Genomic DNA, 51,415 nt, shown 5'->3' with positions numbered 1-51,415 from the left:
TGAGAGAGCGAGGAGACAGCGTGACGAACGAGCCGACCGCCGAGCGGCCCACCGCGACGGCCACCCGGCGCGGCGCCCGCGGCCGGGGCCGCCGCCCCGCGGACGAGGTCCGCGCGGACGTGCTGCGCACCGTCGGGGAGCTGCTGATGGAGGAGGGCCTGGGCGGCCTGACCTTCGAGCGGGTGGCCCGGCTGTCCGGGGCCAGCAAGACCACCCTGCACAAGTGGTGGCCCTCCAGGGGGGCACTGGCGCTGGACGGCTACTTCCACGCCGTCGAACCGGCGCTGGACTTCCCCGACACCGGGGACGTGCGCGCCGACCTGCTCGCACAGATGCGCTCCTTCATCCGGATCATGACGCGCACCCCGGGGGGCCGCATCCTGACCCAGCTGGTCGGCGAGTCGCAGACCGACGCCGAGCTGTCCGCCGCCTACCGCAGGCTCTACTCCTCCCAGCGCCGCGCCCTGGCCGCCGATCGCCTGCGCCGGGCGCAGGAGGCGGGCCAGATCCGCGGGGACGTGGACGTGCGGGTGCTCATCGACCAGCTGTGGGGGGCGGTCTACCACCGGCTGCTCATCCCCGATGAGCCGGTCACCGAGGAGTTCGCGGCCGCCCTGGTCGGCAACCTGCTGGACGGCGTCGGCCCGCGGTGACGGACCCGGGGCGCGGTGACGGTCCCGGGGTGAGGGCCCCGGGGCACGGCCCGGACGGACCGGTCGGACATACTGGCCCCATGCCCGAACGCACACCCCGCCTGGAGATCGAGTACTGCACGCGCTGCCGCTGGCTGCCGCGCGCGATGTGGATGGCCCAGGAGCTGCTCACCACGTTCGAGGCCGAGCTGGGCGAGGTCGCCCTGGTCCCGGGGACCGGCGGGGTGTTCGAGGTGCGGGTCGACGGCGAGACCGTGTGGTCGCGCAGCAGCGACGCCGCCTTCACCGACGCCGCCGACATCAAGCGGCTGGTCCGCGACCGGATCGCGCCCGACCGGCGGCTGGGCCACTCCGAGCGCGGCGACTGACACGGCGCGGCGACGGACCGGGCCCGGCGACTGACACGGCGCCGCGGCATCCTCCCGAAACGGGCGCCCGGCGTCTACCGTGGGCCCATGAGCGATTCCGAGATCGACACCTCCGCCGCGCCCAGCGGCCCCGGCTGCCAGGAATGCCTGGAGGGCGGCGGCTGGTGGTTCCACCTGCGCCGCTGCGCGGCCTGCGGGCACGTGGGCTGCTGCGACAGCTCCCCGGCCCAGCACGCCACCCGGCATTTCGAGGAGACCGGGCACCCGTTCATCCAGAGCTACGAGCCGGGCGAGGTCTGGTTCTACGACTTCCGCAGCCGGGAGACCGGCAACGGCCCGGAGCTGGCGGCGCCCACCTCCCACCCCGCGGACCAGCCGACCCCGGGCCCGGCCGACCGGGTACCCGCCGACTGGATGCAGAAGCTCCACCGCTGAACCTCACCCGGTCCCGGGGCGGGCGCGGGCGCGCAGGCGCGAGGCCAGCAGGCGCACCGCGCCCGCGATGACCGCCACGTTGAAGACCATCTGGACGATGACCAGCCCGCGCGCCCACTGCCCCTGGGCGTGGATGTCGCCGTAGCCGACGGTGGCCAGGGTGGTGAGGGCGAAGTAGAGGGCGTCGGTGCGGGTCTCCAGCCCCGCGAACTCCCCGGGCAGGACCAGCGCCACGCCGTGGTCGGCGAGGGCGAAGAGCGCGATCCCGGAGGCGGCGAGGAGGATCGGCGGGCGCAGGGGCAGGGCGGCCGGGTCCTCGCGCGCCTGGAGGAGGGACGCCCGGAGCACCGACCGGCAGATGAGGGCGAGCCCGACGGCCAGGGCCGCCCAGCGCGCCCACACCTGCCAGGAGTCGCCCACGAGCTCGAAGGGGACGACGTAGTAGAGCACGCCAATCAGGGCGACCTCGCCCGCCAGGACCGCGCGGTCCCACCGGCGCGGGGCAGGGGTCCGTCCGCTCTCGATGACCATGACCCACAGTCATAACACGGACACGGCGTGCTTTCCCGGTGGTCAGCGCAGGGCCGCGCGGCGCTCCAGGATCTGGAGCACCCTCTCGTACCAGCGCAGGTTCTCCTCCTCCAGCGTGATGCCGCGGAGCAGGGTGAGGTAGGGGCCGATCCGCTCGGCACCGGCCAGGTGCTCCTCTTCGGTGCGCCCCTCCAGCAGGCGCTCGCGCAGGCGCAGGTAGTGGCCCAGGCGGGCGCTGGACCAGGCGGTGCGCTCGGTGACGGCGGTGCGCACCGCGTCGGTGTCCCCCGTGTCCACCGCCTGCACCTGGACCATGAGCTCGTCGCGGATGGCGATGTGCCGCGGCGGGCGGGCGGTGAAGGCGCGCAGCTCCTCGTGTCCGCGTTCGGTGAGGGTGAAGACGCGCTTGTCGGGCCTGCGCTCCTGGCGGACCACGGTCGCCTCGATGAGGTCCTCGCCCTCCATCCGCTCCAGCTCGCGGTAGATCTGCTGGGGGGTGGCCATCCAGAAGTTGCCGACCGAGGAGTCGAAGATCTTCGTCAGGTCGTAGCCGGAGGCCGGACCCTCCAGCAGGGCGGCCATGACGGCGTTGCGCAGTGCCATGGGGCCACTGTAGCGCCGAGCGCGGAATATTCGCCTTGTTGACCAATCACCTCGTTCAGCACCGTGGCCGTGTACAGGTCGGCCCGAGGGTGTTAGTGTCCCGTTTCATATTCAACTTGTTGACTAAGGAGTGTGCGCCGTGGGGACCTTCCGCGAAGCCGTCGAGGCCCGCGACACCGACGCCGTCGCCGGCCTGCTCGCCGACGACGTCGTCTTCACCAGCCCGGTCGCGTTCAAGCCGCACCACGGCAAGGCCGTCACCGCCGCCATCCTGCGCGCGGTGCTGCGGGTGTTCGAGGACTTCCGCTACGTCGGCGAGTACACCTCCGCCGACGGCCGCGAGCACGTGCTGCGGTTCCGGGCCTCGGTGTCGGGCAGGGAGGTGGAGGGCTGCGACCTGCTCCACTACGACGGGGACGGCCGGATCGACGCCTTCACCGTCATGGTCCGCCCGCTGTCGGGCCTCCAGGCCCTGGCCGACGCCATGAACGCGCAGTTCGACCGGATCTACGCGGAGGCCGCGGCCGCGGAGTGAGCGGAACGGCGTCGCGCCCGGCGGGGTGCGGCGCCTAATCTCGAAGGCGTGACGATCGCACTCGCAACGACCGATCCCGCGACCGCGGCCGGCCGGATCCGCACCGTCCTGGGCGAGGGTCCCGTCCTGGTCCTGACCGGGGCCGGCGTCTCCACCGACTCGGGCATCCCCGACTACCGCGGGCCCGGCTCCCCGCCCCGCACCCCCATGACCTACCAGCAGTTCGTGGGCGACGCGGCCTTTCGCCGCCACTACTGGGCGCGCAACCACGTCGGCTGGCGGCACGTGCACCGCACCCGGCCCAACGACGGCCACCGCGCGCTGGCCCGGCTGGAGGCCGCCGGGGTCGTCTCGGCGGTCATCACCCAGAACGTCGACACCCTGCACGAGGCGGCGGGCAGCCGCTCCGTGATCGACCTGCACGGCCGCTACGACCGGGTGGTGTGCCTGGAGTGCGCCGCCGTGGTCCCCCGCGACCGGTTGGCCGAGCGGCTGACCGCGCTCAACCCCGGGTTCACCGGCGGGGTGGACGACATCGAGATCGCCCCCGACGCCGACGCGGCGCTGTCGGCCACCGAGGACTTCCGGGTGGCCGACTGCGCCGACTGCGGCGGCATGCTCAAGCCCGACATCGTGTACTTCGGCGAGAACGTGCCGCCCGCGCGGGTGCGCCGCGGGTACCGGCTGGTGGAGGAGGCCGCGGCGCTGCTGGTCGTCGGCTCGTCGCTGACCGTCCTGTCGGGGCGGCGGTTCGTCAAGGCCGCCGCCGACCGCCACCTGCCGATCGCCATCGTCAACCGGGGCGCCACCCGCGGCGACGCGCTGGCCGACCTCACCGTGGACGCGGGCTGCTCGGAGGTGCTCACCGCCCTCGCCGATTCCTACACCGGCTGAGGGCGGGCGGGCCGGGGCCTCCCGGCCCGCCTCGTTCGGGCCCCGGGGAGTCAGGGGGGTCAGGGGAAGGCGGTGAGCCGGGCGATGTCGTTGCCCGGCCCGGCCGTGTCCCCGGTCCCGTTGATGATGTGCGCGATGGTCCCGGTGCCGCCCAGGGACACCGTGGTGAGGCAGTGGAAGCGGACGCCCCCGGTCTCGGGCACCAGGAACGCCCGGTCCGAGACCACCGACGGGTCGGCGCTGAAGAAGCAGTAGGAGCCCACGCCCCAGGCCTCGTGGGCGGTCACCCCGGCGGTGACCATGTAGGAGGCGAAGCCCCGCCGGTCGCCGTCCATCCACGCGGCCTGGTCCGGCGGGTCGTAGGGCATCTCGCTCTGGAAGAAGTACGTGCGCCCGTGGTTCCCGTTCCACACCGTCTGGTGCCACTGGTAGTGCTCGACGAACAGGCCGTAGACCGTGACGTGGTCGCCGCCCACCACCAGCCCCTCGGCGGCGGTGTTGAGGTCCCAGCCGATGCCGTCGCCGTGGTCGCCGCGCCACAGCCACAGGTGGTCGCCGATGACGTGGTGGCTGTTGATGACCAGGCTGCGCTGCGCCCGGCCCACGTGCGCCCCGCCGATGCGGAAGAACACGTCGTGCAGGGAGGTCGGGTCGGCGGAGTGGTCGGCCGAGGAGCCGTCCGGGCCGACCCGCATGAGTGCGAAGGTGTCGGTCTCCCCGGCGTCGATGAGCAGCCCGGCGATGCGGACGCCGTCGACATCGGCGACCTCCACGGCGATGATCCCGCCGTCGGGGACGAGGGTGGCCAGGCCCAGGCCGAGCACGATGGTGCCCGGGGCGGTGACCTCCAGGGTCGCGTCCAGCCGGTACACGCCGGGGGTGATGAGGAGGTGGCGCCCGGCGGCCAGGGCCGCGTTCATCTCGGCGGCGCCGTCGCCGGGCCGGATGACCGTGAACTCCTCCAGCGGGACCGAGGTGCCCTCGGGCGCCCCCGACTCCCAGGTGGTGCCGCGGGTGTCGGTGCGCAGGGCGGGGGCGAACACGTGGAAGGCGCCGTCCCCGTCGACGTACAGGAAGGGCTTCTCGCGGACGACGGGGCTCTCGTCCACGGCCACGTGCGGCGGGTCCGGGAAGGTGTTGCCGGGCGCGCCCTCGGTGCCGACGAACACCATGTTGTAGTTGGCGCCGTTCCAGCCGCCGGCCAGGTGGGAGTCGCGGGTCAGCCACTGCTGCTGGCTGCCCGACTCCACCCGGCCGTCGATGCGGCAGTCGGCCATGAACCCGCCGCTGGACCAGCCGCCGTCGTCCAGGACGAGGTCGCCGCGCAGGTGCATGCGGCGGTAGGGGGAGGCCTGGGAGACGGCCCAGCGGTCGAACCCGGCGCTGGGCTCGACGGCCAGGTTCTCGGCCGCGCGCCAGAAGTTGTGGGTGGCGTTGCCGTCGAACCAGTCGGCCTCCACGTGCACCTGGCCGTTGATGACGACGTCGCCGGGCAGCAGGCCGAGCCCGGCGATCTGCGTGTAGTAGCCGATGTTGGCGTCCACCTGGTAGGTGCCGGGCAGGAACAGCAGCGCGTCCCGGTCCGGCCCGAACTGGGCGGTCTCCTGGCGGGTGAACACCGTGTCCAGGTGGGCCTGGATCTCGGCGGCGGGCGTGGACGGGTCGAAGATCCGAACGTTGGGTCCCAGATCGGGCAGCTCGCGGACGGTCGGCTCCTGGGGTGCGGCGTCGGACGCGGGGTCGGCGCTCGCGGGGGCGCAGGCCCCCGAGAGCAGGGCTCCGGCGGAGAGCGCCGACGTGGTGGCGATGAAGCCCCGGCGCCCCAGGGCGGGGCGTCGGGCGGCGGGAGACTCCATGGTCGCCTCTCTGTCGGGGGGTCCTCGGGGGGCGAGGGGGCGGCCGGGCCGGAGGTGCGGTGTGACCCGGATCTCCCCCTCGCCGCCGGACGCTACCCACTGAACACTCGTTAAGCAAGAGCCCTTCGGGCGAAAAAGACGGCGGACGGTGTCCGGATGGACACCGTCCGCCATGCGGATCGCGGCGGGGACCTCAGTCGAGTCCGGCCAGGAAGTCCAGCAGGGCCGCGTTGACCTCCTTGGGCCGCTCCTGCTGGGTCCAGTGGCCGCAGCCCGGCAGGGTGACGTCCCCGCGCAGGTCCGGGACGATCGCCGAGAGCACCGACCGCAGCTCCGGCACCCCGCGCATGGCCAGGACCAGGTCCATCGTGCCCACCACGTACAGGCCGGGCACGTCGATGGTGCGGCCCTGGAACGGGGACATCAGCCCCTGGTTGGCCTCGATGTTGCGGTACCAGTTCAGCGGCCCGGTGTAGGCGTGCTCCCCGTGCAGGGCGTGTTCGCGGGCGAAGGCCTGGACGTCCTCCTCGGTGAGCCAGCCGGGCAGCGACTCCGGCTCGGGCAGGCTGTCCACCGCCGTCGTCCCCTCGGGGACCATCCACACCTGCGGCTCATCGATGTGGGGGTTGTCGCCGGAGGCGCCCACCAGGATCCGCCGCAGGAACCGGGCCGGGTCGGCGGCCATCTCCGCGTCGGCCCGGCCCGGCTCCTGGAAGTAGACCTGGTAGTAGCCCTCGCCGTAGATGTGCCGGGTCACCGAGGGCGGCGGCATCATCGCCGGGGGCGCCGGCGGCACGCTCAGGCCGACCACGCCTCGCACCAGGTCCGGGCGCAGGAGGGCGGTGGCCCAGGCGACCGGGGCGCCCCAGTCGTGGCCCACCAGGACGGCCTTCTCCTCCCCCAGCGCGGCGATGAGCGCGACCACGTCGCCCACCAGGTAAGGCAGCGCGTACGCCGACACGTCCTCGGGGCGGTCGCTGCGGCCGTACCCGCGCTGGTCGGGGGCGACGACCCGGTACCCGGCCCCGGCCAGCGCGGCGAACTGGTGCCGCCAGGAGTACCAGCTCTCGGGGAAACCGTGCAGGAGCAGCACCAGCGGGCCGCTTCCCTGTTCGGCGATGTGCAGGCGGACGCCGTTGACCTCGACGTCCCGGTGCTCCACGTTCATCGTCCGCTCCTCGGTCGGTTCGGGGGGTCACGGCCACGCTACCGACCGGTATGCGGGCGGGTCGACCGTCCCTGTGGACAAGGTGCGAACGTTTTCGGACGCATCGGCGAAAGACAGGAAAGAAGGGGGAAACCCCGGCGGCGGTAATCCCCTCCGCCCCGCGAGGGACTACTTCCCCGAGACTCCGATGACGGCGAAGGAGACCGATGAGGACCGACAGGGCCGATGCCCCGCCCACCGACCGGTTGGCGGACCTCTATGACAGCTACCACGCCAGGATCCTGGCGTTCTGTCTCCTGCGCGCCGACGAGACGGTGGCCGAGGAGGTGGCCAGCGAGACGTTCGTGGTCGCCTGGCGCAAGCTGTCCGCCATCCCGGACCCGCCGCTGCCCTGGCTGCTGGGGGTGGCCCGCAACCTGCTGCGCAAGCAGTACGGCGCCCGGATGCGCCGGGAGACCCTGCTGCGGCGGCTGGCCGAGCTGACCGACCGGCGCGACACCCAGGACTGGGACGTCGCCGAACGCTTCGTGCTGCGGGAGAGCGCCGTCCGGGCGCTGAGCGAACTGTCCGAGAGACACGTGGAGGCGCTGACCCTGGTCGCCTGGAACGGGCTGTCCCCAGCCGAGGCGGGCCGGGTGGTCGGCTGCTCGGCCGGGACCTTCTCGGTCCGCCTGCACCGCGCCCGCCGCGCCCTGGCCAAGGAGCTGGAGGCGCTGGAGGGCTCCGCGGCCCGCCGCGGGCACAAGGACCGCTCCCCCGATCCGCGCCCACCGGGACCCCGCACCCCAGGCCACCCGATCACCCGCACCGTGCACCAGGAGGCACGATGATCCAGGAAGACATCCTCGACACCCTGAGGGCACTGGAGCCCGCGGCCCTGCGCGAGCGCGCCGAGGAACTCAGCCGGGCCGACCGGGACCGGGTCCTGGAGCGGGCGCGGGCGGCGGGCGGGCGGCGGGCGTTCCTGCGCGCCGCCGCCGACCGCCGCTGGCGGCTGCCGGTGACGGTGGGCGCGCTGGCCACCGCGACCGCGGTCGCCGCCGCGCTGTTCGTGTACTCCCCCGGGCAGCGGATCGTCCCCGGTGAGGCGGGCGGCGCCGACGTGCAGCACAACGGGGTGGAGGCCCCCGCCTACGCCGACGCGCGGGAGCTGTTCGCGGCCGCCGCCGAGGCCGCCGCGGCCGAGGAGGTGGAGCCGACCGGCTTCTGGTACGTGCGCACCCGGGAGCACCGGCCCGCCGACGCGGTGGTGCACGTGGAGAGCGGATACGAGGTCTACCAGGACTTCACCGAGGAGCGCTGGGAAGAACTGGGCGGGGAGTTCCGGTCCCTGAACAACCTCAACCTGGACACCGAGACCACCTTCCCCGACGAGGCGGACCGGCGGGCCTGGGAGGAGGCGGGCTCGCCCGAGCTGAGCCACACCACCCCGGCGAGCACCGGGTACCGGGGGGAGAGCCTCCACATGCTCGGTGTGTACACCTCCGAGCTGCTGGAACTGCCCGGCGACGCCGCGGGGCTGGAGGAGCTGGTCCGCGAGAAGTGGCGGACCGGGGTGGACCAGGGCGGGAGCACCGAACCGGGCACGGAGGTGGACTACGACGCGTACCTGAGGGAGCTCTTCGCCGACACGGTCACCGGCCCGCTGCGCGGCGACACCCGGGGGGCGTTCTTCACCCTGGCCGCGGACCTGGAGGGGGTCCGGCTGGTCGGCCCCGAGGAGGACCCGCTCGGGCGGGCGGGCTACCGGGTGGAGGTCCCCTTCGCACTCGCCCCCGAGGACGAGGAGCTGACGGCCTACTGGATCATCGACCCCGAGACCGGAACGCTGCTGAGCGAGCACCGCGGCGGGGGCCGGGTCTGGGTGGCCTACGAGGAGGCCGGGTTCGTCGAGGAGATCGGCGAGCCGGCGGTGCCCGTCGACTACGTCGACCTGTACGGGGAGTGAGGGATGCCCCGCCCCCGCGGCCGCGGTCCGTCCCCGCTTCCCCAGGGGGCGGACCCCGGCCGCCGATCACCGCGGGCGGACCGGTACGGGGCACCGCGGGCGCGGTGTGAAGGCCACCGGCAGGCGGTCCGGGCCGCCCGCCCACGGGGAGGGTCTGCGATCCGGTGCGGGCGGGACCGCCCGCAGGTCCGGCAGGTCCTCCAGGGCCGTCTCCACCGCGGCGGCGGCGATGGCCGCCGCGACCCGGGGGGCGGGGTGCGGGCAGCGCCGTTCCCCGTGGCCGAAGAAGATCCCGGGCCGCTCCCGCGCGGCCCGCGGGGCGTCGGTGCCCGCGGCCGCCAGCCCCAGCACGAGCAGGTCGCCGCGGCGGATCCGGCGGCCGCCCAGGTCGCAGTCCTGCACCGCCCAGCGGCCGACGGCGTTGCGGGCGGGGGTGTCCCGCCACAGCACCTCCCGGAGGAACTCCGGGACGGTGGTGCGCCCCGCGGCCAGCGCCGCCGCCGGGCCGTCGCCGGCCAGGGCCAGGCGCAGGGTGGTGGCGATCCAGTCGGCGGTGGCGGCCTGGCCGTAGACCAGCATCAGCAGCAGGTCCAGGGCGGGTTCGGCCGGGTGCGCCCGCGGCCGGGCGGCGGCGAGCCGGGAGGGCGGGTCGGCGCGCGGCAGGCGCCGGCGGTCCACGACCAGTTCCGTGAGGCGGCCGTGCAGGCGGCGGCGGGCCGGGACGGCCCCGGGCCCGGTGCCCGCCGCGGCGAACAGGTCGGCCGGCGGGGGCGGGTCGTCCTCCAGGCCGCACAGGCGGGCGAACACCCGGGCCGGGACGTGCCGGGCGTAGTCGGTGACCAGGTCGGCGCCGCCCGCCGCGGCGAAGGCCCCGATCCGCTCCCGGGACACCCGCAGCGCCAGGTCGCGCAGGTCGGTCCCGTCGACGGCGGCCAGGGCGTCGCCGATCGCGTCGGCCCGGGCGCCGCCGTCCTCGCCGAACAGCACCGGCGGTGACCACAGCACGTGTTCCAGCACCGGGTGGCCGGGGCCGACCCGGTCCCAGAGGTTCCAGCGGCGGTGGTCCCGGGAGAACCACTCGGGCCGCCCCATCACCTGCCGCAGCTCGCGCACCCCGGAGACGAACCAGGCGGGGACGTCCCCCTCCAGCAGGACCGGGGCGACCGGGCCGAGCGCGCGCAGCCGGGCGTACAGGCCCGGGACGTCCCGGCGGGCACCGGATCCGTACATGCGGGGCGCGTCGGCGTGGTCGGGCGAGGGCGGCGGCGGGCCGCTGCTCGCCGGGACCGCGGCCGGGGCCGGGGCCGGGGCGCCGAGCGCCTCCCGCCACCAGAGCGGGTCGGCCGCGTTCACGAGGCGATCCCCGCGCCCGCACTCGCACCCGCGCCCGCGGTGACCGGTCCGGCAGCGGCGACCAGGGGCCGCGGGACCAGGACGCCGACGCCGAGTCCGCCCTGCCGGGAGACCCCGAAATCCACCCCGAACCGGTGGCGGGCGGCGATGAGGCCGACCACCGCCAGCCCGGTGCGGCCCCCGTCCAGGGTCTCCAGCCCGCCCGGGGTGCGGACGCGGGCCCGGGCGGCCTCGCGTTCGCGGCGGCCCATCCCCGGTCCGGCGTCCTCCACGTACAGCAGGACCCCCTCCGCGTCCTCCTCCACCCGGACGAGCACCTCGGCGTCGGGTCCGGAGAAGGCGGCGGCGTTGTCGAACAGCTCGGTCAGGACGCGGGCCAGCGGTTCGGCGGCCGGGCCGAGCACCTCCACGCCCTCGGCGCCGCGGGCGCGCACCCGCCGGTGGGCGCCGATCCGGCGGGTGGCCCGGCGCAGCACCTCGGGCAGGGCGACGGTGCCGGTGTCGCGGCGGCCCAGGCCGCCGCCGGCGAGGGTGACCAGGGTGTCGGCGGTCCGGACGGTGCGGGCCAGGACCCGGCCCGCCTCCACCAGGTCCTCGCGGACCTCGGGGCGGTCGCCGTGGGTCTCCCGCAGGGTGCTCAGGTGCTCGGCCGCGGTCTCCAGCCCGGCGCGCAGGCGGGCGCCGCAGGCGGCGGTGGCGGCCAGGACGGTGTCGGTGCGGCGGGCGGCGGTCAGCAGTTCGCCGCGGACGTGGTCGGTCAGGCGGGTCAGGGCGTCGTCGATGGGCCGGTGCCCGGTGGGGGTGGGCGGCGGGTCGGCGGCCCGGGCCGCGGCGCACCGGTCGGCGCGGATGCGGGCGGTGAGCAGCGGCAGCCAGGTGCGGTGCAGATCGGTGATCCGCCGTTCGCAGCGGCCGATGAGGGCCCGGGCGTGCTCGGCCCGGCGGGCGGACAGGTCGAGTTCGCCGCCGACGGCGCGCAGCAGCCGGTCCAGGGCGGCGTGCCGGACCGGGGGGTGTGCGGCCAGGATCTCTCCGGCGGTGCGTCCGGCGCGCACGCCCTCGGCCAGGGTGGGCAGGAGGTGGTCGGCCAGCAGGGCGGCCTCGTGTTCGAGGGTGTCGCCCGCGGCCTGGGCGCGGATGCGCCCGTCCCGGACCACCCGGACGGCGGCGGCGCGGTGGGCGGCCACGGCGACGGCCGCGCACAGGGCTGCGCCGAGCACTCCGACGACCGCGGCGACCAGGGGGCGGTCGCGGTCGCCGACCACCGCCACCGACCACGACCAGGCGGGGACGACGAGGACGGCGGTGGCCAGGAGGGCGATGAGGGCCTGGTGGGCGGGGTGGGGGGAGGTGCGGATCCGGTCGCGGGAGTCGGTCGACATGGGGTCCTCGGGTCGAACGGCACGGGGGTCCCGCCGCGCGTTCGGCTGGCCACGGCGCTCGCCGGGGAACGCGCGGTCGGACGATTTTCACGGTAGACCACATTCGACCGCAGTGCGGCCCTTCCGGAAAAAGGAGTCCCCGCCTTTTCGGCGGGGATACTCCCAGCTCATCCCGGGTTGGCCGAGACGAATTCGCTTTTTATCCGGACAATGCATTCTTTGGTGCGCGCGTTTGTCCGGTGATTCTCCGTGCCCCTCAGGGGAGGAATAGGACGAGCGCCGCGATGACCGCGACCGCCAGCGCCGTGTTGCCGATCGCCGAGGCCCGGCGGGTGGACACCGCCCGGTCCTGTCCGCTCGGGGGCAGCCCCGGCAGGCGCAGGACGACGAAGGCGACCGCCGCGGCGCTCAGGGCGGTCAGCAGGTACCAGAGGGCGACCGGGACGACCGTCCAGGTGACGACGACCAGGCACAGCGGGACGAGGAAGCCCAGTGAGGCCGTGCGGGAGGCCGCGTCCCACCGGTCGACGAGGCGGTTGCGCTCGGTTCCCGGGAGGGCGGACAGCAGGAGGGACACGGCGGCGAACGCCCACCACAGGCACAGGGCGGCGCTGATGATGACGGGGATCAGGTCGGGGTTCATCACCACTCCTTTCCGGTGAGCAGCTCGACGGCCCGCTCCTCGACGGCGGCGGTGGTGTTGGAGAGCACGACGACGGCCCGGTCGGCCTCCCGGTCCAGGGCCAGCATGGTGGTGAACCCGCCGGTGCCGCCGTTGTGCCAGGTCACCTCGGTGCCGTCGACGTCGGTGGTCATCCAGGCGTAGCCGATGCGGTCCTCGCCGTCGGGCCACCGCGGCTCCAGGGCGGCCGTGCCGGGGGCGGTGCCGTCGAGCAGGGCGCGGGCGAAGCGCTCCATGTCGGCCGGGGTGGAGCGGACCCCGCCGGCGGGCGCGTAGGCCATGGCCAGCCAGGGCGCGGCGGTGCGGCCGCGCTCGGTGTGCCCGAGGGTGGCGCCGGCGGGCAGGTCCGCCGCGGTACGGGGCAGGTAGGTGTCGTCCATGCCGAGCGGGTCCAGGAGGCGTTCGCGCAGCAGGTCCGGGTAGTCGGTCCCGGTCGCCTCGGCCAGGGCCAGGCCCAGTACGGCGAAGCCCAGGTTGGAGTAGTGGGACTCGCCGCGGTCGGTGAGGTCTGCGGCGCGGGCCTGCTCCAGGAGGGTGTCCTCGTCGTAGCGGTAGGGGTCGCGGCCGAGGTAGTTGACGGCGACGGTGGAGCTCACGACGTCCTGCGGGCGGGTGGACAGGCGGGGCAGGCCGGAGCGGTGCGAGGCCAGTTCGGCCAGGGTGACGTCGGCGGCCGGGGCGTCGCCGAGGTCGAGCAGGTCGCCGAGCGGTGTCTCCTCGGTGACCTCGCCGCGCTCGATCGCGTCGGCCAGCAGCAGGGAGGTCATGGTCTTGGCGATGGAGCCGATCTCGAAGTCGGTGTCCGCGTCGGCGCCGAAGTGGGCGAAGGCGGTGTCGTCGCCGTCGACCTCGACGACGCCGAGCAGGTCGCGGGGCCCGTCGGCGTACAGGTCGCGGGCGCGGTCGAGCAGCTCCGGATCGCCGGTCTCGGCGGTGGACAGCGTCGGGACGCGCGGGGCGACCGCGATGCCCAGGGCGATGACCAGGAGGGCGGCCAGGCAGGCCGCCGCGATGGTCCGGGTGCGCATGGGTCTCCTCCTTCGTGTCTGGGGGCTTCGTGCCGGGGGCTTCGTCGTCAGGGCGTCCCTCCCGCGGCGGCGAGGATCGCCAGGAGCGGGATGAGGCGTTCGGGCGGGACCGCGTAGTGGCCGCGGCGGACGGCGACCAGCCATCCGGCGGCGACCAGCAGGTTGACGTGGTGGTAGATCTGGCCGGTCGTGCCGAAGTCGGAGCGTTCGGCCAGGGCGGCGACGGTGCCGGTGCCCTGCCAGACCGCCTGGAGCAGCTGGAGGCGGACCGGGTGCCCCAGGGCGTCCAGGACGGCGGCGCGGCGGGACCAGTCCTCCGCGGCCAGCCGCTCGGCGGGCAGCCCGCTCTGCCATTCGACGGCCCCCCCGCCGGTGTCCACGACCCCGGCGAAGACCACGCCTCCGGTGCCGGTGACGTGCTGTTTCAGGGCGTTGAGGGCGAAGAACGGGTCGCCGTCGGCGGCGGTGTCCTGCGCGCGCCCGGCCGTGCCGCGCGTCTCCAGCGCGGCGATCCTGGCCTCCAGGTCGGCCAGGCGCTGTTCGGTCGTCTTCTTCTCTGCCACCCCGCCAGCGTATCAAAAGATCCGTAATTACGTAATTCCGGATAAAGGCCCGGATCACCCGGTCTTTGCCGGATGCGGGAGAACCCCTGGCATGCCGCTGACCGCGACCGGCACATCATGTAGGGGCGGAGCGCGGACCTGCGCTTTCCGCCACGTCCGAGGGGCCGGCGCACGGACCCGTGCGATCCCGGTCGGTGAGGAGACGAGATGCGCGCAGAGTCACCCAACGGATGGCAGTTCTTCGCCGCGACCCTGCTGATCGTCATAGGGTCGGTCAACGTCATCCAGGGGCTGGTCGCCCTGTTCACGCCGGACTACTACATGGTCGGCGGCACGGAGATGCTCGTCATGGGCTACGGCGCCTGGGGCGTCCTGCTCGGCCTGTGGGGCGTGGTCCTGATGGCCGCGGGTCTGTCCCTGCTGTCCGGCAGCACCTGGGCCCGGGTGTTCGCCATCGTGCTCGCCAGCCTCAACGCGCTGGCCCAGTTGGCGTTCGTCGTGGCCATGCCGGTCTGGTCGATGGTCGCCATCGCCATCGACATCCTGGTGATCTACGGACTGACCGCCGGGTGGCCGAGCCGGTCCGCGCAGGAGGACACCATGATGGCCCCCTCCGAGCGCGCGGCCTACAAGAGCGGACACCGGGCCGCGCACGAGGCCCCGCGGCCGACCCGCTCCCCGGAGCAGACCACGGAGCACGGGCAGCCCACCGGCTGACGGAACGCACCCGGAACACACGAGAGAAGGGGGCGCGCCCGTGCGGGCGCGCCCCCTTCCCCGTCCGTCAGGCCGCGGCGGCGCGCACCGCCGACGCCAGCCGGTCGCGCAGCACGGCGAACCCCGGTTCGGCCCGGGGGTCCGGGCTGTGCGGCAGGTCGGAGGGCTCGTCCAGGACGATCCGCCCGGGTCGGGCGCTGAGCACCACCAGGCGGGTGCCCAGCCGGACCGCCTCGTCGACGTCGTGGGTGATGGACACGATGGTCTTGCCGGTGGCCGACCACAGGGCCCGCACCTCGTCCTGGAGCCGCTCCCGGGTGAGCGCGTCCAGGGCCCCGAAGGGCTCGTCCATGAGCAGGACCCCCGGGTCCGGGGCCAGGGCGCGGGCGATCGCCACGCGCTGGCGCATCCCGCCGGACAGCTCGTAGGTGCGCATCCGCCCGGCGTCGGCCAGCCCCACCTGGGCCAGCCGCTCCGCGGCGACCTCCCGGCGGCGCTCCCGCGGCACCCCGGCGGTGCGCAGCCCGAACTCGACGTTGGCCCGCACGGTCAGCCACGGGAACAGGTTCGGCTGCTGGAAGACCATGCCCCGGTCCGGGCCCGGGCCCCGCACCGGCGCGCCGCCGACCGCGATGTCCCCGCGGGTGGGCCGCAGGAACCCGGCGATCAGCCGCAGCAGGGTGCTCTTGCCCGAGCCCGAGGGGCCCACCACCACGAGGTGCTCCCCGGCGGCCAGGGTCAGGTCGATCCCGTCCAGGGCGGGCACCGGGCCGGAGCCGCCCCGGTACTCGTGCCCGACCCCGGCCAGCACGAGGGCGTCGTCAGTCGAGGGCACCGGCGATCCCCTCCGTCGCCAGGGCCTCCTCGAAGGCCGAGAGTTCGGGCGCGGTGTCGATCTCCCCCTGGGCGGCCAGGAACTCCGCGGTCAGGTGCAGGTACTCGGCCAGGCGGCCGGGGGCGTCGGCGGTGCCCAGGTAGTCGGCGGAGGCCTGCTCCTCGGCGGACAGGAACACGAGCTGGTCGATCTGCTCGGCCGCCTCCTCCTCGGTCAGCCCCAGCTCGGCGGCGATGGCCGCGGCCGCGGCGGGGGTGTCCTCGCGCAGCAGCGCCACCGCCCGGTCCTGCTGCCCGACCCAGGCGGCCAGGGCGTCGGGGTAGGTGTCGGCGAAGGCCGTGGAGACCACCGCCAGGTCGGCGGTGACCTTGCCGCGTTCGGCCAGCTCGCCGCTGGTGACGACCGCGTGCCCGCCGGACGCGTACAGCTCGCCCAGCACCGGATACCAGACGAAGGCGGCGTCGACGTCGCCGCGCTGCCAGGCGGCCTGGATGTCCTGGGGCTCCAGGTCCAGCAGCTCCACGTCGTCGACGCTCAGCCCGGCCTCGTCCAGGGCGGCGATGAGGTGGTAGTGGGTGGTGCTGGCGAAGGGCACCGCGACGGTGCGCCCCTCCAGGTCGGCGACCTCGTCGATGCCCTCGACCGCGACCAGCGCCTCGTTCTCGCCGATGACGTTGTGGATCCAGGGCACCTGGTAATCGATGTCCAGGGGCGCGGACAGGCCGCGGGTGACCGGGGCGCTGCCCGCCAGGGCGATGTCGAGCTCCCCGGCGAGGAAGGCGGTGTTGACGTCGCCGCCGGAGTCGAAGCGGCTCCACACGATCTCGGTGTCGGGCAGCGCCTCCTCCAGCCACCCCTGGTTCTTGACGACGAGGTCGCCGTTGGGGATGGACTGGTAGCCGATGCGCAGCTGCGCCGGGACGCCGTCGGCCGGGTCGGGGCCGGGGTCGTCGCCGCCGCAGGCCGTGGCGGTCAGGGAGAGGGCGAGCGCGGCGAGGGCGGCGGCGGTCTTGAGGGGACGGTTCACGGTTCTTCTCCAGGGGGATGTCAGGTGCGCCCGCGCCAGGGGGCGACGGTGCGGTCGAGCGCCATCAGCAGCCGGTCGATGAGCAGGCCGGACAGGCCGATCACGATGAGGCCGAGGATGACGACGTCGGTGTGGTTGAAGCGCTGGGCCTCGCGGATCATGCCGCCGATGCCGGGGACCCCGTTGACGGTCTCGGCCGCCACCACGGAGGTGTAGGCGACGCCGACGGCGATGCGCACGCCCGTGGTGATCTCGGGCAGGGAGTGCGGCAGGACCACCCACAGGGCCTGCTGCCAGGGCCGGGCGCCCAGGGAGCGGGCGGCGTTGAGGTGGTCGGGGTCCACGCCGCGCACGGCGTCGGCGGTGGCCACGGCGACCGGGGGCAGGGAGGCGATGACCAGCAGCCAGATCTTGGGTTCCTCGCCGATGCCGAACCAGATCACCAGCAGGCTGAGGTAGGCGAGCGGGGGCAGGGTGCGCACGAACGTGACGAGGGGGCCGAGCATGGCGCGCACGGCCGGGACGAGTCCGATGAGCAGGCCCAGCAGGACGCCGCCCAGGGTGCCCCAGGCGCTGCCGACGAGGATGCGGCGCAGGCTGGTGAGCAGGTGTTCGCCCAGGCTGTGGCCGCTGTAGCCGTCGGTGCTCGTGGCGACCGCCTGTGCCCAGACGGCGCCCGGGGAGGGCAGGACCACGGGCGGCCAGATCTGGGCGCGGGCCACCGCCCACCACAGCAGGAGGAGGCCGCCCACGGACAGGGCGCGCAGGCCCAGGGCGCGCCACCGGGGCGGGCGGTCGCGGTCGCGCCGGGAGGCGGACGGCGCGGCGGGGGCGGGCGGGGCCTCGGTGAGAGCGCTCACGGGGCGGCCTCCGCGGAGGTGGCGGCCGGGTCGGCGGCGAGGCCGGTCGGGTCGGCGGGGGCGTCGGCGGAGGGGCGGGCCGGTTCGGCGGCCAGGCGGGGCAGCACGTACTCGCCCACGCGGTAGGCCTCCTCCAGGTGCGGCCACCCGGAGAGGATGAACTCGTCCACGCCCGCGGCGCGGTACTCGCGGATGCGCTCGGCCACCTGGTCGTGGTCGCCCACCAGCGCGGTCCCGGCGCCCTCGCGGACCAGGCCCACGCCCGCCCACAGGTTCGGGGAGACCTCCAGGGCGCGCACGTCGCCGGTGAGGCCGCCGGTGCGCAGGGAGTTCATCCGGGCCTGCCCGGTGGAGTCCATCCGGGCGTAGTACTTCTCCATCGCCGCGACCCGGTCCGGGCCCATGCCCTCCAGCAGGCGGGCCGCCTCGCGCCAGGCCTCGTCCTCGGTGTCGCGGGTGATGACGTGCAGGCGGATGCCGAAGCGCGGGGAGCGCCCCTGCTCGGCGGCCAGGCCGCGGACCCGGGCGACGCGCTCGGCGATCATGCCGGGGGTCTCGCCCCACATGAGGTAGGAGTCGGCGCGGCGGGCGGCGACCCGCTCCGCGGCCGGGGAGGCGCCGCCGAAGTAGATGTCCGGGGCGGGCTCCAGGGGGCGGTCGCCCCACCCCTCCACCCGGTAGTGGTCGCCGCGGTGGTCGAAGCTCCCCCCGGCGAAGGAGCGGCGCAGCACGGCGAGGAACTCGTCGGTGCGGGCGTAGCGCTCGTCGTGGCCCAGGGTGTCGCCGTAGGCGCGCTGCTCGACCGGGTCGCCGCCGGTGACGATGTTGAGCAGCAGGCGGTTCCGCGAGACGTCCTGGAAGGCGCGGGCCTGCTGGGCGGCGAGGGTGGGCAGCACGAACCCAGGGCGGAAGGCGACCAGGAAGCGCAGGGTGTCGGTGTGCTGGGCCAGGGCCGCGCAGGTGATCCAGGGGTCGGGGCAGCCGGCCCCGGTGGGGGTGAGCGCGGCGTCGAACCCGGCGGCCTCGGCGGCGCGGGCGACCTGGGACAGGTAGGTGAGGGTGGCCGGGCGGTGGGCCGCGGTCACCCCGTGCGCGCTCAGGCGGATGGTGGAGTTGCGGACCGCGGCGCCGTCGCCGGTGGTGGGCAGGAACCAGTGGAAGCGCATGCCGGAGGAAGGCCTTTCGCGGAGGGGCCGTCGAACAATCCTGACTATACAGATAGGAAATATCTGTTACCAGGTCGCGGGCGTGTGCGCGGGAACACGGAGCGGGGCCGCCGCCCGGTCGCGGGCGGCGGCCCCGGGTCGGGGCTCTCGGATCAGGGTGCGGGTGCCGCGGTGCGGGTGTCGGGGGTCAGGCGTCGTAGAGGCCGTCCAGCTCCACCGCGTACTTGTCGCGGATGACGCGCCGCCGGAGCTTGAGGGAGGGGGTGAGCTCACCGGTGTCCGGGCCCCACTCCCCCGCGAGCACGCGGTGGCGCTTGACCTGTTCGGCCCGGCTCAGCCGGGCGTTGGCCGCGGCGACCGCGCGCTCCAGCTCCGCGTTCACCTCCGGGTGCGCGACCAGGGCGTCCCAGTCCCCGCCGGTGTCGATGCCCCGGGCCGCCGCCCACACCGGGGCGACCTCGCGGTCGGGCACCACCAGGGCCACGAGGTAGGGCCGGCCGTCGCCGTGGGCGTAGACCTGGCCGACCAGCGGGTGCTCCTTGAGGGTGTTCTCCACCAGGGCGGGCGAGACGTTCTTGCCCCCGCTGGTCACGATGATCTCCTTCTTGCGGTCGGTGATCCACAGGTGGCCGTCCCCGTCCAGGCGGCCGATGTCGCCGGTGGCGAACCAGCCCTCGGCGTCCGCGGCCGAGCGCACCGCGCCGTCGGCGTCCACGTACCCGTCGAACACGGTCTCGCCGCGCAGCAGGACCTCGCCGTCGTCGGCGACCCGGACCTCCACCGTGGCGAGCGGGCGCCCCACCGAGCCCGGCCGGAACCCGGCCGTCGGCGTGTTGACGGTGGCCACGCCCAGGGATTCGGTCAGGCCCCAGGCGTCCATGACCGGCACGCCCAGGCCCGCCCAGAAGCGGACGACCTCCTGGGGCATCGGGGCGGAGGCGCTGGAGGCCCACACCACGCGGTCCAGGCCGACCTTCTCCAGGATCGGGGTCAGCGCGAGGTCGCGCACCGCGGCGAACCGTCCGGCGAGCTCGGGCGGGACCGGCCCGCCGCGTTCCAGGTGGGCGGTGTGCTCGGTGGCCACCGCCATGGCGGCCTCGATCCCCGCGCGCTGCTCCTCGGGCAGGCCCGCGATGCCCGCCCGCAGCGCCGAGGCCAGCTTCTCCCACACCCGGGGCACCCCGAAGAACTGGGGCGGGCGCACGTGCCGCAGCACCTCGACCAGGCGGGCCGGGTCGTCGCACATCCACACGTGGGAGGCGCGCAGCAGCGGCAGGTACAGCCCCAGGTCGCGTTCGGCGATGTGGGCCAGCGGCAGGTAGCAGACGTGGGCGGCGTGCTCGGGCAGGTCGATGAGGGAGTCCAGGGCGGCCAGGTTGGCGAGCATCCGCCGGTGGGTGACCGCCACGCCCTTGGGGTCGCCGGTGGTCCCGGAGGTGTAGACGACGGTGAGCAGGTCGTCGGGCTTGAGGTCGTGGCGGCGCTCGAACGCGTCGCCCGCCGGGGTGGCGGCCAGGTCGGCGTAGTCCAGGTGGCCGCGGCCGGGGTCGGCGCCCGAGACCACGACCAGGGACTCCAGCGCCGTGGCCGGGTCTGCGGCCAGGGGCTCCCAGGCGGCCGCGACGGCGGCGTCCTCCACGACGGCGACGCGGGCCCCGCTGTGCCGGGCGATGTAGGCGACCTGTTCGGGGGCGGCGGTGCCGTAGACGGTGGTGGGGACCGCGCCGATGTGCACCAGGGCCAGGTCGGAGAGCCAGTGCTCGGGCCGGTTGCCCATCATCAGCAGGGCGCGGTCGCCCGGGGCCACGCCGAGCGAGGCGTAGCCCTGGGCGAGGCGGGCGACGGCCGCGTTCACCTCGGCCCAGGTGAGGGTGGCCCAGCCGTCGCCGGAGCGCCAGGACAGGGCGGGCAGGTCGGGGTGGACGGCGGCGTTGTGTTCGAGGAGATGCGCGAGGGTGTGGTCCGGAGAGACGGCTGGGGGCACGGAGGGCTCCTGACGGTCGTCCTACGCTCATGTGATCTGGAACACACGCGAGCGTAACACCGGGCCCCCTCCCCGGACAGGCCCCGCGCGGCGCTCAGCCCCTGCGGGGACGCGGGTGCAGGTGCGAGGTGACCGCCAGCCGGTTGTAGAGGTTGATCATCGAGATCGCGACCTCCAGGGCCGCCAGCCGCTTGTCGTCGAAGTGCTCGGCCGCCTCCGCGTAGACCTCGTCCGAGACGCCGTGGTCGCCCAGGCGGGTCATCTCGTCGGTGAGGGCCAGCGCCGCGCGCTCGGCCGGGGTGAAGATCTCCCCCGCCTCGTACCAGGCCGACACCAGGAAGAGGCGCTGCTGCGACTCGCCCTCCTTGAGCGCCCGGCGGGTGTGCAGGTCCACGCAGAACGAGCAGCCGTTGAGGACCGAGGAACGCAGCTTCACCAATTCGAGCAGGGTGATGTCGAGGTGCTCGGCGACCAGGCCGTCGACCTCGTCGAGTTTGGAATAGATCTCCGGCACCTGCTTGGACCACACGATGCGGTTCTGGGACACGGGACTCCCCCTTGCTGGAAGCGGGCCGGTGCGACCCGCACTACCGGCAACGTACGCGATGGCGCGGCTCTTCCCGGGGGCGGGGGCACCCTTGCGGTACGGCGGCGGGCACGGCGGGCCGGCCGCGGGCGGTGGCCGGTACCGGTCGGCGCGGACCGGCGCGGAACCCTTTTCAGGGAAATGGCCACCATGATAGAAAAGTCTTTTATGCTCGCATTCTTTTGGCTTTATCGAGAAAAGGATGCTACGTTTTCCGGGATTCATTGGACACCACCCCGGGAGCCCCCGCCGTGACCACGGACCCCCCGACCGCGACCGAGCCGACCGACTCCCCCGCACCGTTGGGACGGACCGCACGGCGGCTGGGGGGCAAGGCGTTCCCCCTGTACTGCTCCATGCTCGCCGGAACGGCCGGGAGCATGGTCACGGTCGGGGTGATCGGCAACGTCGCCACCGCCGACCTGGCCGCCTACGCGCTGCTCATCACCGTGTTCAACCCGCTGCTCATGGTGGTGCAGGGGGCGCTGCGCGGGTCGATGCCGTTCATCGCCGAGAACGAGGACGACCCGGCCGCGCTGGTGCCGGTGGTGCGCGACTCCACCTGGCTGGCCCTGCTCATGGGCGGGGCGGGCGGGGTCCTGCTGGGCCTGGCCCCGCTGTGGGCACGGGCGATCGGGGTGGCCGGGCCGACCCTGGCGGCGCTGGGCGTGCTGCCCGCGGTACTGGCCGGGCTGGCCGTGGTGACCTCCGCGCTCAAGACCTCGGTGACGGTGCTGCTCATCGGGCTGGGCCGGAACCGGTCCGTGATGCTGCTGAGCCTGGCCAACACCGGTGTGGCGGTGACCCTCACCCCGCTGCTCGTGCTGGGCGCGGGTCCGGTCCCCGGGCTGGGGCTGACCGGGGCGGCGCTGGCGCTGTTCGCGGACGGCTGCGTCATGGCGGCGCTGTTCCTGTACGTCTCGCGCCGCCGGACGGTGCTGCGCGGGCACCGTGTGGGACTGGGCGCGCCCGCGTGGGCGGGGATCGTGAGGATCGCCCGGGTGGGGCTGCCCACCGGGGCCACGCTGCTCATCAAGTTCGGGGCGCTGAGCCTGCTGGGGCTGGTGGTCGCCCGGATCGGCACGGAGCAGGCGGCCGCCCACCAGGTGCTGGTGGTCCTGGCCAACCTGCTGTTCCTGCCGGCGATCGCGGTCGGCCAGTCGAGCATCCCGTTCACGGCCCGGGCCGCCAGGCAGGGGTCGGTGGCGGGGGTGCGCCGTCCCGTCGCCGCCGGGTACCTGGTGGCGGTGCCGGCGGTGGCGGCGGGCCTGGTCCTGGTGTGGGCGCTGGCCGGGCCGGTCGTCGGGCTGTTCACCCCCGACCCGGCGGTGCGGGGGGCGGCGGTCGCGCTGCTGCCGGTGCTGGCGGCGGTGGTGGTCGCCGACGCCGTGCAGTCACTGCCGGGGATGGGGCTGCTGGGGCTCAAGCAGGCGCGGTACTCGATGTACACGTTCGCGGTCTGCTACGGGCTGCTGTGCCTGGCGGCGGTGCCCGCCGCCGCCCTGGGCGGGCTCGCCGGGGTCTGGACCGCCTACGCGGTGGCCAACGCGGGGCTCATCGTCGGCCAGGCGTCGGCCTTCCGGCGGCGGTCCGCCCTCCTGTGAGGGAGGCGGTTCGCGGAGACGGGTCGAGGAGGCGGGTCGAGGAGGTGGCTCTCCGTCAGGGGAGCCAGGCCGCCAGGGCGGTCCCCGCCTCGGCGGCGGTGGGGGTGTCGGCGTCCCAGGCCGTGTAGGAGTCCGGGCGCACCAGCAGGGCGGTGACCCCGTCCGGCAGGCCGCCCTGGACCCGGACGGCCCGGACCCGGTCGCCCCGGGAGGCCGCGGCCGCGGCGGCCGTCCCCTCCGGGGAGGCGTCCAGCAGCAGGAAGCGGATGCCGTCGGCGAGTTCGTACAGGCGGGTGGGCGCGCCGTCCACGGTGAGCTCCAGGTCCGGCGTCCGCTCGCCGGTGCGGGCGGAGGCGACCGGCAGGTCCCCGGCCTCGTAGCGGTACCCCAGGCCGGACATGAGCAGGCGGACCCGGCGGGCGATCCGCTCCCGGCCCATCAGCGCCGGGGCCAGGTGCGAGCGCACCGCCCGCACCGGGGCGGGGGCCACCGCCATCCGCAGGATGACGTCGCTCAGCCGCAGGGTGGTGCGGCCCACCGGGTGGCGTTCGGCCTCGTAGGTGTCCAGCAGCCAGGACGGGGCCCGGCCCCGGTCCACCGCGGCGAGCTTCCAGGACAGGTTGGCGGCGTCCTGGATGCCGGTGCTCATGCCCATGGCGCCCATCGGGGAGTGGACGTGCGCGGCGTCCCCGGCGAGCAGGACCCGGCCCACCCGGTAGTGGCGGGCCTGGCGGCGCTCGCTGAGGAACCGGGTGGACCAGCGCATCTCGGCGAGTTCGAGCGCTCCGCCGGAGAGGCGGCGCAGGGAGTCGGCGAGTTCGTCGAAGGTGACCGGCTCCTCGATCGGGACGCCCTGGCGGGTGCGGTCCCAGACGGTGGCGCGGAACCAGCCGTCGCCGTAGGGCGGCAGCAGGGCGACGCCGTCGTCGCCGATGAAGGGGTTGACCGCCGCGGGCAGCTCCCCCTCGGGCCGGACGTCGGCGAGGATGATGCGGGTGTCGTAGGAGTGGCCGCTGAAGGGGACCCCGATCAGGCGGCGGACGGCGCTGTGCGCCCCGTCGGTGCCCACCACGCGGTCGGCCCGCTCGGTGTGCTCGCCGTCGGCGGTGCGGACGGTGAGGGTCACGCCAGTGTCGTCCTGGTCGAGGCCCACCACCTCGGCGCCGTGGACGACCGGCACCCCCAGGTCGTCGACGCGCTTGCGCAGCCGGGTCTCGGTGGCGGCCTGCTGGAGCATGAGGACGTAGGAGAAGCGGCTCTCGGGGTGGCGCATGTCCAGGGTGAGCCCGCGGCCGCGGCCGAAGGAGACGCGCACCTCCGGGACCGGGAAGCCCTGGGCGACGAGGTCGTCGGCCAGGCCCCGGGCGTCGAGCTGCTCCAGGGTGCGGGCGTGCAGGGCGAAGGCGCGGGTGAGGTTGGACTCCTCGGCGCGCTTCTCCAGGACTCGGACGTCGACCCCGGCCTCGGCGAGGTCTCCGGCGAGCATGAGTCCGGTGGGACCGGCACCGACGATGATGACGCTCATGGTGTGACTCCTGTCGTGTCACGGGATGTTCCGGTACTCTTAGTTCCGGAACTCTTAGTACTGATACTAGGAGTACCGGAACTGGTGTCAACCCCTGGAAGGAAGAAATCCATGAGCGGTGGCGGGGGCGGTCGGGGCGGGCGTCGGCCCGACCCGGCGGTGGACGCGGCGATCCGCAGGGCCACGCTGGAGCTGCTGATCGAGCGCGGCTTCGAGCTGACCTTCGACGAGGTGGCCGAGCGGGCGGGGGTGGGGCGCACGAGCGTGTTCCGGCGCTACCCCACCAAGGAGGCGCTGCTGACGGTGGTGAGCGAGCAGGTCACCATCGACCGGATGGAGGCGCCCGACACCGGAACGCTGGACGGCGACCTGGCCGCCGCGGCGGTGATGATCTTCGGGGTGTTCTCGCGGCCGGAGATCCAGGCGCTGGCCCGGCAGTCGCTGGTGGCCGCCTACCGGCGGCAGGAGGGGGCGTTCGTGCTGCACGCGCTGCTGGCCCGCCGGCTGGAGCTGGTCACCCGGGTCCTGGAGCAGGCCGCGGACCGCGGGGAGATCGCCGACGCGGGGCGGGCGCCGCTGGTGGCGGACCTGGTGACCGGGATGATCATGGCCCGGCTGGCCACCGACGGGGAGCTGCCCCGGGAGGAGGAGGCCGCGGCGGTGGCCCGCGCGCTCTCCGCCGCCGCCCGCTCCTGACCGCCGCGGGTCGGGGGCCGCAGCCCTTCGGGGCCGAGGCGCGGCGGCGGCCCGGCCGCTCCCCCGACGCGGGGCGCCACGGCCCCGGCCCGTCTCAGGGCGGGCGGGTTCAGGGCAGGTCGGGGTCGCGGGCGTCGTGGGCGAGCAGCGCCAGCGGCACCCGCCCGGCCAGGCCGAGCTTGGTGAGCGCGCTGGAGATGTGCGCCTTCACGGTGCCCAGCGACATGTGCAGGGCCCGGGCGATCTCGGCGTTGGAGAGCCCGGCGGCGACCGCCTCGGCCACCTCGCGTTCGCGGTCGGTGAGCAGGGCCAGCCGCTCCCGGGCGGCGCGGCCGCGCTGCGCCGATCCGTCCCGTCCGCCGTCGCCCGCGGCGACCGCTTCGCCGCCGGTGGCGGCACCGCGTTCAACGGCGGCGGCGTCGCGGCCGACCGCACCGCCCCGGCCGTCGGCGGCGTGCTCGGCGGCGGCCGCCGCGTCGCGGGCGCCGTGGTCGGCGGTGGCGGCGGCCCGGTCCATCAGGGCGCGGGCCACGGCGGGCGAGAGCACGGGCTCTCCGGCGGCGGCGCGGTGCACCGCCTCCACGATCCTCTCCGGTTCGGTGTGCTTGAGCAGGTATCCGGCGGCCCCGGCGCGCAGCGCCCGGGCGACGGTGTCGTCGGCGTCGAAGGTGGTCAGCACGATGACCTGGGGGTCGTCGGCGCCGCCGGTGCGCAGTGCCTCGGTGGCGGCGATCCCGTCCAGGCCGGGCATGCGCACGTCCATGAGCACCACGTGGGGCCGGTGCTCCGCCACCGCGGCGGCCACCCGGTCGCCGTCGGCGGCCTCGCCGACCACGGTCAGGCCGGGTGCCCCGGAGAGCATGATCCGCAGTCCGGTCAGCACCAACGGGTCGTCGTCGACGAGGAGAACGCGCACGGGTGTGTCCACGCCCCCACTATCCCACCCGAGGCACTCCGGGAGCGGTGGCCTCTTCACCCCTCGGCCGGGACGCGGGCAGCCACTACCCCGCCGTCCCGACCCCGGATGGTCGCGAACCCTCCACTGCCCGCTCCGGCGCTGCCGCACCCCGGACCGAGGGTGCGGCGTCCTGGCTGGAGGCGGCGGCGCCCCGGCCCGGGGGTGCGGGGGGCTCGGGCCAGGGGAGTTCCGCTTCCAGGCGGAAGTTCCCCCGGTCGGGGCCGTGGGTCAGGGTGCCGTCGTCGAGGCGGACGCGTTCGGCCAGGCCGGTGAGCCCGGCGCCGGCTCCGGGGATCTCCGCCGCGGCCACCCCCACCGGCAGCGGGTTGCGCACGGACACCGCCAGCCCCAGCCCGGGGCCGCCGCGCAGCTCCACCTCCACCCGGGCCCCGGAGGCGTGCTTGCGGGCGTTGGTCAGCCCCTCCTGCACCACCCGGTAGGCGCTGCGGCCCACCCGGTCGGCGGGGGCCGCCCCCTCGGGCAGTTCCAGGCGGGCGCTCACCCGCTGCCCGGAGTCGGTGGCCTCGCGCAGCAACCGGTCCAGGTCGGCGAGGGTCGGCTGGGGCGGGGCGGTACCGCCGCGCTCCTCCTCCGGCCCGCTCTCCCCGGGCCCGGTGTCGGCGGCGCGCAGCACCGCCAGGACACCGCCCAGCTCCTCCAGCGCCCGGTGGGCGTTGTCGCGGATGACGCCCACGGCCGCGCCCAGCTCCTCGGCCGTGGGCGGCGGGGCCTGCCCCTGCTCGCTCTGCCGGACCCGGTAGGCCAGCGCCCCGGCGTGCACCGACAGCAGGGACATCCGGTGGGCGAGGACGTCGTGCATCTCGCGGGCGATGCGGCGGCGCTCGTCGGCCCGCGCCTCGTCGAGTCTGCGGTCCCGGTCGGCGCGGGCCCGCAGCACGTCCTGGCGCAGCCGCTCGATCAGCCGGATCCGGGACTTGAGCGCCAGCCCCCAGCCCAGGCATCCCAGGAGCAGCAGCACGACGACCACGATCGCGAAGGACAGCTGGTCACGGGGGACCAGCAGCAGGAACCAGGGCAGCCCGGCCAGCAGGGTGCCCGCCGCCACCGCGGCCGCCTGCCACCAGGGGCGGCGCGCGGTGAGCCCGATCAGCGCGATGACCAGCGCCGCCACCGAGGCCGAGGACACGGCCGAGATCAGCCCGATGGCCACGGCCGACGCCAGCGGATACCGCGGCCGTGCGATCAGCACCAGCGCGGCCACCGCCCCCAGTGCCACGTCCACGGCTCTCAGCCACTCGGGAACGTACGCGTTGTACCCCGCCCGGTACAGCAGGGCGTACAGCGCCGCCCACACCAGCCCGGCCGCGACGGCCACCACGGTCCCCCACGGCACCCTCCGCTGCCGACCCGCCCCGCCCGGTTCCCCTTCTCCGCCGTCGCGGTGCCCCGTTCGGCGGCCCGGGACATCGCCCCCGCCGCTCGCCCTGGCGAAGGCACCACGCGCCACCGGCCCGTCATCGCCGCCCGCCATCACGCCTCCCCGCCTGTTCACCACCGGCCACCTGCCCACCGCCCCGGACCGTCCGAGGCCCCACACACCCCTCGCCCGTCACCGCTGCCCACCATCACCCCCCATCTGTTCACCACCGACCACCTGCCCGCCACCCCGGACCGTCCGGGGCCCCACACACCCCCGACCGGCCACCGCTACCCGCCATCACACCCCCCGCCTGTTCATCACCGACCACCTGCGCTGCCCCGGACCGCGCGGCCACCCGAACCGTCCGAGGCCCCACACACCCCCGACCGGCCACCGCTGCCCGCCATCACGTCTCCCCCATCTTCTCGGCCCATCCGCGGCGCCCGACCGCACACCTCGGCGCGGCTCGGGCGGGGCCCGGGCCCCATGTCGGCGGCCCCGGGCATTGCGACCGGGGAGGACAACCGTCCGGACCCGGGTGGGCCGTGGACCGGCACATCCCGCGTTGATTTCAAGTTAAGCCGGGGGCGGGCGGCGGCGCCTCGGCCGAAAGGACGATCTTGTGGGTGCGCCCCGTAGGGATGTCGGCCGATCGGCCGACCCTGTGGGGGGCGAACGCGGCCGATCGGCCGATGTGCCGCCCCGGTGCGCGGCGGGAGGATCGGGGACATGGCCAACGATGATGTGCCCGCCCTGGAACTGGTCGGGCTGACCAAGACCTTCAACGAGACGAAGGCCGCCGACGGGGTGTCCCTGACCGTCCCCCGCGGATCCCTGCTGGGCCTGGTGGGCCCCAACGGCGCGGGCAAGACCACCTCGATCTCCATGGCGGTCGGCCTGCTGCGCCCCGACGCGGGCACGGCCCGGGTGCTGGGCGTGGACATGTGGTCCGACCCGGTGGCCGCCAAGCGCCTGCTCGGCGTGCTCCCCGACGGCCTGTCCCTGCCCGAGCGGCTGACCGGCGGCGAGCTGCTCACCTACTGGGGCGGGCTGCGCGGGCTGGGCCGCGACCTGGTCCGGGAGCGGGCCCAGGAGCTGCTGCGGGTGCTGGAGCTGGACGAGGCCGACAGCAAGGGCGTCCTGGTCGCGGAGTACTCCACCGGCATGCGCAAGAAGATCGGCCTGGCCACGGCCCTGCTGCACGCACCCCGGGTCCTGGTACTGGACGAGCCCTACGAGGCGGTCGACCCGGTGTCGGCGCGGGTGCTCACCGCGATCCTGCGCCGTTTCACCGACGGCGGCGGCACGGTGGTCGTCTCCAGCCACGTGATGGCCCTGGTGGAGCGGCTCGCCGACCGGGTGGCGATCATCGCCCGGGGCCGGATGCTGCTCGACGGCTCCCTGGAGGAGGTGCGCGGTTCGGACGCCACGCTGGAGGACACCTTCGTGCGGCTGGTCGGCGCGCGCGAGGTCGGGGAGGAGGAGCTGGCATGGCTGTCGTCCTGATCCGCCTGAAGCTGGCGCTGATGCGCCACTCCTTCACCGGGATGCGTGTCCTGGGCCTGATCCTGGCCCTGTGGGGAGTCGGACTGACCTGGTACTTCGCCCTGTTCACCCCGGGTCCGCAGATCCGCTCGGACCTGTTCGCGCTGGTCTTCGCCGTGTGGGCGGTGGGCTGGGCACTGGGCCCCACGGTCGCCAACGGTGCGGGGACGCTGCGGTCGCAGTATTTCGCGCTGCTGCCGCTGGACCGCCGCCGGACGGGCGCGCTGCTGCTGGTCACGGCGTTCGTGGACCTGGGTCCGGCGCTGACCCTGGTCGCGTCGGCGGCGCTGGTGTGGCACGGCGCGACGCTGTCGGCGGGCGCGGCCCTGGTGGCGGTGCCGGCGGCGCTGCTGCTGTGGATCTCGATGATCGCCCTGTCCCGGCTGGTGTTCCGGGCCCTGGGCGCGGCGATGCTCTCCCGGCTGGGGATGGAGATCGCCTCGGTGCAGTGGGGTCTGATCCTGGCCCTGATCTTCTTCGGCTGGATGGCGGTGCAGCCCGCGCTGGCGGCCACGCTGGAGCTGCGCGAACACGGTCTGGGCGAGGGGACGACGGGCACGGTCCTGGCGGCGCTGCCCACGTCGTGGCCGGTGCACGCGGTGGACGCGGCGGGGTCGGGCGCCTGGGGCGCGGCCCTGGGCTGGCTGGCGGCCTCGGCCCTGACGGCCGCGGTCCTGGCGGCGGTCACCGCGGTGCTGCTGGCGCCGCGGGTGACGGCGCGCGGGGTGCGGCGCACCAGGCGCCCTCTGGGTGCCCGCCCCCTCTCCGGGCGGTCCCGTTCGCTGCTGCCCGACACCCCGCTGGGCGCGGTGGTCGGCAAGGAGCTGCGCCAGTGGTGGCGCGACCCGTGGCGGGGGCTGGAGGTGCGCGCCACCCTGTGGGCGGGCCTGTTCGTCGGCCTGCTGACCTGGTCGAGCGACCACTTCGCGTTCTTCGCGCCGTTCTCGGGGGTGATCTGCGCGTTCATCATGGTGCTGGCCACCGCCAACATGTACGGCCATGACGGAACGGCGGTGTGGCAGACGGTGGTGGGCCAGGGGCCCGACACGGCCCGTGCGGACGTGCGCGGCCGCCAGATCGCGATCCTGCTGCTGAGCGCGCCGGGCGCGCTGGCGCTGAGCGTGCTGTTCATCGTGTTCACCGGCGAGCACTGGACCTGGCCGTACGTCCTGACCGGGCTGGCCGCGGTGTTCGGGGTCGGTGCGGGGCTGTCCCTGCTGTTCTCGGTGGTGGCCCTGTCCCCGGGGGTGGACCCGCAGCTGCGGGTGGACGCCAACGACACCGGCGACAACCAGGTGCAGGTGTGGCTGTCCCTGGGGGCCCTGCCGCTGCTGTCGGCCCCGACGGTGCTGGCGGCGGTGTTCCTGGGCCTGGCCGGAACGCCGTGGGCGGCGCTGCCGGTGGGTGTGCTCAACGGCGCGCTGGCGGCCTGGTGGCTGGGACGGATCGCGTACCGCAGGCTGGCGGACCGCCTGCCGGAGACGTTCACCCGCATCCGCTACGGCAAGGCGATCGCCCTCCAGGCGGTGCCGCAGCGGGGTTCGTGGCTGGACCTGCTGGAGCGCACCGCCATCGCGGGCAACGAGGAGAAGAAGCCCACGGGCTCCTGAGCCCCGCCGGGCCCCGGCCGAGCCCCTGCCCCGGGTTCAGGGCCGGGGCTCGGTGCGGACCTTCTCGTAGAGGGCGTCGAGGCCGTCCAGGAAGGACGACAGGGCCAGGTCGAAGCTGTCCTCGTCGATCTCGGCGGCGTGTTCGGCCAGCCGGTGGGCCTGGGACAGGTTGGGGTAGCGGTCGCGGTAGACGCGCACGTCGTCGTCGAAGCCGCGGGCGAAGGAGCCGGTGGCCGACCCCAGGACCAGGTACCGGGTGGAGGCGCCGATCATGGTGGCGTAGCGGGGCGGCCAGCCCGCGCCCACCAGGCCGCCGTGGATGGCGTCGGCTCGGCGCAGCGCCTCCTCCCGGCGGCCGGGGCCGGCGGCGATCACCGGCAGCAGGTTGGGGTGGGCGATCAGGGCGTTGCGGTAGGAGCGCGCCCAGGCGGTCAGGCCCCGGCGCCAGTCGCCGCTCTCGAACTCGGAGACCTCGATGTCCCGGGTGACCTCTTCGGCGATCGCGGTGAGCAGCTCCTCCTTGGTGCGGTAGTGGCTGTACAGGGAGGCGGCCCGCACGTCGAGTTCCTCGGCGAGCTTGCGCATGGACAGCCCGTCGAGCCCGTCCCGGTCGATGAGCGCGAGCGCGGCGCGGCGGATGGCCTCGCGGCTCAGGATCGGTGTCTTGGGTCGGGCCACGGACGTAGGTCCCCTCTGCGCTCTGTCGGCTCTGCGGTCTGCCGGCGCCGGTCCCTTCCGGCGCCCGGGGCCGATCATCGCACGGTACCGGGTCGCGCGGGTCCGTTACGGCGGGGTCCCCTCCCCCCTTGCACCGGCGGCGGGGATCGTCGTACCCTCACATAACCGAACACTGTTAGGTTAATTGGGAGCAGGCCGTGATCGATTTCTCGTTGAGCGAAGAGCAGCGCGCCGTCCGCGACTGGGTCCGGACCTTCGTCGAGCGGGAGCTGATGCCCCTGGAGAACGACGTGCTGCGGCGCGAACGCGAGGGGCACCCCCCGGGCCTGAACCGGGAGGAGCGCATCCGCCTGCGCGACCTCGCCCGCAAGTCCGACTTCTGGGGTGTGGAGACCCCGGTGGAGTACGGCGGCATGGGCCTGGACCCGGTCACCGCCGCGGTCATCGAGATCGAGCTGGGCCGGACCTTCCTGACCTTCAAGTTCGGCGGCGAGGCCGACAACATCCTCTACCACTGCAACGAGGAGCAGAAGGAGCGCTACCTGCTGCCCACCATCGCCGGTGAGAAGCGCTCCTGCTTCGCCATCACCGAGCCGGGCGCCGGGTCGGACGCCAAGGCCATCCGCACCCGCGCCGTGCGCGAGGGCGACGAGTGGGTCATCAACGGCGAGAAGACCTTCATCACCGGCGGCTACGAGGCCGACTTCGCCATGGTGTTCGCGGTCACCGACCCCGAGAAGGGCGCCAACGGGGGCGTTACCTGCTTCCTGGTGGACCGCGACATGGGCTGGACCGCCGAGCCCATCGACACCATGGGCGAGCGCCGCCCGGCCGCGCTCGTCTTCCAGGACGTGCGCGTCCCGCACGAGAACATCCTGGGCGAGGAGGGCAAGGGGTTCGCGCTGGCCATGCAGTGGATCGGCAAGGGCCGCTACCTGCTGCCCGCGCGCGCCATCGGCAGCTGCGAGCGGCTGCTGACCATGGCCATCGACCACTCCAGAACGCGGGAGACCTTCGGCGCGCCGATCGCCGACCGCCAGGCCATCCAGTGGATGATCGCCGACTCCCAGGTGGAGATCGAGGCGCTGCGCCTGCTCGTGCTGCACGCCGCCTGGCAGGTGGGCGCGGGCCGCGACTCGCGCCACGCGCAGTCCATCGCCAAGCTCTTCGGCGGCGTCAAGGCCAACGAGATCGTCGACCGCGTGCTCCAGATCCACGGCGGCATGGGGTACACGCGCGAGCTGCCCATCGAGCGGTTCTACCGCGACCTGCGCCTGCTGCGCATCTTCGAGGGCACCGACGAGATCCAGCGCCGCACGATCGCCCGCGACCTGCTCAAGGGCCACGTCAAGGTGGGCGCAACCTTGGGCTGACCGCGGGATCGGGGCCCGTGCCGTGCGGGCACGGGCCCTTCACATGCGGAGCCGCCGGGGACCGGTGGGCGGTCCTGGCGGTAGGCGGTCTCGGCGGTGGACGGTCCTAGCGGACGCCGACCAGGTCGCAGACGAAGATCAGGGTCTCGTTCGGGCCGATGGCGCCGCCCGCGCCGCGCTCGCCGTAGGCCAGGTGCGGCGGGATGACCAGCTTGCGGCGGCCGCCGACGCGCATGCCCAGGATGCCCTGGTCCCAGCCCGGGATGACCTGGCGGGCGCCCAGGGTGAAGCTCAGCGCGGAACCGCGGTTCCAGCTGGCGTCGAACTCCTCGCCGTTGGAGAAGGCCACGCCCACGTAGTGCACGTCGACGGTGTTGCCGTGTCCGGCCTGCTGCCCCTCGCCCACCGTGATGTCGGTGATCTGCAGGTCCGCCGGCGGCGGGCCGTCGATGGGGTCGATCTCCGGACGCTCCAGAGCCATGGTGCTACCTCTTCTGTGACACAAGTGAACAGAGAGGGCCAGCGTATCGGTCCGAAAAGCTCAGTCCAGCAGGGCGCCGACCGTGGCGGCGACGACGTGCCCGTGCCCCTCGATCTTGACCGGCCCGCTGTCGGCCTGGACGAACACCGACTCGCCGCGGCGCAGCTCGATCCGGCGGCCGATCTCGGGGATCAGCTCGACCCGGCCGTTGAGGGCCAGCACCACGGAGGGCCCCTCCCCCGGCAGATGGGCGGTGACCCGGCCCGGACCGATCTCGTGCAGGGCGAACTCCGGCGCGGCCGGGCGGAACTGCCGCCGACCGTCCTGGACGGTCGGCAGGGAGTACGGGATGGGCAGGACCGAGAAGTCGACCACGTCGAGCAGCTCGGCCGGGTCCACGTGCTTGCGGGTCAGCCCGGCCCGCAGCACGTTGTCCGAACCCGCCATCACCTCCACGGCCGTGCCCTGGAGGTAGGCGTGCAGGTTGCCCGCGGGCAGGAAGAGGGCCTGGCCCGGCCACAGGGTGACCCGGTTGAGCAGCAGCGACGCCACCGCTCCGGGGTCGCCCGGGTAGCGGGCGGCCAGGTCGCCGATAATGTCGGCGTGGGCGCAGCGGGGGCGGACCCGCGCCCACTCGTCCACGAATTCGCCGATGAGCCGTTCGCGGTCGGCGTCGTCCAGGGTGAGCAGGCGGGTGAGCGCCGCCCGCAGCGCGGTACGGTCGTCCTCCCGGGACAGGTCCTCGCGCAGTCGCGCGGCCAGCTCACAGGACAGGTCCAGCAGGTCGCGGTGGGCGGCGGCCGGCTCGCGGAAGCCGCACAGGGCCTCGAAGGGCTCCAGGGCCAGCAGCAGCTCCGGCTTGTGGTGGGGGTCGCGGTAGTTGCGGTGGGGGGCGTCGACCGGGATGCCCCGGTCCTCCTCGGCGGCGAACCCGGTCCGGGCCCGGTCGGCGTTCGGGTGCACCTGGAGGGAGAGGGGTTCGTCGGCGGCCAGGACCTTGAGCAGGAACGGCAGGCGCACCCCGAAGCGGTCGACGACATCCGGGCCCAGGACGCGGTGGGGTTCGGCGCCGATGAGCTCGGGCAGCGGGACCGGTCCCTGCTCGCACCGGGCGGTGCTGGGGGCGCCGTGGTGGGCGCCCAGCCACAGTTCCGCCTGGGGGGTGCCGTCCGGTTCCAGTCCCAGCAGCCGGGGGATGGCCGTGCGCGCACCCCAGGCGTACGGTCGGACCTGGTTGGTGAGCCTGTGCATCCGCTCCCCGCTTTCCCGTCTGCGTGTTCTCACCTCGTGGACGCTCCGGCGAGGTGGGGCCAGTCTCGCCAACGGAGCCCGCCCCGTCGACCCGGCACGCCCCACTTCCCGGGGTGGTGCACGCATCACCTCACGGTGTGCACGGGCACCCGGTGGCCCCGGGTCCCGGCGGCGACAATGAAGTTACTGGGAAGTAAATCATGATCCCGGACACATGGACAGCCGTCCCGGCGGTTCAGCGCCCGCGGCGGACCCGGTCGGACTCGGCCACCAGGCGGTCGATCATGCCCTGGCGCAGCGCGGGGTCGGCGGAGGGCAGCCCGACGATGTCCGACAGGTACAGCCCGTCCCCGGCGCGCAGGATGATCTCGGCCAGCACCGGGTCCTCCAGCTCCTCGTGGAGCAGCCTGCGCCAGCGGTCGAACAGGTCCTGGACGTGCGCGAAGGCCTCCGGGGGCATGTCGTCCTGGCCGCGCAGCGCGGCGATGATCGCCCAGTAGAGCTCGCGCTCCTCCGAGCTCTGCGGCAGCGAGGTGCGCAGGAAGACGCGGACCACGCCCTCCTCGCCCTCCGCCGCCTCGCGGAACTCCTCCTCGGCCAGGGCGGACAGGCGCTCGATGAGGCCGGTGAGCATGGCGGCCTTGGAGGGGAAGTGGTACAGCAGGCCGCCCTTGGAGACGGAGGCGGCGCGGGCCACCGCCTCCAGTGTCACCGACGAGTAGCCCTCTTGGACGAGGATCTCCTGGAGGGCGTCAAGGATGCGGTCGCGGGTATTGGAAGCGTTCACGATTGACACTGTACCGGCCGGACGGTACTGTACCGTCTGGACGGTTGAAGAATCCCGCGAGGTGCGCCCGGCGCACCGGACGGTCGACAGCGCTTCCCGTCCCACCCGTTCGGCCCGGAGCCCGCCATCCCGCCGGACCCGCGCCCCGGCCACCGCCGCAGGCGCGAGAACAGCGACACGTGAACGAGGAGAGATGACTTCCGTCAAGGCCGGGAACGGCCACGACCGCGCACGCAACGGCAGCCCCGCACTGGCCGGTCCCCGCGAGTGGACCGCACTGGCCGTCCTGGTCCTGCCCGTGATCCTGATCTCGGTCGACTCGACCGTGCTCGGCTTCGCCGTGCCCGCACTGAGCGAACAGCTGGCGCCCACCGCGGGCCAGCTGCTGTGGATCATCGACGTCTACGGCTTCATCCTGGCCGGACTGCTGATCACCATGGGCTCGCTCGGTGACCGCATCGGCCGCCGCCGACTGCTGATGATCGGCTCGGCCGCGTTCGGCGCCGCCTCGCTGCTGGCCGCCTTCGCGCCGACCCCCGAGATCCTCATCGCCGCCCGCGCCCTGCTGGGCGTCGCCGGCGCCTCGCTGATGCCCTCGACCCTGTCCCTGCTGCGCAACATCTTCCTGGACGCGCGGCAGCGGCTGCTGGCCATCGCCCTGTGGGCCTCCGGGTTCTCCGGCGGCGCCGCGCTCGGCCCGATCCTGGGCGGCTGGCTGCTGGAGCACTTCTTCTGGGGCTCGGTGTTCCTCATCAACCTGCCGGTGATGGTGCTGATCCTGATCCTGGTGCCGCTGCTGGTGCGCGAGTCGAGCAACCCCGCCGCCGGCCGCCTGGACCCGATCAGCGTGGTGCTGTCCCTGGCCGCGATGCTGCCCGCCGTGTACGGCGTCAAGAAGCTCGCGACCGAGGGCCTGTCCGTGGCCCCGATCGCCTCGCTGGTGATCGGCCTGGCCCTGGGCTACCTGTTCGTGCGCCGGCAGAAGAAGCTGGACGACCCGCTCATCGACGTGGACCTGTTCCGCGACCGCGTGTTCAGCGTGGCGGTGGTCACCAACCTGATGATCGTCTTCTCGCTGGTGTCGTCCCTGTTCTTCCTGACCCAGTACCTGCAGCTGGTCCTGGGGATCTCGCCGATGCGCGCCGGGATCGTCCTGATCCCGGGGCTGACCCTGTCGGTGCTGGCCGGACTGGTGGCGGTGCGGCTGTCGCGGCGGCTGAGCCTGGCCACCGTGATCGGCGGCTCCCTGCTGGTGACCGCCGCCGGGTTCGCGGTGCTGGTCATCGCGCCGGTCAACGACGCCACGCTCGGCGTGACGGTGGTGACCACCGGGTTCGCGCTGATCGCGGCCGGCGCCGGGTTCGCCGAGACGCTCACCAACGGCGCCATCATGTCGGCGGCCCCGCCCGAGCGCGCCGGTGCGGCCTCGGCCATCTCCGAGACGGCCTACGAACTGGGCGCGGCCCTGGGCGTGGCCGTGCTGGGCAGCGCGCTGACCGTGTTCTACCGCTCGCACCTGACCGGGCCCCAGGACGTGCCCGACGGTGCGGTGGACGCCGCCCGCGAGACCCTGGGCGGCGCCGCACACGCCGCCGCCGAGCTGGGCGGGGCGCCCGGGGCGGCGCTGATGGAGGCCGCGCGCACCGCGTTCACCAGCGGAATGCACATGACCAGCGCGATCGCCGTGGCCATCGTGGTGGCGGCGGCCGTCCAGGCGTGGCTGCTGCTGCGCGGCCGGGGCAACCCGGCGGTCGAGCCGCCGGCGCCGCCGGTGCTCGCCGGACGGCGCGAGGAGGAGCGGGTCGGCTGACCCGGACCCCGACAGGCCCCGCAGGGTTCTCCCTGCGGGGCCCGTCCCGTGTTCAGGGCAGGCGCAGCAGTTCGGCGGCACCGCCCCGCCAGTCGGGCGGGATCACGGCGTAGGCGTCGGCCAGGGCGGCGCCGCGCAGGCTGGCCGGGCGGTCGTGGCCCACCGGGACGGCCCGGCCGCCCTCCAGGCGGACGGCGACCAGCCGGGTGTCGCGGGGGTGGGCGGCCACCTCCCCGGCCACCGGCACCGGGTCCGGATCCCGCGCGGGGTCGGGGCGGCCGGCCATCGCGCACAGCAGCGGAACGACCAGCGTGAGGGCCGCCACCAGGGCCGCCCCCGGGTTCCCCGGCAGGCCGACGACCGCGGTGCGGCCCCGGCGCGCCAGCAGCTGCGGGTGCCCGGGGCGGCAGGCCACCCCGTCCACCAGGACCTCCGCGTCCAGGTCGGCCAGCACCCCGCGCAGGTGGTCGGCGGGGCCCTTGGAGGAGGAACCGCACACCACGAGCACGTCGGCGTCGGAACCGGCGATCGCCGCCGCCAACGTGTCACGTTCATCACCCAGGTGGCGCACCCGACCCACCCGGCCGCCCGCCCACGCCACCAGGCCCGGCAGCATCGGGCCGATCGCATCACGCACGAAACCCTCGCCGGACAGCCCCGACGTGGTGACCTCCGCGCCCGTGACCAGCGCCTCGACCCGGGGGGCCAGCACCGGCAGGGTCTCGTGGCCCAGCGAGGCCGCCAGGCCCAGCACCGCCGGGCCCACCGTGCGGCCCCGGGTGAGCACCGTCTCACCGGGGGCGGTCTCCTCCCCCGCCCAGCGCACATGCCGCCCCGCCGACGCCGGGCCCGACACCCGATCGTCACAGCGTTCGGCCAGCTCATAGGGCAGGACCGCCTCGGTCCCCTTGGGCACCCGCGCACCCGTGGCGATCTCCACCGCCTCGCCCGGCGCCAACCCCTCCACGGCCACCGGCGCACCCGCCAGCCCCGCGCCCACCAGCTCCCACGGGCCCGGACCCGCCACCGCGAAACCGTCCATCGCGGACGCGTCGAACGCCGGAACCCCCGTCAGCGCACGCACATCCGCGCCCAGCACCGCACCCGGCGCCTCGGTCAGTGGAACCTCCCGCACCGCCACGGGCGACCGCTCCCCCGCCCGGCGCGCCCGGTCCCGGGCCGCCGGCCAGCCCATCGGCCCCTCGCGGTCCGACCCGCACCCGCCCATGGCGTCGCCCTCCCCGTCGTAGCGGCCTGGCCACCATTGTCCACCCGGGGCCGTGACGACGGCGTTTCCGTCTCCTCCCAGCGTGTGGGCCGGGCCCCGCCGAAACCCGATTTGCCGTCTGACGACTTTCCGCTAAAGTTCTAACCAGCGACAGGGCAACGGCCGAGGAAACAAGGCCAGCCGGTCAGCAAGCGGACGTGGCTCAGCTGGTAGAGCATCACCTTGCCAAGGTGAGGGTCGCGGGTTCGAATCCCGTCGTCCGCTCGGAGGAGACGCGGAAGTGCTCAGGCGCTTGCGTGCAACTCGGTGGAGTGGCCGAGAGGCGAGGCAGCGGCCTGCAAAGCCGTCTACACGGGTTCGAATCCCGTCTCCACCTCACATCGCTTCACGCGGGCGGTTAGCTCAGTTGGTTAGAGCGCTACCTTGACACGGTAGAGGTCACAGGTTCGAATCCTGTATCGCCCACTCGACTCGGGACGACTCTGCTCGGGGGCCTTCGGCCACCTCGCAGGGTCGTCTTCGTCGTGTTTACCGGGGGGAAACCCCCGAACCCCCCAAGGCGACCCCCTACGGCCAAGGCCACGTGGAGCCGAACCGGAGGCGGTGGGGACTCTTACATCTCGACTCGGGACGACTCTGCTCGGGGGCCTTCGGCCACCTCGCAGGGTCGTCTTCGTCGTGTTTACCGGGGGAAACCCCCGAACCCCCGAGGTGCCCCCCTGCGGCCAAGGCCACGTGGAGCGGAACCGGCAGCGGCGGGGATCTTCCACCGTGAAGCGGGCTGCGCCCGCGAGCGGGCATTCACGCGGGCTCCTGTAGGGGCCCGTTCTTCATGTTCGGACGGTGGCGCTCCGCCGGTGATGGAACCGCCGCGAACTGCGCCGAGACCGTGTCCCCCGGCCCGCCACAGGGATTCCGCATGCTCCGCACCTGTTGCCGTACAGCCGGGGTGACGTGCTCGTGGACGCCGGCCGCCCCGACACCTTGCGCCCCTTGTCGCCATCGGGTCACAGCCTGCTCGGAGACTCTTCCACCGACACTAAGGCAACTGATTGTTGCTATAGGGCACTAAAGCAACCTATTGTTGCCATAGCTGGTGTGTTGGCACAGAGACTCCAAGGGAGACACGATGAAGATCCTGATCAGCGGTGCCGGAGCGGCCGGGCTGTGTGCGGGCATCGATCTGGCGCGCGCCGGGCACACGGTGGAGATCGTGGAGCGGGCGAACCACCTGCGCGTCAACGGCTCCCCCATCGACGTGCGCGGCGACGCCATCGAGACCGCGCGCGGCATGGGCATCCTGGACGCGGTGCGCGAGCGGCGGATCACGATGACCGAGCAGACGAAGTTCGTCGACCGGTCCGGCGCGGTGGTCGCCTCCCTGGTGATGCAGGAGATCAACGAGACCTCCGACGACATCGAGCTTCCCCGCGAGGACCTCATGGTCATCCTGCGGCAGGCCCTGCCCGAGCAGGTCGACCTGCGTTTCGAGGAGTCCATCGCGACGCTGGTCGACCATGGGGCCCGGGTCGCGGTCACCTTCGCCTCCGGCCGCCGGGCCGACTACGACATCGTCGTCGGCGCCGACGGGGTCCACTCGGCGGTGCGCCGGCTGGTCTTCGGCCCGGAGAAGGAGTTCAGCGAGCCCCTCGGCGTGTACGTCGCGCTCGCGGACGTGCCCGGCCAGGCGGCACCCGGCGGCACCCGGGTGACGGAGATCCTCAACCTGCCGGGGCGCTTCGCGGGTGTGGCCCGCTACCGCGACAGGGCGCTGGCGCTCTTCGAGTTCCGGTCCGACCCGATCGACTACGACTACCACGACCAGGCCGCCCAGAAGCGCATCCTGGCCGAGGCCTTCGCCGGGATCGAGGACTGGAAGGTCCCCGAGCTGATCGAGGCCGCCCGGCGCGATCCCGAGCTCTACTTCGACACGATGGCCCAGATCCACATGCCGGCCTGGCACCGGGGACGGGCCGTGCTGATCGGGGACGCCGCGCACTGCGCGACCCCGATGGCCGGGCGCGGCACCTCGCTGGCGCTGCTCGGGGCGTGGGCGCTCGCCGAGGAGCTTGATCGTCACGGCGATGACATCGAGGCGGCCTTCGGCGCCTACGAGCAGCGCCAGCGCCCCTACGCGACGGCGGCCCAGGAGTTCGCGCGCGGCGGGGCCGACCTCGTGGTCCCCGCCACCTGGGAGGACATCGAGGCGCGCAACGCAAGGCTGCGTGCCGCGCAACCGCTGTAGGCTGCGGCCATGGCCGAGGACCGACACACACGAGAACCGGCCCGCCGCCCGGGCGGGCGCACCGCCCGGGTCCGGCGCCGGATTCTCGAGGCCGCCACCGAGCTGATCGCCCGCGACGGGATCGGCGGGCTGCGCTACGACCAGGTCGCCGAGCTGGCCGAGGTCAACAAGACCACCGTCTACCGCAACTGGCCCGACCGCAACGCGCTGGTCGCCGACGCGCTCGCCACCTTCGGCGCCGACGCCGCGCCCCTGCACGATTCAGGCGACATCGACGCCGACCTCGTCGATTTCCTCGAAGCCCTCGCCGCCGCCACCGCGAGCACGCAGGGCCGGACGCTGCTGAACGCGGTGGCCTCGGCGCGGGAGAACCCCGAGCTCCGGGCCATCGTCGACGAGGTGTTCGACCGGCGGCTGGCGAGCCTGCGAACCCGCCTCCAGGCCGCGGTCGACCGCGGCGAGCTGCCCGCGGTCGACCTCGACTTCCTCGCCGCGATGCTCACCGGGCCCGTCCAGCTGTTCGTCAGCCGCGGTGCCCGCACGTTCACCCGCGCCGACGCGCACCGGGTGAGCGCGACCGTGCTCGCCGGCGTGCGGGCCACCGCCCTCGGCGACGGCGCCCCGGTCACCGGTGAGCGGAATGTCGACGAAGCCCGACATGCCCCGTCCCGCTGAGGGCGTCCTGTCCCGCCCATGATCGTCCGCGAGGCCCCTGAGGCCGCCTCGCGGGGTCGTCTTCGCCGTCTCTGCCGGAGGGCTCCGTCCACCCGGCGGGTCTTCTCGCGGCGGGAGGTGTTCGGCAGACTGGGCGGGCGGATCTCCGGTGCGGAAACGAGGTGCGGGATGGGCGTGCTCGGGCGGCCTTCGATGCGGGATTGGGCAGGACTGCGCGAGCCCGCGGCCGACGACGTTCCGGGGCGGGTGCGGGTGGTGTTCCTGGGGGTGTCCACGCTTCTGGTCACCGACGGGGTGAACGCGGTGCTGACCGATGGTTTCTTCAGCCGTCCCGGGAAACTTCGGCTCGCGCTGGGGCGGCTCTCCCCCGACCGGCGGCGGGTGCGGGGTGCGCTGGAGCGGTTCGGGATCGACCGGCTGGACGCGGTGTTCGTGGTCCACTCGCACTTCGACCACGCGCTGGACGCGCCCCTGGTGGCCCAGCTCACGGGGGCGCGGCTGATCGGTTCGGAGTCCACCCGGAACGTCGCGGCGGGGCAGGGGTTCGCACCCGAGGGGTTCGACGTGGCCGTCGTCGGGGAGCCGGTGCGGTTCGGCGCGTTCACGCTGACCGCGCTGGCGGCCGGGCACAGCCCCGGCGATATCGCGCCCGGTGAGATCGACCGGCCATTGGGGGCGGGCCGGGTGGGCGAGTTCCGGACGGGTGACTGCTACTCGCTGCACGTGGCCCACCCCGACGGGGAGCTGCTGGTGCACGCCAGCGCCAACTGGGTGCCCGGCGCGCTGGACGGGTACCGCGCGGACACGGTCTACCTGGGGGTCGGGGCGCTCGGCAAGCAGGACCACGGCTTCCGGGAGGACTACTGGCACCACGTGGTGGAGCGCACCGGCGCCCGGCGGGTGGTGCCGATCCACTGGGACGACTTCACCGTGTCGCTGGACCGCCCGCCGCGGCCGCTGCCCGCGCTGGTCGACGATCTCGGGACGACCCTCGGGTTCCTGTCCCGGCGGGCTGGGGCGGTGGGCGTGGACCTGGCGCTGCCGGTGCTGGGTCGGCGCACCGACCCGTTCCGGCCCTGATCGGCGCTTCCAGGTGAACCGGCCGCGGTTCGGTGGTTCCGCCGCCGTTCCACGGCAACGGCCGACCGTAGCGAAGACGGTCGGCCGTGAGGTCAGGGGCGGCGGGCCGCACCCGGGCGCCGACCGATCAGCGGTCGCCGTCGGCCGAGGAGGCCACCAGCGCCGCCCGCTCCGAGGCGGAGAAGGTCACGGGGTCGAGGGGCGCGACCCGACCCTGGGTGCACGGATGTGACCGAACAGCCACAACAGCCCCGGCAAGAGCACGCCTCACGCGGACCGCGCTCGGAGACCGACGGCAACGGCGCCCGCGGGAGGCCGCTGCGACCGACCTCCCGACCGCCCGACCGCCCCGGACATGTACATGGCCCCGGTGGACGCCGCCGAAGTGCTGGGCGTGCACACCTCCGCCCTGCGCACCCGGGCGCGCACCGGACGCCTGGAAGGCGTCGTGGACCGGTTCCCCGATCCCTTCAACGGCTGGCGCTACTACCGCGTCGGAGACGTCCACGACCCCGCAGAGCAACGCAGGAACAACACATGAGACCCACCGGCCCCGCCACACCGCGCAGACAACGGTGGCCCCTCACGTCGGATGTGAAGGGCCACCGTCGTGCATGCCGCCCGCAGGCGCGGATCAGCCGGCGGGGTCGTCGGGGAGCACACCCGCGCAGAAGGTGCTCAGGCCCAGGCGGGTGATGAGGACCGCGAGCAGCGCGGCCTGGGTCGGGTCGGAGACGAGGCCCCCGGACAGGATCCCGGTGATCGTGGTCACGTCGATGAAGGCGTCCGCCGGGCTGTCGCTGACGACGGCGCGCACCCGGGGGTGACGGCACACGCTCCGCTGGATCCGGGCGTAGTGGGCCCGGAACCAGCGCCGCCCGTACTCGGCGGCCTCACTGTCGTCCTCCGGGGTCAGCCCCGGGCCGGAGCCCAGCAGGATCCTGCCGAGCTCCTCGAACAACTCCTCCTCGTCCATCGCCTCGAACCGGGCGAACTGCGCTTCTCCGTGGGCGGTCATGCGCCCTCCTGTTCCGTGGACGTCAGCTGGTGTGCGGTCAGTGTCGCGGCGCGCAGCGCCGGTTCCAGCGGCCCCTCTCCCATGGCCTTGTGGACGCAGGTGAGGAGGCGGGCGAACGGCAGCGGCAGGGCCGGGTCCGTCATCGGGGCGACGTGATCCTCCCGCACCCCCCACAGGAGCAGCCCCCTGTCGACGTCGCCGGCCAGGACGGCCTCGGCGCCCGGGGTGAGGTCGGTCCCGTGCCGCAGGTCCCACCGCCGGATGCGGCGGATCTGCTCGGCCGGGGCGGTCGTCTGGATCTCGGCCTTCTCCAGGAGGTCGTCCCGGTAACGGTCGGTGAGCGGGTGCTGGAGGTTCCGCGGATCGGTGATCGCGGTCTCCACGGACACGGCGTCCGCCCCCGGCGAGAAGTCGGACGCACGGGCGGTGACGTCGAGGAGGTGGTGCGTGTACCTCTGGAGCACCGAGGCCTGACCGGCGGGCAGGCCCGCCATCAGGTCCGCGATGCGCCGCCGCGCCGGGGGGTGGCTGGCGCCCCGGTGCACGAAGAGGGCCCTCTCGTCGAAGTCGATGACCGTCACGGCGGCGAGCGCCCCGAGAAGGGCGTGCAGCCTGCCGCCGAGGTTCTCGCGCCGCTGCGCGTGCATCACCGCGCGCAGCGCCAGCCGGTCCGCCTCCCTCTCCCGCTCCGGCTCGCTGTGCGGGGAGGCGGCCCCCGCGGCCGGCACGTGTCCGAGTACGGTGTGCGCCACCTCGTGGGCGAGGACGAAGCGCAGCGCGTGGGTCGCCTGGAGGTTCGCGTGGCCTTCGCAGTGCTCCTCCAAGAGCAGGTGCGGGACGACGGGCCCCCACTTGAGGCGCAGGTGGAGCGCGGCGAACCGCAGTGAGGAGGCGAGCAGTTCCCCGTCGATGCCGGAGACGCCGCGCAGGTGCCTGACGGCGGCGGCGAACGCCCCGCGCACCGGGCCCTCCTCGGCCCAGGAGGCGGCGGCCAGGTGCCGCGAGTACAGCAGCAGCATCGCGAGGAGTGTGTGGGAGAGCAGGATCAGCGGTGCGCCGTCCCCGCGGGTCGCGGAGATGGCGGCGATGGTGTGCCTGGGCATCGGCCGGATCTCCATGCGGTCCAGCGAGGGGCCGCCGAATCCCAGTTCCGTGAGTGAGAGGGCGACGGCGTCCCCGGCGACCCGGTACGTCTCGACGAGATCGGCGTCGAAGTGTTCCAGATGCGCCTCCCATACCGGGACGGCCTCGGAGTTCATGAAGTCTTCGGGCTCAACGCCCTGCTTGCGCAGTTCGGCCCGGAGTTCCTCCATCTCGCCCCTCGCCGGGATGCCGCTCCCCAGCGGTTCCTCCTCGCCTTCCCCGTCATCCTGTTCAGGGGTGTGCCCGTCGTCCACGTACATCTCCTCCCTTCGCCCCGCGGTTCACCGCGGGTTTCCCTTTTTCCCCGATATTCCGGGGCGTTCCGGCTAAACTTCGAGGCGGTCCCCCACCCTCTTCTCCCCCGTCCGCGCCCCTCTCGGGGCCTCCCGCTGCGTTGACGGAGTCCGTCGAAACCCCCGACCCCTGGCGGCTGTCATGGTGAACCATTCAGCGGTGCGATCCCCCGACATCGCGGCGACCCCGGCGCGCACGGCGCGCGAGACGACCTGGCATCCGCGCAGCCTGGTGGCCTCGCTGCCCCCGGACGACCGGGAGGCCCTGCTGCTCCTGGGCACACCGCGCCGCTTCGAGCGGGGCACGGTGCTGATGCGGCTCGGCGAGGCCGGGCACGACGCGCACCTGATCCTCGACGGCTGTGTGAAGGTGCTGGGCGGGAGCGCCGACGGCCACACCACCCTGCTGGCGGTCCGCATGGCGGGCGACATCGTGGGCGAGCTCTCGGTCCTGGACGGGCGGCCCCGGTCCGCCACGGTGGAGGCGGCCGCCCCCACCCGGGTGCGGACCATCGGCGGCGGAACACTCCGGGCCTTCCTGCGCGACCGCCCCGGGGTCGGCACCGCCGTGCAGCACAGCGTCAACGCCAAGTTGCGCGAGGCCATCGGGCACCGGACGGACAGCTCCGGGGCGCCGGTGATGCTGCGGCTGGTCCGGGTGCTGGACCGGCTGGGCCGGTACTGCGGCCGCCGCACCGAGGAGGGACTGTCCATCTCCGTCCCGCTCAGCCAGGCCGACCTGTCCGCCCTGGTGGGCGCCACCGAGCAGAGTGTCCGGCGGGCGCTGGGCGTGCTCCGCTCCTCCGGGGTGCTGCTCACCCGGTACCGCTCGCTGGTCATCACGGACACGGACCGGCTGGCGGCGCTGGCGGAGGAGACGGCCCCCGAGTCCGCAAGGCGCAGGCCGTGAGCGCCCTGCCGCCCGGGGAGCGGCGCGTCTGCCTGATGGCGGACATCGAGTCGTACAGCACCCGCCGCAACACCGAGCAGCTCTCCCTGCAGAAGCGGCTGCGCTCGGTGGTGGAGGAGGCGGTGACCGCCGCGGAGGTCCCCTTGCGGCGGGTCGACGTGCAGGAGCAGGGAGACGGGCTGCTGGTCCTGCTGCCGCAGAAGCTGGACGAGCCGCTGGCGGTGTCCCGGCTGTACACGGCCCTGGGCGGCGCCGTGGGCCGGGGCAACCTGCGGGTGATGTCCTCCCTGCGCATGCGGTTGCGGGTAGCCATCGGCCAGGGCATCACCCACCGCGGGGCGACGGGGTGGACCGGTGACGGTGTGCTGGAGGTGTGCCGGCTGTGCGACAGCGGTCCGCTGCGCGCCGCCCTGACCGGGAACCCGGGGAGCGACGTGGGGGTGATCCTCCCCCACCACCTGTACCGGGACCTGGTGGAACAGGGCGACTACCCGGGGCTGGACCCGGAGGGGTTCACCCGGGTGCCGGTGAAGCTGCGGCCGGAGCGGCTCTCCGGTGACGCCTGGATCGGCCTGCCGGAGACGGCTCCGGTCGCGCCGCCGGACCGGCCCGGACGCGGGCGGCGGATACGCGGGCTGGGCGCCTCCCTGACCGACGGGATGGTGCGCGGGGCGGGGGCCGCCGCCGGCGCCGCCGCCATGGGCTTCGTTCTGGACCATGCCCTCTCCTCCGATTCCTCCGATCCCTCCGGTACCGGTGCGGACGGGGAAGCGGACGTCGACGGCACCGACGGACCGGACGGCGGGTCCGGGTCCGAGGCGGTCACCGAGGCCGGGTGAGGGACCGGGGACCGCTGTGTGGCCGGGGTCGGCGACCGGCGGGGCCGGGCCGGTCGCCGCCGCTCACCGCGCCAGTGCCCGCTCCTCCACCGCCTTGGCCGCGCGGCGCTGGATGGCGTCGAGGGAGCGCCGGTACCCGGCGAGCCGCTGCCGGCGCTTGTCCGCGACCTCCTTGGCCCCGTCCCGCTGCTGGAGCGCGTACTGCACCTTGTCGCGCACCTGGGTGATGGAGTCGGCGAGCTCGCGGTCGATCCGCTGCCGGTGCGCGTCCAGTGCGGTGTGCACGTTGTCGGCGAGCTTGGCCGCCAGTTCGGGGGTCGAGTCGCGCAGTTGCTCCGCGACCGCCTCCGCGGCGGCCCGCACGATCCGCTCGTTGAGCTTGTCCATTTTGAAGAGGGTGTTGAGGAAGCCGGTGCTGACGACCGCGGCGAGGAGCACGGCGGGGCCGAAGCCGAGCAGGCTCAGGCCGAAGGCGACGGCCAACTGCGGGATCAGGGTCTTGACCATCTCCTTGACCCCGAGCTGGGAGCCGACCAGGAGCGCACCGGGGTTGAGCAGCAGGCCGATTCCGGCACCGGTGATCTGGGACGCCCGGGAGGGCAGGTGTTCCCGACCGTCGACGTCGCCGACGTTGAGCAGGGAGGTGCGGATCTCCTCCAGGTTCTCCGCGAAGACGACGAGCCGCCGCCCGAGCTGTTCCTCCAGGTCCGTGGCGCGCGCTTCGAGCAGTTCCGTCAGTTCCCCGTCGCGCCACTCCTCGACGTGCCGCATGATGCTGTCGCTGAGGGTGGTCACCACCTCCTCCGCCAGGGCCTTGGCGTCCGCTCGGGCCTTCCAGAACTTGAGGCCGACGCGGTTCCGGTGCTGTTCCGCGGCCGCCCACTCGACGCAGGAGTCGGCGGTGGCCGCCAGCATCCGCTTGGCCGACTCCTCCACCTGGAGGTGGGTGGCGTCCAGGTGGTTGCGGAGGATTCGGTCGATGGCGCCGCGTTCCCTCCACAGGCGGTCGAGGGGGAGTTGCTGGCGCTGGTACTCCTCGTCGAGCAGTTCCAGGTCCCGGTCCATGAGGGTGCTCAGGTCGTCGATGGTGTCGCGGGCCGTGGCGGCCAGTTCCCGGATGTCCACCGCGGCCCCGACGACCTTGACCCGGCCGCGCTGCTCGGTGAGGAAGCGCTCCAGGCTCCGTTCGAAGGCGGGCAGACCGGAGGACTCCACCCGCCGCGGGTCGCCCGTGACGCGGGCGGTGAGGGCGCTCTTGGAGTCCACGAAGAGCACCCGGTCCTCCCCCAGCCCCCAGTACTCGCGGGCCCGGCTCAGCAGGTCGGCGCGGACCTCCTCGACGTCGTCCTCGTCGACCTGGTTGATCCGGTTGACCAACAGGTAGAGGTTGGCCTGGTCGAACATGTGCAGGTTGCGGTCGATGACCTCGCGTTCGCTCTGCGACAGGGCCCGGAGCGCGCTGACCACGAACACGACGGCGTCGGCTCCGGCGGTGTGCTCCAGGGTGATCCGGGACCGCTCCTCGTCCTCGTTGAGGCCGGGCGAGTCGATGATCCGGACGTTGTTCCGGCACAGTGCGAGCGGCCATCGGACCTCGGCGCGCCCCCAGCGGTGGGAGGCCCCCTCGGCGTCGATGGTGATGTGGTCCACGAGCCGGGCGGGCTCGATCGACAGCTCCGGTTGTCCGGGGTCGAGCGGGTGGAGGGTGACGGCGGGCCCCTCGCCCCAGGTGACGACGGTGAGCACGGCCGTGGTGGGCTTGCCCTTGGCCGGCAGCACCTTCTGCCCGAGCAGGGCGTTGACGGTGGTGCTCTTGCCCGCGTTGAACTCCCCCATGACGATCACCGAGAAATCGTCGCGGGCGATCCGGTCGCGCAGGTCGCCGACGGAGGCGGCCAGGGTGGCCTGGTCGAGTCCGCCGACCACCCCGGCGAGCCCGTCGACCATGTCGAGGAGCTCTCCCCTCATCTCCTGGAAGGCCTCGTATCCGCTGATCACTGATGTGCTCCGGGTCAATTCCCCGCTCCCCTCGTCTCCACGGGCCCCGCCTGTGCGAGAACCCCGGCTGTCAGTTCCCTGGTCCTGACCGCGATGTCGGACCAGTCCGGTCCGGACGCGGCGGCTGCCGGGAGCGGGTGGCCCCGGCGGTTCCATTCCTCGCGTGATCGACCCACCTCGTCCTCCAGGAAGCGGTAGAGCTGTTCCAGCTCGCTCCAGGCGGCGTCCGCGCAGGCGTCGAACTCGGTGTTCACCAGCGCGGGCAGCTGTCCGCGGACCGTCTGGCGCTGCTCCTGCGCGAGGGTGCGCAACCGCACCTCCCCGAGGGTGGTGCCGATCACCGAGGCCGCCAGGACCAGGGCCGGGCCGAAGCCGGGCACGAGGAGCGCCGCCGCCAGGGCGGCGCCGGACGGCGCCACCCGGTAGACGACACGGCGCCGGGCCAGGTCGGTGAGGTCGTCGGCGTCGGGAACGGACACCTCGACCTTCGTGTATCCGGCCTGGGGGTGGTCGGGCACCCGCAGGCGCAGGCCGAAGGCGGAGTGCAGGGCCTCGTCCGTCTCCCTGAGGTCCTGGGCGGCGCCGGGCTGGAGCTTGAGACGGATCTGTTCGTTCCAGAGGGCGAGGCTCCGCTCGACCCGGTGCGGGAGGTCGCGGGTCCACCACCGCTGGGGGTTGGTGTTGCGGTCCAGGTCGTGGAGCAGGTCGGAGACCAGTTGCCGCCGTTTGCGGTCCCGGTCGTCGTGCAGGCGCTCGAACATGGTGTTGCGCCGGGTGCGCACGTCCTCGCGGAGCAGATCGAATCCGGTGAGGCGGTCCTCGTGTTCGATCCGGGCGGCAGCGGCGGCCTCGGCCAGGCGCCGTCCCTCCGCCTCGGCCTCCCGCTCCCCCTCCGCCGCGCGTTCGCCGATCCGGTCCAGGCAGGAGGCCAGACGGTGTGCGACGTGGCGGGCGCGGGCGCCGCCGGGGTCGGCGCCGACGGTCCCGGCCAGCCAGGCCCGGAGCGTGTCCGCGAGGCCGTCGCCGGTGGGCGGGGCGACGGCCAGGCCCAGTTCCGGCGACAGTTCGCGGGCGCGTTCGCGGACGTACTGTACGACGTCGTCCCGTTCCTCCTCGTCCACCCGCCCGGTGTGGACAAGGGCGAGGAGGACTCGGTCGGGCGCGAGCCCGCGGTCCAGCAGTTCCCGGAGGAAGGTCCGGTCGGACAGGGTGAAGGCCGCGGTGGCGGCGACGGGCAGCAGGACGGCGTCGGCGCTGTGCGGGGCTCCGCCGTCCTCGGGGGCGAGGAGGAACTCGACGCCCCCGGGCAGGTCCGGCGAACCCACCCGGACGGCGTCGACCCCCCGGTCGTCGAGAGCGGACGGTCCCTCCCTGACCTCCCATCCGAGGTCGGTGCGGACCTCCCAGACGTCTCCGGCGGCGGGTGACACCAGCACCGGCAGGTCGGCGGAGAAGCCGGGCGGCAGCACCGGGTGTCCGGCGAGCGCTTCGAGGAGGCGGGCCCGCTCACGCACCGGCCCCCGGGCCACGGCGATGCGCACCGCGGCGCGGTCGGCGTGCGCCGCGATGTCGGAGAGTTCGTCCAGGAGCGCGGTGTCCGCCCCGGCCTGTTCGGCGAGGGCGCGGGCCTCGGTCAGGTGGTCCCGGAACAGGGCTGGCGTTGACGGCTCGGCCATCTCAGTCATCGAAACCTCCGAAGGGGTCGGTGGTGGTGAGAACGGTGGTGTGCCTCAGCCGGGTGCGGTCCTCCCTGACCCCGGCGGCGTGTTCGGACGCCGCCGCCTGGCCTTCGGCCAGTGACCGGGCGCGGTCGCGCAGGGAGTGCTGCTCGGCCCGGTGGGCACGGTGCAGTTCATCGACGGCGTCGGCGTAGGTGTCGCGGTACCAGTCGGCGCGGGAGCGCAGTTCCTCCCCCGCCTGGTCGGTGAGGTCGTCGACGAGGTCGAGCAGGCGGTCGGCGACGGAGGTGACGGCCGTCTCGGCGGGGACCATGGCCCGCTGGACCGCCTCCGCGCGGACCGTCCGCATGTCCCGGGCGAACAGGGCCCCGCCCAGGACGCCTCCGATGATGCCGCCCACCACGGTGCCGACGCCGGGGAACAGGAACGAGCCGATCAGCGCCCCCGCCCCGGCCCCGCCGCCGAAGGACGCCATGTCGCGGCGGCGGTCCGCCGCGAGGAAGTCCTCCGCGGTCCCCAGGTCGCGGTGCTGCGTACTCGGCAGCGGATCGGTTCGGCGGGCACCGGGCAGGAGCGGCTCGGAGGGGCCGATCCGGCGCAGGACGTCGAAGGCGAGGTCGAAGGAGGCCTTGAGGTCGCCCAGGGCCGTGTCCAGCCGACCGGTCACCCGTTCGTCCACGCGGGCGCCGCCTTCGCCGAGGAACCGCTGCAACCGGGTGTTCACCTCAGGGGAGACCACGTCGTCGAGGACCTGCTTGACCTGGGAGCCGTTGGAGCATCCGGCCACGGCTTCGTGCATCAGCTCCCTGATCTCGGCGATGGTGCGCTCGGCATCCCCGGCCAGGTCCGTCCGCAGGTCCGTGCGTTCGATGGCCAGGGAGTCGAGCCCGGTCCTGATCTGCTGGAACAGCAGCTCGTTCATGTCGGTGGGGGTGGCCTGCGCCAACTCGCCGCGGCGGCGCTCCAGTCCGGTGCGGTACTCCCCCAGGTCGTTCTCCAGCTCGTCCAGGACCCCGGCGACGACCTTCAGGGCGGTGTCCGTGACGGCGGCGGGGCGGCGCAGTTCGGCGACCCGGCGCAGCCAGCGCCGGGTGCGCTCGAACCGGTCCGTCCAGAGCCGGTCCGCGGTGTGCGCCTGCTCCGGGCGCAGGGTGCGGACGACGTGCAGGGGGGCGGACCAGGCGAGGTCGGGTTCGATGCCCAGCTGATCGGCGATGCGGTCGCGGGCGGCGGCGTCCAGCTCGGCGAGCTCCTCCGGTTCGACCTCGTCGGCCCGGGTCACCACGAACGCGCAGCGGGCGCGCAGGCCCTCGTCGAGTTCCTCGGTGAGGAACTCGACCTGGCTCGCGGGCAGGATGTGGCTCTGCTGGCTCACGATGACGGCCGCGTCGGCCTCGGCGATCGCCGCGCGGGTCAGGCCCGCGTAGCCGTGGT

48 protein-coding genes and 3 tRNA genes are annotated in these 51,415 nt (G+C 74.2%); 23 read left to right on the top strand and 28 right to left on the bottom strand.

The annotated features are described in order from the left end of the window. The first annotated feature begins 20 nt into the window (after positions 1-20). The 3 genes from ACJOT3_RS02700 to ACJOT3_RS02690 all read left to right on the top strand — a co-directional run bounded on the left by ACJOT3_RS02700 (position 21) and on the right by ACJOT3_RS02690 (position 1,456). The gene (locus ACJOT3_RS02700; protein WP_406968352.1) at positions 21-653 is read left to right on the top strand and encodes a TetR-like C-terminal domain-containing protein; all 633 of its coding nucleotides are present in this window, start codon (positions 21-23) and stop codon (positions 651-653) included. Between the two features lie 80 nt (positions 654-733). Next, entirely contained in the window at positions 734-1,021 is a 288-nt protein-coding gene (locus tag ACJOT3_RS02695; RefSeq protein WP_406968350.1) for an Rdx family protein, read from the top strand. 87 nt (positions 1,022-1,108) lie between these two features. Continuing rightward, a complete protein-coding gene (locus tag ACJOT3_RS02690) occupies positions 1,109-1,456 on the top strand; it encodes a UBP-type zinc finger domain-containing protein (RefSeq protein ID WP_406968348.1) in 348 nt (115 codons plus the stop codon). Positions 1,457-1,459: 3 nt separating this feature from the next. Here the strand turns inward: ACJOT3_RS02690 and ACJOT3_RS02685 are convergent, their stop codons facing one another. Both ACJOT3_RS02685 and ACJOT3_RS02680 read right to left on the bottom strand, forming a co-directional pair. Further along, positions 1,460-1,987, bottom strand: coding sequence for a potassium channel family protein (locus ACJOT3_RS02685; RefSeq protein WP_406968346.1), 528 nt, complete (start codon positions 1,985-1,987; stop codon positions 1,460-1,462). A gap of 42 nt (positions 1,988-2,029) precedes the next feature. Next, a complete protein-coding gene (locus ACJOT3_RS02680) occupies positions 2,030-2,590 on the bottom strand; it encodes a PadR family transcriptional regulator (RefSeq protein ID WP_406968344.1) in 561 nt (186 codons plus the stop codon). A gap of 139 nt (positions 2,591-2,729) precedes the next feature. Between ACJOT3_RS02680 and ACJOT3_RS02675 the strand changes: the two genes are divergently transcribed. Beyond that, positions 2,730-3,125 carry a nuclear transport factor 2 family protein gene (locus ACJOT3_RS02675; RefSeq protein ID WP_406968342.1) on the top strand — a complete coding sequence of 132 codons (396 nt, stop codon included), beginning with the start codon at positions 2,730-2,732 and terminating at the stop codon, positions 3,123-3,125. A 48-nt stretch (positions 3,126-3,173) separates the two neighbouring features. After that, positions 3,174-4,019, top strand: coding sequence for an NAD-dependent protein deacetylase (locus ACJOT3_RS02670; RefSeq protein ID WP_406968340.1), 846 nt, complete (start codon positions 3,174-3,176; stop codon positions 4,017-4,019). Positions 4,020-4,078: 59 nt separating this feature from the next. On the opposite strand, the gene ACJOT3_RS02665 is transcribed toward ACJOT3_RS02670, so the two are convergent. Together ACJOT3_RS02665 and ACJOT3_RS02660 are read right to left on the bottom strand one after the other, a co-directional pair. After that, on the bottom strand, positions 4,079-5,875 hold the full coding sequence (locus ACJOT3_RS02665; protein ID WP_406968338.1) for a pectate lyase-like domain-containing protein: 1,797 nt from the start codon (positions 5,873-5,875) through the stop codon (positions 4,079-4,081). Between the two features lie 193 nt (positions 5,876-6,068). Continuing rightward, entirely contained in the window at positions 6,069-7,043 is a 975-nt protein-coding gene (locus tag ACJOT3_RS02660) for an alpha/beta fold hydrolase (protein ID WP_406968336.1), read from the bottom strand. A gap of 206 nt (positions 7,044-7,249) precedes the next feature. Here ACJOT3_RS02660 and ACJOT3_RS02655 point away from each other — a divergent pair, with 206 nt between their 5' ends. Next, positions 7,250-7,873, top strand: coding sequence for an RNA polymerase sigma factor (locus tag ACJOT3_RS02655; RefSeq protein ID WP_406968334.1), 624 nt, complete (start codon positions 7,250-7,252; stop codon positions 7,871-7,873). Next, positions 7,870-8,991, top strand: a complete 1,122-nt coding sequence (locus tag ACJOT3_RS02650) for a hypothetical protein (RefSeq protein ID WP_406968332.1) — start codon at positions 7,870-7,872, stop codon at positions 8,989-8,991. The genes ACJOT3_RS02655 and ACJOT3_RS02650 overlap by 4 nt, the downstream gene beginning before the upstream one ends. 66 nt (positions 8,992-9,057) lie before the next feature. On the opposite strand, the gene ACJOT3_RS02645 is transcribed toward ACJOT3_RS02650, so the two are convergent. The 5 genes from ACJOT3_RS02645 to ACJOT3_RS02625 form a co-directional block, all read right to left on the bottom strand. Next, the gene (locus ACJOT3_RS02645) at positions 9,058-10,344 is read right to left on the bottom strand and encodes a cytochrome P450 family protein (protein WP_406968330.1); all 1,287 of its coding nucleotides are present in this window, start codon (positions 10,342-10,344) and stop codon (positions 9,058-9,060) included. Next, entirely contained in the window at positions 10,341-11,726 is a 1,386-nt protein-coding gene (locus ACJOT3_RS02640; protein ID WP_406968328.1) for an ATP-binding protein, read from the bottom strand. The genes ACJOT3_RS02645 and ACJOT3_RS02640 overlap by 4 nt, the downstream gene beginning before the upstream one ends. A gap of 256 nt (positions 11,727-11,982) precedes the next feature. Further along, complete coding sequence (locus ACJOT3_RS02635) at positions 11,983-12,369, bottom strand: hypothetical protein (protein WP_406968326.1); 387 nt, start codon at positions 12,367-12,369, stop codon at positions 11,983-11,985. Beyond that, positions 12,369-13,436: a serine hydrolase domain-containing protein gene (locus tag ACJOT3_RS02630; RefSeq protein WP_406968324.1), complete on the bottom strand. Its 1,068-nt coding sequence runs from the start codon at positions 13,434-13,436 to the stop codon at positions 12,369-12,371. The genes ACJOT3_RS02635 and ACJOT3_RS02630 overlap by 1 nt, the downstream gene beginning before the upstream one ends. A 47-nt stretch (positions 13,437-13,483) precedes the next feature. Then, positions 13,484-13,999: an ArsR/SmtB family transcription factor gene (locus tag ACJOT3_RS02625; RefSeq protein WP_406968322.1), complete on the bottom strand. Its 516-nt coding sequence runs from the start codon at positions 13,997-13,999 to the stop codon at positions 13,484-13,486. Between the two features lie 207 nt (positions 14,000-14,206). Between ACJOT3_RS02625 and ACJOT3_RS02620 the strand changes: the two genes are divergently transcribed. Further along, a complete protein-coding gene (locus tag ACJOT3_RS02620) occupies positions 14,207-14,716 on the top strand; it encodes a DUF7144 family membrane protein (RefSeq protein ID WP_406968320.1) in 510 nt (169 codons plus the stop codon). 67 nt (positions 14,717-14,783) lie between these two features. Here ACJOT3_RS02620 and ACJOT3_RS02615 read toward each other — a convergent pair whose 3' ends face one another. From ACJOT3_RS02615 to ACJOT3_RS02590, 6 genes are all read right to left on the bottom strand, one after another. After that, positions 14,784-15,551 (bottom strand): ABC transporter ATP-binding protein, encoded by a 768-nt coding sequence (locus ACJOT3_RS02615; protein WP_406968318.1) that lies wholly within the window; start codon positions 15,549-15,551, stop codon positions 14,784-14,786. Beyond that, on the bottom strand, positions 15,538-16,578 hold the full coding sequence (locus ACJOT3_RS02610; protein ID WP_406968316.1) for a taurine ABC transporter substrate-binding protein: 1,041 nt from the start codon (positions 16,576-16,578) through the stop codon (positions 15,538-15,540). The genes ACJOT3_RS02615 and ACJOT3_RS02610 overlap by 14 nt, the downstream gene beginning before the upstream one ends. Before the next feature lie 20 nt (positions 16,579-16,598). Continuing rightward, positions 16,599-17,438, bottom strand: a complete 840-nt coding sequence (locus tag ACJOT3_RS02605) for an ABC transporter permease (RefSeq protein ID WP_406968314.1) — start codon at positions 17,436-17,438, stop codon at positions 16,599-16,601. Continuing rightward, a complete protein-coding gene (locus tag ACJOT3_RS02600) occupies positions 17,435-18,604 on the bottom strand; it encodes an LLM class flavin-dependent oxidoreductase (protein ID WP_406968312.1) in 1,170 nt (389 codons plus the stop codon). Before ACJOT3_RS02600 ends, ACJOT3_RS02605 begins: the two co-directional genes overlap by 4 nt. Positions 18,605-18,791: 187 nt before the next feature. Continuing rightward, a complete protein-coding gene (locus ACJOT3_RS02595) occupies positions 18,792-20,588 on the bottom strand; it encodes an AMP-dependent synthetase/ligase (protein WP_406968310.1) in 1,797 nt (598 codons plus the stop codon). A gap of 94 nt (positions 20,589-20,682) precedes the next feature. Further along, the gene (locus tag ACJOT3_RS02590) at positions 20,683-21,135 is read right to left on the bottom strand and encodes a carboxymuconolactone decarboxylase family protein (protein ID WP_306366728.1); all 453 of its coding nucleotides are present in this window, start codon (positions 21,133-21,135) and stop codon (positions 20,683-20,685) included. A 290-nt stretch (positions 21,136-21,425) separates the two neighbouring features. Between ACJOT3_RS02590 and ACJOT3_RS02585 the strand changes: the two genes are divergently transcribed. Beyond that, complete coding sequence (locus ACJOT3_RS02585; protein ID WP_406968308.1) at positions 21,426-22,778, top strand: MATE family efflux transporter; 1,353 nt, start codon at positions 21,426-21,428, stop codon at positions 22,776-22,778. Between the two features lie 55 nt (positions 22,779-22,833). Here the strand turns inward: ACJOT3_RS02585 and ACJOT3_RS02580 are convergent, their stop codons facing one another. Beyond that, on the bottom strand, positions 22,834-24,303 hold the full coding sequence (locus ACJOT3_RS02580) for an FAD-dependent monooxygenase (protein ID WP_406968306.1): 1,470 nt from the start codon (positions 24,301-24,303) through the stop codon (positions 22,834-22,836). A 111-nt stretch (positions 24,304-24,414) separates the two neighbouring features. Here ACJOT3_RS02580 and ACJOT3_RS02575 point away from each other — a divergent pair, with 111 nt between their 5' ends. Next, positions 24,415-24,999 (top strand): TetR/AcrR family transcriptional regulator, encoded by a 585-nt coding sequence (locus ACJOT3_RS02575; protein WP_406968304.1) that lies wholly within the window; start codon positions 24,415-24,417, stop codon positions 24,997-24,999. Between the two features lie 109 nt (positions 25,000-25,108). Here the strand turns inward: ACJOT3_RS02575 and ACJOT3_RS02570 are convergent, their stop codons facing one another. Both ACJOT3_RS02570 and ACJOT3_RS02565 read right to left on the bottom strand, forming a co-directional pair. Next, positions 25,109-25,927, bottom strand: coding sequence for a response regulator (locus ACJOT3_RS02570; protein WP_406968302.1), 819 nt, complete (start codon positions 25,925-25,927; stop codon positions 25,109-25,111). A gap of 73 nt (positions 25,928-26,000) precedes the next feature. Next, positions 26,001-27,296, bottom strand: a complete 1,296-nt coding sequence (locus ACJOT3_RS02565; protein WP_406968300.1) for a sensor histidine kinase — start codon at positions 27,294-27,296, stop codon at positions 26,001-26,003. Positions 27,297-28,067: 771 nt separating this feature from the next. Between ACJOT3_RS02565 and ACJOT3_RS02560 the strand changes: the two genes are divergently transcribed. Beyond that, positions 28,068-28,844, top strand: coding sequence for an ABC transporter ATP-binding protein (locus ACJOT3_RS02560; protein WP_406968298.1), 777 nt, complete (start codon positions 28,068-28,070; stop codon positions 28,842-28,844). Beyond that, a complete protein-coding gene (locus ACJOT3_RS02555) occupies positions 28,829-30,493 on the top strand; it encodes a hypothetical protein (protein ID WP_406968296.1) in 1,665 nt (554 codons plus the stop codon). Before ACJOT3_RS02560 ends, ACJOT3_RS02555 begins: the two co-directional genes overlap by 16 nt. A 36-nt stretch (positions 30,494-30,529) precedes the next feature. Here the strand turns inward: ACJOT3_RS02555 and ACJOT3_RS02550 are convergent, their stop codons facing one another. Further along, the gene (locus ACJOT3_RS02550) at positions 30,530-31,171 is read right to left on the bottom strand and encodes a TetR/AcrR family transcriptional regulator (RefSeq protein WP_406968294.1); all 642 of its coding nucleotides are present in this window, start codon (positions 31,169-31,171) and stop codon (positions 30,530-30,532) included. Between the two features lie 197 nt (positions 31,172-31,368). On the opposite strand from ACJOT3_RS02550, the gene ACJOT3_RS02545 reads away from it, so the two are divergent. Continuing rightward, entirely contained in the window at positions 31,369-32,544 is a 1,176-nt protein-coding gene (locus tag ACJOT3_RS02545) for an acyl-CoA dehydrogenase family protein (protein ID WP_406968292.1), read from the top strand. A gap of 106 nt (positions 32,545-32,650) precedes the next feature. On the opposite strand, the gene ACJOT3_RS02540 is transcribed toward ACJOT3_RS02545, so the two are convergent. From ACJOT3_RS02540 to ACJOT3_RS02530, 3 genes are all read right to left on the bottom strand, one after another. Then, positions 32,651-33,025: an FKBP-type peptidyl-prolyl cis-trans isomerase gene (locus tag ACJOT3_RS02540; protein WP_406968290.1), complete on the bottom strand. Its 375-nt coding sequence runs from the start codon at positions 33,023-33,025 to the stop codon at positions 32,651-32,653. Between the two features lie 60 nt (positions 33,026-33,085). Beyond that, complete coding sequence (gene manA, locus ACJOT3_RS02535; RefSeq protein WP_406968354.1) at positions 33,086-34,276, bottom strand: mannose-6-phosphate isomerase, class I; 1,191 nt, start codon at positions 34,274-34,276, stop codon at positions 33,086-33,088. Between the two features lie 235 nt (positions 34,277-34,511). Continuing rightward, positions 34,512-35,063: a TetR/AcrR family transcriptional regulator gene (locus ACJOT3_RS02530; protein WP_406968288.1), complete on the bottom strand. Its 552-nt coding sequence runs from the start codon at positions 35,061-35,063 to the stop codon at positions 34,512-34,514. Positions 35,064-35,256: 193 nt separating this feature from the next. On the opposite strand from ACJOT3_RS02530, the gene ACJOT3_RS02525 reads away from it, so the two are divergent. Then, positions 35,257-36,873 carry an MFS transporter gene (locus ACJOT3_RS02525; protein WP_406968286.1) on the top strand — a complete coding sequence of 539 codons (1,617 nt, stop codon included), beginning with the start codon at positions 35,257-35,259 and terminating at the stop codon, positions 36,871-36,873. Positions 36,874-36,925: 52 nt separating this feature from the next. On the opposite strand, the gene ACJOT3_RS02520 is transcribed toward ACJOT3_RS02525, so the two are convergent. Further along, positions 36,926-38,068: a molybdopterin molybdotransferase MoeA gene (locus ACJOT3_RS02520; protein WP_406968284.1), complete on the bottom strand. Its 1,143-nt coding sequence runs from the start codon at positions 38,066-38,068 to the stop codon at positions 36,926-36,928. Positions 38,069-38,292: 224 nt separating this feature from the next. On the opposite strand from ACJOT3_RS02520, the gene ACJOT3_RS02515 reads away from it, so the two are divergent. From ACJOT3_RS02515 to ACJOT3_RS02485, 7 genes are all read left to right on the top strand, one after another. Further along, positions 38,293-38,365, top strand: a tRNA-Gly gene (locus ACJOT3_RS02515). 41 nt (positions 38,366-38,406) lie between these two features. Next, positions 38,407-38,477: transfer RNA gene (locus ACJOT3_RS02510), tRNA-Cys, on the top strand. A 15-nt stretch (positions 38,478-38,492) separates the two neighbouring features. Further along, positions 38,493-38,566: transfer RNA gene (locus ACJOT3_RS02505), tRNA-Val, on the top strand. 664 nt (positions 38,567-39,230) lie between these two features. Next, on the top strand, positions 39,231-40,346 hold the full coding sequence (locus tag ACJOT3_RS02500) for an FAD-dependent monooxygenase (protein WP_406968282.1): 1,116 nt from the start codon (positions 39,231-39,233) through the stop codon (positions 40,344-40,346). Between the two features lie 9 nt (positions 40,347-40,355). Continuing rightward, positions 40,356-41,021: a TetR/AcrR family transcriptional regulator gene (locus ACJOT3_RS02495; RefSeq protein WP_406968280.1), complete on the top strand. Its 666-nt coding sequence runs from the start codon at positions 40,356-40,358 to the stop codon at positions 41,019-41,021. 192 nt (positions 41,022-41,213) lie between these two features. Continuing rightward, positions 41,214-42,101 (top strand): MBL fold metallo-hydrolase, encoded by an 888-nt coding sequence (locus tag ACJOT3_RS02490; RefSeq protein ID WP_406968278.1) that lies wholly within the window; start codon positions 41,214-41,216, stop codon positions 42,099-42,101. Between the two features lie 355 nt (positions 42,102-42,456). After that, positions 42,457-42,642, top strand: coding sequence for a hypothetical protein (locus tag ACJOT3_RS02485; protein WP_406968276.1), 186 nt, complete (start codon positions 42,457-42,459; stop codon positions 42,640-42,642). 93 nt (positions 42,643-42,735) lie between these two features. On the opposite strand, the gene ACJOT3_RS02480 is transcribed toward ACJOT3_RS02485, so the two are convergent. Then, a complete protein-coding gene (locus ACJOT3_RS02480; RefSeq protein WP_406968274.1) occupies positions 42,736-43,119 on the bottom strand; it encodes a hypothetical protein in 384 nt (127 codons plus the stop codon). Next, entirely contained in the window at positions 43,116-44,516 is a 1,401-nt protein-coding gene (locus tag ACJOT3_RS02475; RefSeq protein ID WP_406968272.1) for a phage exclusion protein Lit family protein, read from the bottom strand. The genes ACJOT3_RS02480 and ACJOT3_RS02475 overlap by 4 nt, the downstream gene beginning before the upstream one ends. 199 nt (positions 44,517-44,715) lie before the next feature. On the opposite strand from ACJOT3_RS02475, the gene ACJOT3_RS02470 reads away from it, so the two are divergent. Both ACJOT3_RS02470 and ACJOT3_RS02465 read left to right on the top strand, forming a co-directional pair. Next, the gene (locus ACJOT3_RS02470; protein ID WP_406968270.1) at positions 44,716-45,465 is read left to right on the top strand and encodes a Crp/Fnr family transcriptional regulator; all 750 of its coding nucleotides are present in this window, start codon (positions 44,716-44,718) and stop codon (positions 45,463-45,465) included. Beyond that, a complete protein-coding gene (locus ACJOT3_RS02465; protein WP_406968268.1) occupies positions 45,462-46,304 on the top strand; it encodes a hypothetical protein in 843 nt (280 codons plus the stop codon). Before ACJOT3_RS02470 ends, ACJOT3_RS02465 begins: the two co-directional genes overlap by 4 nt. Before the next feature lie 63 nt (positions 46,305-46,367). On the opposite strand, the gene ACJOT3_RS02460 is transcribed toward ACJOT3_RS02465, so the two are convergent. The 3 genes from ACJOT3_RS02460 to ACJOT3_RS02450 all read right to left on the bottom strand — a co-directional run. Continuing rightward, positions 46,368-48,320 carry a dynamin family protein gene (locus ACJOT3_RS02460; protein WP_406968266.1) on the bottom strand — a complete coding sequence of 651 codons (1,953 nt, stop codon included), beginning with the start codon at positions 48,318-48,320 and terminating at the stop codon, positions 46,368-46,370. After that, the gene (locus tag ACJOT3_RS02455) at positions 48,317-49,987 is read right to left on the bottom strand and encodes a hypothetical protein (RefSeq protein ID WP_406968264.1); all 1,671 of its coding nucleotides are present in this window, start codon (positions 49,985-49,987) and stop codon (positions 48,317-48,319) included. Before ACJOT3_RS02455 ends, ACJOT3_RS02460 begins: the two co-directional genes overlap by 4 nt. Further along, on the bottom strand, positions 49,980-51,415 hold a 1,436-nt coding region (locus tag ACJOT3_RS02450; RefSeq protein ID WP_406968262.1), incomplete at its 5' end, for a hypothetical protein. The genes ACJOT3_RS02455 and ACJOT3_RS02450, both read right to left, overlap by 8 nt.

Origin of the sequence: Nocardiopsis protaetiae (assembly GCF_045446735.1) — a bacterium.
Lineage (GTDB): Bacteria > Actinomycetota > Actinomycetes > Streptosporangiales > Streptosporangiaceae > Nocardiopsis > Nocardiopsis protaetiae.
The sequence above is the reverse complement of the archived record's forward strand: the minus strand, read 5'-3'. Positions and strand labels throughout refer to the sequence as shown.

What these genes read in the sequence shown, in the direction of transcription:
- ACJOT3_RS02555 (WP_406968296.1), top strand. Translation starts at nt 28,829, where the DNA reads ATGGCTGTCGTCCTGATCCGCCTGAAGCTGGCGCTGATGCGCCACTCC.
- ACJOT3_RS02575 (WP_406968304.1), top strand. Translation starts at nt 24,415, where the DNA reads ATGAGCGGTGGCGGGGGCGGTCGGGGCGGGCGTCGGCCCGACCCGGCG.
- ACJOT3_RS02685 (WP_406968346.1), bottom strand. Translation starts at nt 1,987, where the DNA reads ATGGTCATCGAGAGCGGACGGACCCCTGCCCCGCGCCGGTGGGACCGC.
- ACJOT3_RS02660 (WP_406968336.1), bottom strand. Translation starts at nt 7,043, where the DNA reads ATGAACGTGGAGCACCGGGACGTCGAGGTCAACGGCGTCCGCCTGCAC.
- ACJOT3_RS02635 (WP_406968326.1), bottom strand. Translation starts at nt 12,369, where the DNA reads ATGAACCCCGACCTGATCCCCGTCATCATCAGCGCCGCCCTGTGCCTG.
- ACJOT3_RS02490 (WP_406968278.1), top strand. Translation starts at nt 41,214, where the DNA reads ATGCGGGATTGGGCAGGACTGCGCGAGCCCGCGGCCGACGACGTTCCG.
- ACJOT3_RS02620 (WP_406968320.1), top strand. Translation starts at nt 14,207, where the DNA reads ATGCGCGCAGAGTCACCCAACGGATGGCAGTTCTTCGCCGCGACCCTG.
- ACJOT3_RS02650 (WP_406968332.1), top strand. Translation starts at nt 7,870, where the DNA reads ATGATCCAGGAAGACATCCTCGACACCCTGAGGGCACTGGAGCCCGCG.
- ACJOT3_RS02500 (WP_406968282.1), top strand. Translation starts at nt 39,231, where the DNA reads ATGAAGATCCTGATCAGCGGTGCCGGAGCGGCCGGGCTGTGTGCGGGC.
- manA (WP_406968354.1), bottom strand. Translation starts at nt 34,276, where the DNA reads ATGCACAGGCTCACCAACCAGGTCCGACCGTACGCCTGGGGTGCGCGC.
- ACJOT3_RS02480 (WP_406968274.1), bottom strand. Translation starts at nt 43,119, where the DNA reads ATGACCGCCCACGGAGAAGCGCAGTTCGCCCGGTTCGAGGCGATGGAC.
- ACJOT3_RS02560 (WP_406968298.1), top strand. Translation starts at nt 28,068, where the DNA reads ATGGCCAACGATGATGTGCCCGCCCTGGAACTGGTCGGGCTGACCAAG.
- ACJOT3_RS02495 (WP_406968280.1), top strand. Translation starts at nt 40,356, where the DNA reads ATGGCCGAGGACCGACACACACGAGAACCGGCCCGCCGCCCGGGCGGG.
- ACJOT3_RS02640 (WP_406968328.1), bottom strand. Translation starts at nt 11,726, where the DNA reads ATGTCGACCGACTCCCGCGACCGGATCCGCACCTCCCCCCACCCCGCC.
- ACJOT3_RS02580 (WP_406968306.1), bottom strand. Translation starts at nt 24,303, where the DNA reads ATGAGCGTCATCATCGTCGGTGCCGGTCCCACCGGACTCATGCTCGCC.
- ACJOT3_RS02520 (WP_406968284.1), bottom strand. Translation starts at nt 38,068, where the DNA reads ATGGGCTGGCCGGCGGCCCGGGACCGGGCGCGCCGGGCGGGGGAGCGG.
- ACJOT3_RS02455 (WP_406968264.1), bottom strand. Translation starts at nt 49,987, where the DNA reads ATGACTGAGATGGCCGAGCCGTCAACGCCAGCCCTGTTCCGGGACCAC.
- ACJOT3_RS02600 (WP_406968312.1), bottom strand. Translation starts at nt 18,604, where the DNA reads ATGCGCTTCCACTGGTTCCTGCCCACCACCGGCGACGGCGCCGCGGTC.
- ACJOT3_RS02540 (WP_406968290.1), bottom strand. Translation starts at nt 33,025, where the DNA reads ATGGCTCTGGAGCGTCCGGAGATCGACCCCATCGACGGCCCGCCGCCG.
- ACJOT3_RS02485 (WP_406968276.1), top strand. Translation starts at nt 42,457, where the DNA reads ATGTACATGGCCCCGGTGGACGCCGCCGAAGTGCTGGGCGTGCACACC.
- ACJOT3_RS02665 (WP_406968338.1), bottom strand. Translation starts at nt 5,875, where the DNA reads ATGGAGTCTCCCGCCGCCCGACGCCCCGCCCTGGGGCGCCGGGGCTTC.
- ACJOT3_RS02655 (WP_406968334.1), top strand. Translation starts at nt 7,250, where the DNA reads ATGAGGACCGACAGGGCCGATGCCCCGCCCACCGACCGGTTGGCGGAC.
- ACJOT3_RS02695 (WP_406968350.1), top strand. Translation starts at nt 734, where the DNA reads ATGCCCGAACGCACACCCCGCCTGGAGATCGAGTACTGCACGCGCTGC.
- ACJOT3_RS02690 (WP_406968348.1), top strand. Translation starts at nt 1,109, where the DNA reads ATGAGCGATTCCGAGATCGACACCTCCGCCGCGCCCAGCGGCCCCGGC.
- ACJOT3_RS02630 (WP_406968324.1), bottom strand. Translation starts at nt 13,436, where the DNA reads ATGCGCACCCGGACCATCGCGGCGGCCTGCCTGGCCGCCCTCCTGGTC.
- ACJOT3_RS02525 (WP_406968286.1), top strand. Translation starts at nt 35,257, where the DNA reads ATGACTTCCGTCAAGGCCGGGAACGGCCACGACCGCGCACGCAACGGC.
- ACJOT3_RS02680 (WP_406968344.1), bottom strand. Translation starts at nt 2,590, where the DNA reads ATGGCACTGCGCAACGCCGTCATGGCCGCCCTGCTGGAGGGTCCGGCC.